The sequence below is a fragment of the Bacillota bacterium genome (assembly GCA_036504675.1).
Classification (GTDB): domain Bacteria; phylum Bacillota; class Sulfobacillia; order JAJYWN01; family JAJZPE01; genus DASXUT01.
The window spans coordinates 56723-106540 of sequence record DASXUT010000147.1 but is presented as its reverse complement, the minus strand read 5'-3'; the positions used below and the strand labels follow the sequence as shown (position 1 = coordinate 106540).

General features: G+C 66.5%; 44 protein-coding genes (1 of these 44 running past the window's edge). 35 read left to right on the top strand and 9 right to left on the bottom strand.

The annotated features are described in order from the left end of the window. Window positions 1-2294: MMPL family transporter (locus VGL40_11025; GenBank protein ID HEY3315793.1), on the bottom strand; the 2294-nt coding region annotated here is incomplete at its 3' end. Window positions 2295-2532: 238 nt separating this feature from the next. Continuing rightward, the gene (locus VGL40_11020) at window positions 2533-3081 is read right to left on the bottom strand and encodes a hypothetical protein (protein ID HEY3315792.1); all 549 of its coding nucleotides are present in this window, start codon (window positions 3079-3081) and stop codon (window positions 2533-2535) included. A 63-nt stretch (window positions 3082-3144) separates the two neighbouring features. Between VGL40_11020 and murB the strand changes: the two genes are divergently transcribed. The 13 genes from murB to VGL40_10955 all read left to right on the top strand — a co-directional run bounded on the left by murB (window position 3145) and on the right by VGL40_10955 (window position 16467). Beyond that, window positions 3145-4080, top strand: a complete 936-nt coding sequence (gene murB / locus VGL40_11015; GenBank protein HEY3315791.1) for a UDP-N-acetylmuramate dehydrogenase — start codon at window positions 3145-3147, stop codon at window positions 4078-4080. Between the two features lie 119 nt (window positions 4081-4199). Beyond that, a complete protein-coding gene (locus tag VGL40_11010; GenBank protein HEY3315790.1) occupies window positions 4200-5087 on the top strand; it encodes a rhomboid family intramembrane serine protease in 888 nt (295 codons plus the stop codon). 105 nt (window positions 5088-5192) lie between these two features. Then, window positions 5193-6008: a hypothetical protein gene (locus VGL40_11005; protein ID HEY3315789.1), complete on the top strand. Its 816-nt coding sequence runs from the start codon at window positions 5193-5195 to the stop codon at window positions 6006-6008. A gap of 1 nt (window position 6009) precedes the next feature. Continuing rightward, window positions 6010-8559: a PKD domain-containing protein gene (locus VGL40_11000; protein HEY3315788.1), complete on the top strand. Its 2550-nt coding sequence runs from the start codon at window positions 6010-6012 to the stop codon at window positions 8557-8559. A 118-nt stretch (window positions 8560-8677) separates the two neighbouring features. Next, window positions 8678-9508 carry a sulfite exporter TauE/SafE family protein gene (locus VGL40_10995; protein ID HEY3315787.1) on the top strand — a complete coding sequence of 277 codons (831 nt, stop codon included), beginning with the start codon at window positions 8678-8680 and terminating at the stop codon, window positions 9506-9508. A gap of 91 nt (window positions 9509-9599) precedes the next feature. Then, complete coding sequence (locus VGL40_10990) at window positions 9600-9968, top strand: DUF1634 domain-containing protein (GenBank protein ID HEY3315786.1); 369 nt, start codon at window positions 9600-9602, stop codon at window positions 9966-9968. Between the two features lie 170 nt (window positions 9969-10138). Then, window positions 10139-11800: a patatin-like phospholipase family protein gene (locus VGL40_10985; GenBank protein HEY3315785.1), complete on the top strand. Its 1662-nt coding sequence runs from the start codon at window positions 10139-10141 to the stop codon at window positions 11798-11800. Between the two features lie 119 nt (window positions 11801-11919). Then, the gene (locus VGL40_10980; protein HEY3315784.1) at window positions 11920-12621 is read left to right on the top strand and encodes an HAD family hydrolase; all 702 of its coding nucleotides are present in this window, start codon (window positions 11920-11922) and stop codon (window positions 12619-12621) included. Between the two features lie 182 nt (window positions 12622-12803). Then, window positions 12804-14378, top strand: a complete 1575-nt coding sequence (locus VGL40_10975; GenBank protein ID HEY3315783.1) for an APC family permease — start codon at window positions 12804-12806, stop codon at window positions 14376-14378. Then, window positions 14375-14626, top strand: coding sequence for a hypothetical protein (locus tag VGL40_10970; protein ID HEY3315782.1), 252 nt, complete (start codon window positions 14375-14377; stop codon window positions 14624-14626). The genes VGL40_10975 and VGL40_10970 overlap by 4 nt, the downstream gene beginning before the upstream one ends. Window positions 14627-14637: 11 nt before the next feature. Then, window positions 14638-15273, top strand: coding sequence for a universal stress protein (locus VGL40_10965; protein ID HEY3315781.1), 636 nt, complete (start codon window positions 14638-14640; stop codon window positions 15271-15273). Window positions 15274-15303: 30 nt separating this feature from the next. After that, window positions 15304-15804 (top strand): TrkA family potassium uptake protein, encoded by a 501-nt coding sequence (locus tag VGL40_10960; GenBank protein ID HEY3315780.1) that lies wholly within the window; start codon window positions 15304-15306, stop codon window positions 15802-15804. A gap of 3 nt (window positions 15805-15807) precedes the next feature. Beyond that, window positions 15808-16467 carry an NAD-binding protein gene (locus VGL40_10955; protein ID HEY3315779.1) on the top strand — a complete coding sequence of 220 codons (660 nt, stop codon included), beginning with the start codon at window positions 15808-15810 and terminating at the stop codon, window positions 16465-16467. Between the two features lie 148 nt (window positions 16468-16615). Here VGL40_10955 and VGL40_10950 read toward each other — a convergent pair whose 3' ends face one another. From VGL40_10950 to VGL40_10920, 7 genes are all read right to left on the bottom strand, one after another. Continuing rightward, window positions 16616-17932 carry an MFS transporter gene (locus VGL40_10950; GenBank protein HEY3315778.1) on the bottom strand — a complete coding sequence of 439 codons (1317 nt, stop codon included), beginning with the start codon at window positions 17930-17932 and terminating at the stop codon, window positions 16616-16618. A gap of 295 nt (window positions 17933-18227) precedes the next feature. Then, window positions 18228-20279 (bottom strand): sodium-translocating pyrophosphatase, encoded by a 2052-nt coding sequence (locus VGL40_10945; protein HEY3315777.1) that lies wholly within the window; start codon window positions 20277-20279, stop codon window positions 18228-18230. A 425-nt stretch (window positions 20280-20704) separates the two neighbouring features. After that, window positions 20705-21721, bottom strand: a complete 1017-nt coding sequence (locus tag VGL40_10940) for an ABC transporter substrate-binding protein (GenBank protein ID HEY3315776.1) — start codon at window positions 21719-21721, stop codon at window positions 20705-20707. Between the two features lie 84 nt (window positions 21722-21805). Next, window positions 21806-22606 (bottom strand): ABC transporter permease, encoded by an 801-nt coding sequence (locus VGL40_10935; protein ID HEY3315775.1) that lies wholly within the window; start codon window positions 22604-22606, stop codon window positions 21806-21808. Beyond that, on the bottom strand, window positions 22603-23484 hold the full coding sequence (locus VGL40_10930; protein ID HEY3315774.1) for an ABC transporter ATP-binding protein: 882 nt from the start codon (window positions 23482-23484) through the stop codon (window positions 22603-22605). Before VGL40_10930 ends, VGL40_10935 begins: the two co-directional genes overlap by 4 nt. A gap of 262 nt (window positions 23485-23746) precedes the next feature. Beyond that, window positions 23747-26863 carry an Ig-like domain repeat protein gene (locus VGL40_10925; GenBank protein ID HEY3315773.1) on the bottom strand — a complete coding sequence of 1039 codons (3117 nt, stop codon included), beginning with the start codon at window positions 26861-26863 and terminating at the stop codon, window positions 23747-23749. Between the two features lie 557 nt (window positions 26864-27420). Then, on the bottom strand, window positions 27421-27804 hold the full coding sequence (locus VGL40_10920) for a hypothetical protein (protein HEY3315772.1): 384 nt from the start codon (window positions 27802-27804) through the stop codon (window positions 27421-27423). 251 nt (window positions 27805-28055) lie between these two features. Between VGL40_10920 and VGL40_10915 the strand changes: the two genes are divergently transcribed. From VGL40_10915 to VGL40_10810, 22 genes are all read left to right on the top strand, one after another. Then, window positions 28056-28511, top strand: coding sequence for an aspartate/glutamate racemase family protein (locus VGL40_10915; GenBank protein ID HEY3315771.1), 456 nt, complete (start codon window positions 28056-28058; stop codon window positions 28509-28511). Window positions 28512-28684: 173 nt separating this feature from the next. After that, window positions 28685-30259 carry an ABC transporter substrate-binding protein gene (locus VGL40_10910; GenBank protein HEY3315770.1) on the top strand — a complete coding sequence of 525 codons (1575 nt, stop codon included), beginning with the start codon at window positions 28685-28687 and terminating at the stop codon, window positions 30257-30259. A 161-nt stretch (window positions 30260-30420) separates the two neighbouring features. Then, window positions 30421-31437: an ABC transporter permease gene (locus VGL40_10905; protein ID HEY3315769.1), complete on the top strand. Its 1017-nt coding sequence runs from the start codon at window positions 30421-30423 to the stop codon at window positions 31435-31437. 20 nt (window positions 31438-31457) lie between these two features. Further along, a complete protein-coding gene (gene nikC / locus VGL40_10900) occupies window positions 31458-32351 on the top strand; it encodes a nickel transporter permease (protein HEY3315768.1) in 894 nt (297 codons plus the stop codon). Between the two features lies 1 nt (window position 32352). After that, entirely contained in the window at window positions 32353-33363 is a 1011-nt protein-coding gene (locus tag VGL40_10895) for an ABC transporter ATP-binding protein (protein HEY3315767.1), read from the top strand. Continuing rightward, window positions 33360-34376 carry an oligopeptide/dipeptide ABC transporter ATP-binding protein gene (locus VGL40_10890; protein HEY3315766.1) on the top strand — a complete coding sequence of 339 codons (1017 nt, stop codon included), beginning with the start codon at window positions 33360-33362 and terminating at the stop codon, window positions 34374-34376. The genes VGL40_10895 and VGL40_10890 overlap by 4 nt, the downstream gene beginning before the upstream one ends. A gap of 13 nt (window positions 34377-34389) precedes the next feature. Next, a complete protein-coding gene (locus VGL40_10885) occupies window positions 34390-35514 on the top strand; it encodes a DUF917 domain-containing protein (GenBank protein ID HEY3315765.1) in 1125 nt (374 codons plus the stop codon). Beyond that, entirely contained in the window at window positions 35511-36644 is a 1134-nt protein-coding gene (locus VGL40_10880; GenBank protein ID HEY3315764.1) for a DUF917 domain-containing protein, read from the top strand. Before VGL40_10885 ends, VGL40_10880 begins: the two co-directional genes overlap by 4 nt. Beyond that, entirely contained in the window at window positions 36644-37408 is a 765-nt protein-coding gene (locus VGL40_10875; protein HEY3315763.1) for an aspartate/glutamate racemase family protein, read from the top strand. Before VGL40_10880 ends, VGL40_10875 begins: the two co-directional genes overlap by 1 nt. Continuing rightward, window positions 37405-38106, top strand: coding sequence for an aspartate/glutamate racemase family protein (locus VGL40_10870; GenBank protein HEY3315762.1), 702 nt, complete (start codon window positions 37405-37407; stop codon window positions 38104-38106). The genes VGL40_10875 and VGL40_10870 overlap by 4 nt, the downstream gene beginning before the upstream one ends. Window positions 38107-38155: 49 nt before the next feature. Next, complete coding sequence (locus VGL40_10865) at window positions 38156-39229, top strand: hypothetical protein (GenBank protein ID HEY3315761.1); 1074 nt, start codon at window positions 38156-38158, stop codon at window positions 39227-39229. 15 nt (window positions 39230-39244) lie between these two features. Beyond that, window positions 39245-40291 (top strand): aminopeptidase, encoded by a 1047-nt coding sequence (locus VGL40_10860; protein ID HEY3315760.1) that lies wholly within the window; start codon window positions 39245-39247, stop codon window positions 40289-40291. 3 nt (window positions 40292-40294) lie between these two features. Beyond that, entirely contained in the window at window positions 40295-40840 is a 546-nt protein-coding gene (locus tag VGL40_10855) for a nitroreductase family protein (protein HEY3315759.1), read from the top strand. Beyond that, window positions 40837-41154 carry a DUF6092 family protein gene (locus tag VGL40_10850; protein HEY3315758.1) on the top strand — a complete coding sequence of 106 codons (318 nt, stop codon included), beginning with the start codon at window positions 40837-40839 and terminating at the stop codon, window positions 41152-41154. Before VGL40_10855 ends, VGL40_10850 begins: the two co-directional genes overlap by 4 nt. 348 nt (window positions 41155-41502) lie before the next feature. Beyond that, on the top strand, window positions 41503-43023 hold the full coding sequence (locus VGL40_10845) for an IS1634 family transposase (protein ID HEY3315757.1): 1521 nt from the start codon (window positions 41503-41505) through the stop codon (window positions 43021-43023). A 227-nt stretch (window positions 43024-43250) separates the two neighbouring features. Next, complete coding sequence (locus tag VGL40_10840; GenBank protein HEY3315756.1) at window positions 43251-43871, top strand: SatD family protein; 621 nt, start codon at window positions 43251-43253, stop codon at window positions 43869-43871. 188 nt (window positions 43872-44059) lie between these two features. Next, a complete protein-coding gene (locus VGL40_10835) occupies window positions 44060-44386 on the top strand; it encodes a hypothetical protein (GenBank protein ID HEY3315755.1) in 327 nt (108 codons plus the stop codon). A 49-nt stretch (window positions 44387-44435) separates the two neighbouring features. Further along, window positions 44436-44966 (top strand): DUF5698 domain-containing protein, encoded by a 531-nt coding sequence (locus tag VGL40_10830; protein ID HEY3315754.1) that lies wholly within the window; start codon window positions 44436-44438, stop codon window positions 44964-44966. A gap of 259 nt (window positions 44967-45225) precedes the next feature. Beyond that, window positions 45226-46038, top strand: a complete 813-nt coding sequence (locus VGL40_10825) for a peptidoglycan-binding protein (GenBank protein ID HEY3315753.1) — start codon at window positions 45226-45228, stop codon at window positions 46036-46038. A gap of 190 nt (window positions 46039-46228) precedes the next feature. Then, window positions 46229-47062, top strand: coding sequence for a GNAT family N-acetyltransferase (locus VGL40_10820; GenBank protein ID HEY3315752.1), 834 nt, complete (start codon window positions 46229-46231; stop codon window positions 47060-47062). A 276-nt stretch (window positions 47063-47338) separates the two neighbouring features. After that, window positions 47339-48433, top strand: a complete 1095-nt coding sequence (locus VGL40_10815) for a hypothetical protein (GenBank protein ID HEY3315751.1) — start codon at window positions 47339-47341, stop codon at window positions 48431-48433. 281 nt (window positions 48434-48714) lie between these two features. Next, window positions 48715-49818, top strand: partial view of an amidohydrolase gene (locus VGL40_10810; GenBank protein ID HEY3315750.1) — the 5' portion only. 126 nt of this gene lie beyond the right edge of the window; 1104 of the gene's 1230 nt are visible here — the first part of the coding sequence; it begins with the start codon at window positions 48715-48717; the stop codon falls past the right edge of the window.

Genomic DNA, 49818 nt, shown 5'->3' with positions numbered 1-49818 from the left:
AGCCGCTTCAGGCCGGCCGCCAACGCGGCCGGCGCTCCAACGATCCGATCCCTCCCGGCCCGCACGTAATCCTGGGCCGCGGGGCTGAGGAAAGCCAACGGGGCTTGGAAGGAGTAAGCCCGGCCGGCCGCCTCGAGGCCGGTCAGGGTGCGCTCCAGATCGGTCAGGGTGGCCATGGCTTCGCGATAATCCTGGTCCGAAACGAGGCCCGGGTAGGCCCCGGCCAGCCCTTCAAGGTACGACCGGAGCCCACCGAAGGGGCCCGCGGAATCATCTGCCCCGGCCCTCCCGCCCATCGCCGCCACCTCCCCGTCGCCGACGGCCCCGGCTGAGGTCCGCAGTTGGGCGGCCATCTCGAGGAGCTGCCCGTCGACACTGAGGGCCTGCTTCACCCGGTCCAACTCGACCAGGGCGGAGACGGCGTCGGCGTAGGCCGGGTTATCGAGCAAGGCCGGGAACTGGGCCGCCAGTTCGCTGAGGTAGCTGGGGACCACTTCCAACTGGACGAACCCGGCGGTCAGCTCGGCCAAGGAGGCGCCCTCGGATGGTACCGCCGAGGCCGCCGTGGCCGCCCCCAGCCCATCGGCCAGCAGACGCAACTGGTTGTCGGGTCGGGCCCCGCGGCGGGCGTCGGCCAGGGCTCGGCCGAGAGCGCCCAGCGCCCCGGTGGCCTTCTGGTAGTAGGAATCGTCCCGCAGCCCGGGGAAGCTTCGCCCCAGATCGTCCAGATAGACGCGCATCATCTCCAGGCCCTGGGTCGCCGCCGGCGAGGCGATCACCTCGGCGTCGACGACCAGGCCTTCGCCGGGGTTAAGGCCTTGCTCCAAGCCCGTGACCAGGGCGCTCAATTGCCCGGGCACGGTCAGGCGGTGTCCGGAGGCTTCGTCGGCGGTCGGCGAGGTGACGGCGACGACCCGCTCGACTCCCGGCACGGCCTCCAGGGCTTTGGTCAACTTGACCGTCCGGGCGAGTCCGGCCGCCTCAGTCAAATCGGAGGGGGCTTGGATGAGGACCGAGACGGGCATCATGTCGCCCTGCTCGAAGTGCTCAGCGATGATGGTGAAGCCTCGGACGGAATCGGTCGTCGCGGGGAGCTCGGCCAGGAGATTGAAGCTGAGGACCATCGCCGGCAGCCTGGCCATGGGCAGCACCAGCAGGGTCAGGGCGACCAGGCTGACGACGATCGGCCGCCGGGTCACGGCTCCGGCCAGGCGAGACCAGAACCCGCGCCCCTCGGCCGTCCCGGCCGACTCGGCGAAGGGCCAGAAGAGGCGGCGCCCGAAGAGGGAGAAGAGGGCGGGGGTGAGGGTCAACGAGGCCGACAGGGTGACCGCCACCGCCAGACCCATCGCCGGTCCGATCGTCCTGGTCAGGCGGTAGCTGGCAACGCCCAGGCTGAGCAGCCCGATGATGACTGTGGCGGCGCTGGAGACGATGACCGGGCCCATCCGCCCGACGGTCTCGGTGGCCGCCGCGGTCCGGTCCCGACCGGCCAGTTCCTCCCGATACCGGGAGATGATGAACAGGCTGTAGTCGGTACCGACCCCGAAGACCAGCACGACGAGGAATGAATCGAGGAGCGACGAGACATTGAGGCCGGCCGCCGCCAGGAGGCCGAGGAGCCCCCGCGACGTCAGGAAGGCCACCCCCACCGTGGCCAAGGGAACCAAGGCGGCCACGGGAGACCGGTAGACCAAGAGGACGACCAAGACGACCAGGGCCACGGTGACCACGGTGGCCCGGCTAGTGCTGCGGTTGATCGCCGCCAGGAAGTCGGCTCCGATGCCGGCCTCCCCGGTGACCCGGACCTCGAGCCCGGGAGGGGCATCCCCGACCCGCTCGCGGATGGCCGCGACGGCCTGATTGGCGGGCTCGTGGAAGGGAGCAACGTTGAAGGAGACCTGAAGGAGCATAGTCCGGCCATCGCGGCTGACCAGGAGGTCCCTCATCTCCGGGTGTCCGAAGGCCGAGACGACTTGGCCGACTTCGCGTGGTCCCGCCGTCGCCAGCCAGGTGGCCACCTCCTCGGCGTAGGCCCGGTCTCGCTCCGAGAGCCCGTCGGGATTGAAGAAGACCAGCACCCCGGCGCTATCCACGGCCCCGCTCGGGAACTCGTCGGCGGCCAACTGCCGGGCGGTCATCGACTCAGCCCCGGTCGGCAAGAAGCTGGTCTCGTCGGCGGTGCCCACCGATCGCAGGGACGGGGCGAAGAGCATTCCCGCGGTCAGACCCAGCCACAGGCAGATGATGAGGACGCGGTAACAGACGACGATCTTGCCCAGTCGGTGGAACATGACTACCTCCGTCTTCAATCGGCGGTCCAGGGCGGCGGGACCCCCGGGGCGGGACCCCCGGGGCCGGGACCTGCGTCGCTCGGGCCGCCATCACATCGGCTAACATCTCCAGAGACCGGGCCGGTCAATCGGCTTCGGACGGCCGGGGGAACAAAAAAACAGGAGCCGACGCGGCTCCCGGCAGGGATCGATTGGCGGTCAGGAAGAGGGGCGGGGGATGGTCAGGGGTCCGGGATGGTCACCCGCGCCGGAAGAGGCGGGTCCAGACGTCGGTATTGGCCCTATCGCGCTCCCGAGACTGCCATTCGACGTCGGCCCAGATGAAGTCATCCTTGAGGAGGACCGACCAAGCTTCGCGAGCGGCCTCGATGAAGTCCGGCTGCAACCGCGCCAGCCGGCCGGCCTGGACCAACGGGCAGATGAGGATGCCGTTCTCGTCGAGCAGCATGGTAAGCTGCCCGCGCGGCGTAAGATATGGGGCGAGGGGAAAGGTCCGGCAGGCGAACGGTCGAATTTGGCGCGGGCAGGGCTTCGTGCAGACGACGAAGAAGAATTCCCCGTTCCAGGCCGGACAGAATTCGTAGTCCTTGGTCGAATGGACCTCCCACCGCAACCAGTCCTCGTCCCTTGTGAACATGACCTCCTCGCCTGGGAGAAGGTACATCCCGGCCCCCTTCTCCCACTCGGTGCAGCACTTGCGGCCGCATATCAGGCCGCAGTCACCGGCCAGGGGGGTCACCTTGTCCAGTAGGGAGTAAGCCTTCTTGAACCGTTTTTCGGTGGGCATGGGGTTCGACCGCCTCTCAGGGCCTTGCGGCCTGGCCTGAAGGATTGGAAAGGGGAACGTGGAGTGGCCCCGACATACTCCCGCGTCGAGCGGGCGACCTGGGCCGAGCGCCTCCGGCGGGACCTGCCCGGTCTGCCCGTGACCACTGACGCTCCGATGAGCGAATATACTTCATTTCGCATCGGCGGGCCGGCCGACCTGCTGGTCACCCCGCGGGATGAGGAGACCCTGCGGCGGACGGTCCTCTGGGCGGTCCGCGAGGCCGTCCCGATGACGGTCATCGGCCGGGGGACCAACCTCCTCGTCCGGGACGGCGGTCTGCCCGGCCTGGTCCTGAGGATCGGGGAGGGGCTGGACGACATCGACGTGAGCGAGGGGACGATTCGCGCCGGCGCCGGCGTGGCGCTGGGCGACCTGTCCCGCTCCGCGTCCCGCCGGGGCCTCTCCGGTCTAGCCTTCGCCTGCGGCATCCCCGGTTCGCTCGGCGGCGCCCTGGTGATGAACGCGGGGGCGCATGGGGGCGAGATGAAGGACATCGTCCGGCGGGTGCAGGTCCTCGAGGCGGACGGCGGGGCCTCCTGGTTGGACCAGTCGGAGCTGGGTTTCGGCTATCGCCGGAGCGTCCTGCAGGGAGGCGGGCTGATCGTTCTTCGCGGCGAGCTCGGCCTGAGGGCGGGCGATCGGTCGGCCATCGAGGTCGAGATGGAACGCTGGACCCAGAAGCGGGCGGCCAAACAGCCGCTCGAGTACCCCAGCGCCGGCAGCGTCTTCCGGCGCCCGGAAGGCCACTACGTCGGACCGATGATCACCCAGGCCGGCCTGCGCGGGTTGCGGGTCGGCGGCGCCCAGGTGTCCGAGAAGCATGCCGGCTTCATCATCAACCGCGGCGGGGCCACCGCTCAGGATGTCCTGGAGGTCATCGACCGTATCCGCCGAGCGGTTATGGACAAGTTCAGCGTCGAACTGGTGCCGGAAGTGCGGGTCATCGGCGAGGGATGAGCGAGCGGCGGGAAACGAGGCCGGAGGAGGCCGGGCCGGGTCCGGAGACGGAACCGAGGGCGCCCGAGCCGGTAACGCCGACAGAGGCGCCGCGCCGACGGAGCCCCGGTGAGCGCCCCATGCTCACCTACACCCTCATGGGCGTCAACATCGCGGTCTGGGCGGTGTCGGCCTTTTTCGGGGGCTCCGACCCGCAGAACCTCATCCGGTTCGGGGCCAAGTATGATGTCCTCATCTGGTCCGGTCAGTACTGGCGGTTGATCACCCCCATCTTCCTCCATGCCGGGTTGATCCACCTGCTTTTCAACAGCTACGCCCTGTACGGTCTGGGCGTCGGGGTCGAGATCCTCTTCGGCCGGGTCCGCTATCTCGTAATCTACCTCGTTTCCGGGGTCATGTCCACGGTCGTCAGCCTGATCTTCAGCCCCAGCCTCTCGGTGGGCGCGTCGGGAGCCATCTTCGGGCTGTTTGGGGCCTACGTCTACTTTGCCATCAGCAACCGCCGACGGGTCGGTCGGAGCATCTGGGCGGCCATCCTCCCGGCGCTCCTCTTCAATCTGGCTTTCGGCTTGGTCAACCCGGGGATCGACAACTACGCCCATGTCGGCGGCCTCCTTGGCGGCATCGGCGTCAGCTACGTCGTCGGCTCGCGGGCCAAGGCGCCGAGAAGGACGGGAACCTTCCGCTGGCTGGTGACGACCGTCATCGTGGCCGTCTTCCTCGGGGCCGTAACGGTCTCCCTGCATCCGCCGCGGTCGAAGTGGTTCTACGACTTCAATGCCGGAAACCGGGCCGCCGAAGCCGGGGACTACTCAGGCGCGGAGGACCTCTACAAGTCATCGATCGCCGCCAAGCCGGACAACGCCGCCGCCCACTATAACCTGGCCATCATCTACATCCGGACGAGTCGGCGTGACCTGGCCAAGGCCGAGTTGCAGCAGGCCTTGACGGTGAATCCGCAATACCAGCCGGCCCGCGATTTGTTGAACCAGCTGGGCGGGACGTGATCGGCGGCTCGGGAACGAGAGTCACCCGTACGACCACCGAATCGGCCGCCACTTCGAACCCTGCCCTCCAGCCCGAAGCCCGCCTCCTCGCCGGAGGCGGGTTTTTTGTTCGACAACCCTACCCGCCGGCAGGGAACCGGTGGCGACCATCGAAAGCTGCCGGCCGTCCCGTTCGGGAGGGATCACATCGTGGGCTTCTGGTTCGAAGTTGGTCAAGAGACGCGTCGGGACGGGGGCGGGCAGATGCCGCGGAGGTTGTTCGCGCTGTTGATTGTCGCCACCGGACTGGCCGCCGCGGGCCTCCTGTCGGCGCGGCTGGGCGGAAAGCCCGTTGTTCTTAATCAAGCCCAAGCCGACCGACCATACCTCGTCGTCAGCATAATCGAGACCGGTAACCGGATCCTCGACCGGACCGTCATCCCTGAACTCGGAACGCCGCCCCTGGTGACCTTCGACCCCGTTGACCGCCTCATGATCATGGCCGGCCCGGGTCGCCAATCCCGGCTGCGTCGAGGCCTCCTTGTCCACCGGCTGGTTCAGGACCTCGACGTCATCTTGGCCGAGGAGCTCACTCCCGTCCGGCGCCTGCCCTGGACCCTGGACTTCGAGACCCCCCCGGAGCGCATCCGACCGGCCGGGGGGACCGGGCGCCTGGCTCCCGGCGCGGTCCGCCTAACCGGGGTCGCCGGGGATGGTCGCGTCACCGTCGAGTACCTTGGGCGGACCCATGCCCTGGCGCCGGGCGAACGGTGGGCCTTCTTGTGGGTCGAGTCCGCGGCCGGGACGCTCGCCTACGAGCCCGGGCCCGAATGGACCGCGGCGGTCGATTCAGCTCTGTCCGGCGGGACCCCGTTGAGCACCTTGGTGATCATCAACCGCGGATTCTGGGGCCTGGCCGGTGAAGTCGGGGGAGGCGGGTAGGATGTCGGTCCGTCGATGGTTATCAGTCTTTCTCACCTTCTCGACCTTGGCCATCTCTATTCTCCTGCCGGTCCGTCCGGTGGCCGCCGAGCCCCGTTCACCGCTCTTCGGCTCCCGCGCACCCCTGGTCGTCATCACGCCGGAGGGTTCGGCGAGTTCATTCCTGGAGCGGCTGCGGGCGGCCGGCTATGCCGACGGGCGAGACCTCTTCGCCCTTGCCACGGAGGACGGCGACTACGTCCTCCAAAGCGCGGCCGTGCGGCGGGTGTTCAGCCAGGCCCTGGAGGCCGGCGGCGGCCGAAGGGTCGACGCGGTCGCCGTCGGGAGTCTCTGCTTGGCAGCCCGATTGGCGATCCTCCTGGAAGGGGAGCCCGGCCCGGTCCGGACCCTGGTCATGGTGGCCCCGCCCAACCGCGGCTCCTTCGCCGCCACCGCCCTCCGCCTGACGGCTCAACTGGAGAAGCAGGCCGACTTCCGACAACTGATCGGGCGCCTCCCCGAGGGTGAGCGTCCGACCAAGGCGGATTTCGCCGACGAGGCAGAATACGTCGCCACCCGAGCCCTCCGGGTCTATGAGCCGCTGGCCATGCGGTACTACCGGGAAGTCAAGTTCGGAGCCAATGGAGACCCCACAACCACCTTCATCTCGTGGCTCGCCCGGGAAGAGAAGGGCCTCTTCGATACGTCGGTCGCCGGGGCCCAGGTGCCGCCAAACCTTGACCGTTACCCAGCCCTGGCCTCGCTGGTCGACCCGCCGCCAGGCACCGAGGAAGCCCTGACCCGCGCCTTCATCGAGTTCGAGGCGATCAGAGCGGCCGAGTACAACTGGGCCCGCCTGGCCCAACACAAGAAGCCCCTGCCGACGGCCGCCGAGCTTCTCGAGGGCGTCCTGGCCGCCAAGGCCGGCGGACTCAAGCGGGCCGTCCTCGATCTTCTCGCCAAGACCCTTCGGAGCTTGGGGTTCAACGTCCTGATCGGCGAGGCCGGCCGCCTCGGGACAGCGGCCGCCACAAGGCTCCTGGGGTTCGACCCGTGGGCTTCATCGGCGGCCAGGTTGACAACGGTCGACTTGCCCTTGCCATCGGCCTCCCCAAGCGATCCGGAAGCCGTCATCCTGGCCAACTACTTCCTCGACCACTGGGGAGGTCAGGAAACCTGTCGGCGGCTGGTGGCCGAGGGCAGCCCGTCCTTCGCCACCGCCGTCGGGCCTCCCAACCCACGCTTCGTGACCATCGCCGGGAAGTGGCCCAACCTCTGGAGCGTCTTCCCGGCGTTATCGGGCGGGGTGCGGTCGCAGGCCAACGACCTCAGGACCGAGCTTCTGGCCATGTCCCTGCCGGTCCGCGAAAACGATGCCTTCACACTCTTGAGGGGGGCGCCGTCGTTCAACCCGACCGACCTCCTCGAGCGGCGGGACGTGCAGGACCTGATCTTCCGAGAACTTGGGGGAGTCAAGCCGGTCAGGGTCCTCGAGCCCACCGACGGTCGGCGGCTTGGACCGCGCCAGTGGGCGGCCGAGGGACAGGTGACGGTGGTCGCCAACGCCCCCTCCTATGTGGAGTTTCACGGTGACCGGATCGACCGCCCGGGACGGCTTCTGGTTGAGCTCTCCCCGCCGAATCGCCTCGAGCCAGGCTATGACCTGAGCGCTTGGGCCTACGCCGAGATGGCCGACGGCTCAACGGCCAGGCGTGAACTGGCGGTTGAGGGGAGCCGAGGGCCGTTGGCAGCTGACTTCGCGGCCTTCGGCGGCGACTGCGTCCGGGTTTGGGTCGGGCTTCGTTTCCGCCCCTCATCCGGCCTGGCCGAAGTCCTGTCTCCCGGCGTCGAGGCCAAGGCGGCGCTGCGCTTCCGGGCGACGTTCATTCCCGATGACCTGAACGAAGGGTCCGAACCCGCGCCGCCGAGTGAGCCCGTCCCGGCGGGCCCCGGGGAGTCGGGCGGGTCTGAGCCGCCCGCCGGCCAGCCGGCCCCCACCCCGCCGACCATCGCCGTCATCCGCCGGAGCAAGAAGACCACTCACCGCGAGGAGAGACGGACCTTTCATCAGCGTTGGGAATGGGACTTCGGGGACGGCACGACGACCGCGGACCCCGACCCGGCGCACATCGAGACCGTCCAAAGCCACCGTTTCGCTCCCGGTCAGTACACCGTGACAGCCACCTCGACCGACAACGGCGGGCAGATCATCAGGCAATTGACCTGGCCGGTGGAAGGCGACGGGGGAGAGCGTGAGTTCCGGGCCGAGACCATCCGCGAGCCGGCGGTGAAGGTCGTTATCGACGGACCGAAGATGTGGGTGACCGGGAAACCGGCCGAGTTCAAGGTCACCGCTCGAGTCGACGACCCGCCTCTGTCCGTGAACAAGGTGGTCACCATCGACCCGGGTCCCGTCTTCTACGTCGTGTGGGCCCGGCCCGGGACTTTCGAGGTCTCCGCCGCCGTCACCGTCCGCCTCAGCTACCGCTTCCCGGAACGCTCCGTGTTCGTCGTCGACACCTACGTCGAGACGGTCGCGGTGGAGGTGTGCACGACGGCCACCACGCAGTAGGCCAGAGGGCGAAGCGCCGACCCGTCGGGTTTGACCACCAACCCCGGCTGAACCCGGCGGTCTCTCCTGTGGTATGATACATAGGGTTGAAACCGCGGGAGAGAAGGCTGGTCCATTGGTGTCGCTCGGAACTTTCCTTGGCATAAGCGCACTGGGCATCGTCGCCGGAACGATGGGGGCGATGGTCGGCCTGGGTGGCGGCATTCTCGTCGTGCCCTTGTTGACCCTGGTCTTTGGCGTCCCCATCCACAACTCCATCGGGGCAAGCATCGTCGCCGTTATCGCCACGTCTTCTGCCGCCGCCAGCACCTATGTGCGCGACCGCTTAACCAACGTGCGCCTGGGGATGACCATGGAGACCCTGACCACTGCGGGAGCGGTCACCGGCGGGCTCGTCGCCGGCATGGTCGGTAAGGAAATCCTCAGCGGCATCTTTGGCACGGTCATGGTCCTGGTCGCCGCGACCATGTTCCGCCGCAAATCCGAGGGCCGCATCGCGCCCAGGGAGTCCGGCGACCGCCTGGGTGGTCACTACTACGACCCCTATGCCAAGAAAGACGTGTCATACAGAGTCCGCAACCTCCCGATCGGGCTGGCCACCTCGTTCCTGGCCGGCAACCTTTCCGGGCTCCTCGGCGTGGGCGGGGGAGTGATCAAGGTTCCAGCGATGACCCTGGGCATGGGCGTTCCGGTCAAGGCGGCCACCGCCACCAGCAACTTCATGATCGGCGTGACCGCCGTGGCCAGCGCCTTCATCTACTTCTCCCGGGGAATGATCGACCCGGTGATCACCGCGCCCGCGGCCATCGGGGTCTTCCTGGGGGCGAGGTTCGGCGCCCACATCGCCCCAAGGATTCGCACCCGCTCACTGCTGAACATCTTTGTCCTGGTCATGCTGGCCATGGCCGTCCAGATGATCCTCAACGCCTTCGGAATCGATATCCGCTAGGATTATCGAGGTCCGTCAGTAACCCGTCCCACGTCCGTGCCCCATATCACCCGGGCGTCGTCCGGTCACTCCAATCCTTGAGGTGAAGCCCTTGTCAGAGCAAGCCAAAGCGGCCGGTACCGGTCGGGAATCGATCGACCTGGAACAAATCCTCCATTGGGTCCTTCTCATCGGCGTCACGGTCAGCATCGGAGTAATGCTTGTCGGGCTTCTGTTGCTGGCCCTCCACCCGGCCCAGACGGCCCACCAAACCACCCCCATCAGGCAGGCTTTCGTCCTGGCCTTGAAGGGTGACCCCGGGGCCGTCCTGACGGTCGGCATTATTCTGCTGATGGCTACCCCGGCCATCCGGGTGGTCACCTGCCTTATCGGTTTCCTGGCCGAGCGGGACTGGCTATACGGCGGCGTCGCTTTGCTCGTTGCCATGGTGCTGGCCTTCAGCATTTTCGTCGCCGCCTAGGATAGGTCGGGGAAATCTCCTCGAAATCCGCGGCCCGCCCTTCCTGGGTGGGCTTTTCCTTATTCGGCGCATATAGTACCCTGGAGCCGGTCCAACGTCGGCCAGCTTCGGCCCACCGGTCTCCCGTCGGCCCGCCGTAAGGATCGGCCTCTGAGGAGGCTCGATGCGCCTTGTCAGTCGGAGTAGCGCGCGTGGCCCTGGTCCTTTCCGGTGCCGCCGCCCTTGGACCCTATGAGGGCGGGGCGGTCTACGAGATCCTCTCGGCCCTCACCCAGTCCAGGCGGCGTGGGATGGGACAACCCCCCCTGATCCCGGACGCCCTCATCGGCACCTCCGCCGGAGCCCTGACGGCGGCTCTGGCCGCCCACTGCCTGGTCAACGGGGCCCCGCTGGAGACGATTCACGACGCCTGGGTCAAAGGGGCGTCGGCCGCGCGGCTCTCCGGCTCCGCCCGCGGCCGCCGGCGCTCCGTCCTGTCCGGGGCGGCCATGGGCGCGCTGGTCAGGGACTGGCTCCGCCCGACCGCCCCCGGCGCGGTCCCCATGGCCGACTGGCCTTTGCGGTTCGTGGCCACCTTGACCAACCTGGACGGGATTCGTTACCGCTTCGGGACCTCCGGCGACCCACCCACGGTGGAGACCGTGACCCATGAGGATTTCAAAGTCTATGACCTTGATCCCCGGCGGCCGTATGATGAGGCGGTCTGGTCCGGCATCGCTCGAGCGGCGGCCGCCTCGGCGGCCTTCCCGGTGGGCTTTGAGCCGGTCCGCGTTGACCACGGCCGGGACGAACTCGACCGGTCCGTCCCCGGCCGTCACCTTGACGACGGCCGCCGGCAGTTCTGGTGCACCGATGGGGGAGTTCTCGAGGGGATGCCCCTCGGCCGGGCCATCGATGCCGTGGCCGACCTCGACTCGCCGGGGGCGGCGGACCCCGCGGGCGCGGCGAGCCCCGTGGCGAACTCCGGGGTCACGCGGGAGTTCATCGTCATCGAGCCGGGCGACCCCGGCGACCAGAGCGCCGGGCCACCGGGGCCGGATGGCTACTCGCCGGTGGCGGTCCTGTCCAAGCTGGCCACGATCCCCATTAGCGAGCAGATCAGCCGCGACCTCACCCGCTTCGAGAAGACCAACCAGCGTCTGACGGCCCTCGCCGAGGCCTGGGACGACTGGGCCGCCGTCATCGCCCGCCTGGGTGAACCGGAGGCGCTGGCCGCCCTGGCCGACCTTAGCGCCCGGACCCGGCGCCTCTGGCCCGACCTTGACGGGGTCGTCGACGGCCTGGCCGGGGAGCAGGACGCCGGGGGGTGGCCGCTTTCCCTGTCCGCTCGGTCACCGGCCCACCGCCGCCTCTTCCTGCTCCTCCGACTGCGCCTGGAGGGCGCCGCCGGCCTCTTCGGCAAGCGCCGGTACCAGCTCCACCATCTGTCGCCCGAGCAGGCGGCGGATCTGGCCGGCGGCTTCTGGGGTCACTTCGGAGGGCTGTTCGACGAGAGGTTCCGCGAGCATGACTTCAGGGTCGGGCGTCGGGTCGCCCGCGATTGGCTTCGGCGCCGAGGAATCGAGTACGAACCAGGTCCCGAGGCCGATTACGAAGTCGTCGCCCTTCACCCGCGCGGGTGGCCCGACTTGAGCTGGTCGGGACGATGGCAATCCCTGAAGGTCGCCGGCAACGCCGTCGACCTCGTCCTCGACCAACTCTCAGGGGCCGGGTGGGCGGCCATCCTCGGCGGTTCGGCCGTCGCCGCCTACCGTGGTCTGACCTTCCCCCTCCGGCGGGTGGCCGCGGTTAAGACCTTCCGGCGGGCGCCCGGGCCGACAAAGGATTCCTAGCGCGAAGCGTCGAAATACCTCCGACCTGCCGGCGCCAAGGCCGCGTTGAACCATGGGTCCCCATCCGCGGGCCCGGTTGACGGGGCCTTTGCGGCCGGCGAGTAGATTCTCCCAGGAGGATGAAGATGCTTCGCGCGATCCTTTTTGACTTGGACGGGACCCTGCTCGGGAACGACATGGACGCCTTCCTCAAGCCGTACTTCGGCGCGCTGGCCCGGAGCTTCGACGGCATCCTGCCCCGGGACAAGCTGGTCGCCCAGGTCATGTCGTCGACGATGGTGATGATGAGCGACCTCGACCCGAGTCGGACCAACCAAGAGGTCTTCATGGCCGACTTCCTCCCCAAGGTCGGCCGACCGGCCGAGGAGATGATGCCGAAGTTCGACCGCTTCTACGCCCGACATTTTCGGGAGCTGCAGGAATACACCGCCTGCAAGCCGGCCGCTCGGCAGGTCGTCCAGAAGGCCTTTGATAAGGGCCTGAGAGTGGTCATCGCCACCAACCCGATGTTCCCCATCTACGCCATCATCGAACGGATGCGTTGGGCGGGGGTGGCCGACTTCCCCTACGACTTGATCACCTCATACGAGGTCATGCATTTCTGTAAGCCGCGCCTGGAGTACTATCAGGAGATCTGCGACCTCATCGGGGTCAGCCCGCAAGAGGCGATGATGGCCGGGAACGACGTACAGGACGACATGGTCGCCGCCCGGCTGGGAATGAAGACCTTCCTGGTCGACGAGGAGTTGATCCACCGCGAAAAGAGCAGTCCCAAGGTGGACCATCGCGGAAGCCTGAAGCAACTGGCGGAAATCCTGTGAATCCCCGACGGCGCCGCGGAGAACGTGGCGCCGCCTGATTTTCCCACCGAAAAGGGTGCTTGCCCGCACAATTGCCAAAGCCTTATAATATATCCTTGCGACCGAACCGCGATCAAAGTCCGGCGGCCGAAATAGTTCTTTCGGCCGCCGTCTTAACTGGCCTCGGTCCTGGGAGTGACGATATGTCCTTCGTTCCAGAGCGCCTGCGCGGCCGGCCCAAGGGGAACGGCGAAGCCGGGCGCGACGAGCCGCCCATGGAAGAAAGCGCCGACGGGCTTCGCCGGGCGGTCGGCGTGTGGGGTTCCTATACGTGGGGTTACGCCGACGTCGGGGCCGACGTCTATGTCGCCCTTGGCCTGGTCGTCGCGGCCGCCCAGGGCGGCGCCCCGTTGGCCTTTGCCATCACCGGGCTGATTTACATGTTCATCGGCCTAGCCTACACCGAGCTGGCCGCGACCTATCCGGTGGCCGGCGGCGGCCAGTACTATACCCTCCGCGGCCTGGGTGACTTTCTCGGCTTCACCTCCGGATGGGCCCTCCTCCTGGATTTCACCATCGACGTCTCCCTCTTCGCCATCTCCTCGGCCGGCTACATCAACTTCTTCTTCCCGAGGCTGCAACACCAGCCGTGGCTGGCCATCGAGGGGATCATCGGGATCCTTTTCCTGATCGTCCTGAACATCCGCGGCATCCGCGAGTCCTCGCGGATGAACGAGGTCTTCTGCGCCGTCGACATGCTCAACGAGTCCTTGATCATTCTCTTCGGCTTCCTCTTCGCCTGGGACCCCGCGCTCTTACAACACCAGTTCCTGACGGCCTTCCCGTCGACGCCGCAGTTCCTCTACGGGGCGTCCATCGCCATCATCTCCTTCGTCGGCCTTGAGTCCATCTCCCAGGCCGCCCAGGAGACGATCCGGCCGGCCACCGTCGTTCCCCGCACGTCTCTGGCCCTGATCTTCACCGTCCTGATCTACGCGATGAGCTTCTCCGTCCTCAGCCTGGGCATCCTACCATGGCAGGTGATCGCCCAGAACCAGGGCGACCCCATCGCCGTGCTGGCCCAGCATATCCCGTTCATCGGCTTCATCGCCGGCCCGTTCACCGCCGTCCTGGCGGCCACCCTCGTCTTCGCCTCGGCCAACACCGGGGTCATGGGCTACTCCCGGATCACCTGGTCGATGAGCCGCTTCCAGCTGCTTCCCAAGTGGTTCGAGGCGGTCCACGTCAAGTATCGCACGCCGCACCGGACGATCGTCGTCTTCTCGGCCCTGGCCATCCTGGAAGTCATCCTCGCCTCCCTGTCGGCCAATGCCTACGACACCCTGGCCAACCTGTACGCCTTCGGGGCCGTCACCGGTTATGTCTTGGTGCTGATTTCTCTGGTCAAACTACGTTTTGACGATCCCTATTCACCACGACCCTACAAGGTGCCCCTCAACCTGTCGACCGTTGTCCGAGGCCGGCGGGTGGACGTGCCTGTACTTGCCCTTGTCGGGCTGGCCGGGAACATCTTCATTTGGGTCCTGGTCGTCTGGACCCACGCCATCGGGCGGATCGCCGGCCCGGCCTGGCTGGTCTTGGGCTACATCATCTACTTCACCTATCGCTCCCGCGCGAAGTTGCCCATCTTCGGCAACGTCAAGCGCGACTGGGAGGGCGACCAACTGCACGTCCTCCGCGAAGCCGGCGAGTACCGACTCCTCGAGCAATACCAGGCGGCCCTAAGGCGCCGCGACGAGATGGAGGCAGCCAAGTGAGCCCACGCCCGCCATTGACCCCGAGTCAGCAGAGAATGCTCGACCGTTACAAGCTCTTCACCGGCCTGTTGGCCTTCATCCTCGGCCTGGTGATGCTGGTCCGCCTGCTCGCCATGGGCGGCGGCACCACCGCCGGATACCTTCTGTCCCTGGCCTTCATCGGCTTCGGGGCGGTCCGACTGAAAATCCTCTTCGACCTCATCGCGGGCCGCCCGGGGCGCTTGACCCGGATGACCCGCCGCAGCTAGGAGGAGCAACCTTGGGCCTCGTTTCCGCTCTTTCACCGCTGGCCGTCCAGGCCACGGCCGTGCCGGTACACATGACCCCGCTGGGGGTCTCCCTGGGGGTCGTCTTCGCCACCGCCGTCTCCTGGATCCTGTGGTGGATGATGCACCCGCCGAAGGCTCAGGCCATCGTGGAGAAAGTGGTCGAGGTGGCCAAGGAAGTGGCCGAAGCCGGTGCCCGGGTCCTCGTCGGGACCCGCGGCGGACCGCTCTCCCGCGAACTGCTCACCCTGGCCTGCGGCCTGGCGCAGGCGGAGAACCTGCCTCTGACCGCGATCTACGTCGTTGAGCTGCCGATGACCCTGCCGCTGGACGCCGACGTCCCCGACGAGATGAAACGGGCCGAAGTCGCCCTGGCCGAGGCGAGAGAGGTCGCCAAGCAGCACACCTGCCAGGTCTTCACCCAGATATCGAAGGCCCGCAAGGCCGGACGGGCCATCGTTGACGCGGCCAACGCCCAGCCCACCAAGGTAATCGTCCTCGGCGTCGAGGAGCGGCAGCGCTTCGAGGACCGGATCTTCGGCAGCACGGCCGATTTCGTCGTCCGCCACGCCCGCTGCGACGTCATCCTCGAGCGGCCGTCGTTCATGCTCAAGGGCCAAAACCGTTAGTCCGTCCGGTCCAACGACGGGGAGTCAGGAGTGAGAGGACTGCAAGTGATCATCATTGGTTGTGGCCGGGTCGGGGCGGAATTGGCCGTGAACCTCGAACGGGAAGGGCACGGCGTGACCGTCGTCGAACGGGATCGGCTGGCCATGGAGCGCCTACCCGAGGCTTTTGCCGGGCGGACCGTCCTCGGGACGGGCATCGATGACGAGATCCTCCGGCGGGCGGGGGTGGAGACGGCCGATGCCCTCATCGCCGTGACCAACTACGACAACACCAATGTCGTCGCCGCCCAGATGGCCAAGGAGAAGTACAAGGTCAAGCGGGTCCTGGCCCGCGTTTTTGACCCCAAGATGCAGGAGATCTACCAGGAGTTCGGGTTGGAGACCATCTGCCCGACCCTGATCACCGTGAGGCTCATCGAGGATGCCCTGATCAGGGCGCCGGGCGCCGCCGGCGGTCCGGGCGCCACCGGTGGTCCAGGCGCCGCTGGCGCGGGCGCGCCGGGCGCCTCGGCTTCCGGGAAGGGGGCGTAGCCGGTGTACGCGATCATCGTCGGTGGCGGCAAGATCGGCTACTACCTGGGCCGCACGCTGCTTGAGAACCGGCACGAGGTGCTTGTCATCGAGAAGGGTCTCGACCGGTACCGCCACCTCGAGGAGGTCCTCGGCGAGGTCGTCATGCACGGCGACGGGGCCGATGTCCGGGTCTTGGAGAAGGCCGGCATCACCCGAGCCGATGTGGTCGTCGCCGTGACCGGATACGATGAGGACAACCTGGTCATCTGCCAGATGGCCAAGCGGAAGTTCGGGACCAGGCGGGTGGTCGCCAGGGTCAACAATCCGCTCAACGAGGACACCTTCCGGATGCTCGGCATCGATGCCACCGTCTCAAGCACACGGATTATCTATAACCTCCTCGAGGAGGAGGTCGGCCCTGGGACCCTGGTCTGCCTGGCCGCCCTCAGGCGGGGGCGACTGGAAATCATCGAGGTCGGGCTGGCCAACGACTCGCCCATGGTCGGCAAGGCCGTCAAGGAGCTGCGCCTGCCGCTCGACTGCATCCTGCTGTCGGTGGTCCGCGGGGAAGAACTCATCGTCCCCAGGGGCGACACCGTCATCCAGGGCGGCGACTCCATCGTCGCCCTGGTCCGCCAGGACGGGCAGGAGGCTCTCCGCTCGGCCCTCGGCATCTGGTAGTTCCCCGGGACACGGGGACCCGGGATACCCGACTCGACGATCGGCCGAGACAAAAAACGAGGTCGTGACCCCAAGCGGGGTCGCGACCTCGTTCTTTGGGCTGCCTGCGGGACGGCCCGGCACTACTGCCGCCCCGTCACCGCCGCCGTCAGCCGCCGGCCTGGACTTCCCCGGCGGGCGGTCCCTTGCGGACCCCCGGGCCAAGGCCGCAGAACTCCCTGAACCCGGGGAGGATGGCGCTGATCAGACCGGCCAGGACCATGAAGCCGCCGGCCGCGGCCAGCACCGGGACCAGACCGAGGTGGTCGGCAAGCTCGCCGAAGGCCGGGGCGGAAAGGGCGAAGATGAGGTTCAGGGCCGTCAGCCGGAGGGCCATCACCCGGCCGCGGTACTCGAAGGGGGTGACCTCCTGGACCCAGGTGATGGCCGGGGCCATGAAGGCCGTGTTGGCCAGCCCCATGACGAAGTAGATCAGGAAGCCGAACCAGACCGAATGGTTCTGGGAGAGGGCGACGATGGCGACGCCCCCTAAGAGGTAGCCGAGGACGATGAGGCGGGCCTTGTTGAGAATGCGGGTCAATGGTTGCAGGGCCAACGCGACGCCGAACATCCCGACCGCCTGGGCGGCCACGTAATACCCCAGCCAGTGGTCCGGCACGCCGAGCAGTCGAGGCACCGCCACCACCAGCAGGGTGTTGATGCCACCGATGGCCACCAGGGCCAGGCTGGTCGAGATGAGGAGAGCGAGGACGGTCGGGTTGGCCCTGTGATACCTGAGTCCATCCATCAGTTGGGCGAGGAAGCTGGGGCGCTTGGGGGCGATGGCGGCCGGTCCGGGCGGCCGGGCCGACTCGGTCGCCCGCGGGGTGAACCTCGCCGCCACCCGCGAGATGAGCAGGGCCGAGAAGAGGAAGCTCAGCGAGTCAATGTAGAAGGCCGGGGACAGACCGATGAGACCGACGACGACCGCGGCCGCGGCGAACCCGGCCAGGTCGGTGATGTACTTGGTGGAGAAGGAGATGGAGTTGGCGACGACGATTTCTTCCCGGTCGCCCAGGGTCTCGGGCACGGCGGCCAGGACCGCCGGGTCGAAGAACGTGGCGACGCTGGCCATCAGGAAAGCCACCAGATAGACGTACTCGGCCCGGGGGAGGAACGGCACGGTCAGGATGACCAACGCCCGGATCAGGTCGCAGGCGACCATGGCCCGCCGCTTGTCCCAACGATCGACGAGGACGCCGGCGATCGGCCCCAGGATGACCCGGGGCAGACGGGAAGCGATGAGGACGAAGGAGACGGCCGCCGCCGAGCCGTTGGCCAGCCGCATGATGAGGATCCAGAAGGCGACCTCCTCCAGGCGGTCGCCGAGGTATGACCCGGCCTGGGCGATCCAGATCAGACGGAAGTCGCGCCGTCGGAGGACATCAAGGAAACCGATTTCGGGTTTGCTGGAAGCCTGGGCCAACCGCGAGCGCTCCCTTCCCAGGCTTGGCATCCTGGTCGAAATAGGCCGTCTGGTCGAGATGAACTGCCCGAGTGCTTGCCAAAACCCCGGACCCCTTTGAGTATTCCTCACTGATAATTCCAACTCCTGCTATTTCTGGGCCGGCTCCGGAGGCGGTAGACAAAACGCCATTGAATCTTTGTCTACATTCAGGTCGAAAAACCAGACCCCCGGGAGACACCCGAGGGTCTTCATCCATTCGACGTTCAATCCGACGTTCACGGGCGCCGCTGACCCATACCCCGAAGCGTCAGGCTCAGACGAAGAGGGCGGCGAGGACGAGGGTGATCGTCGACAGGAGCTTGATCAGGACGTGGAGCGATGGGCCGGCAGTGTCCTTGAACGGGTCGCCGACGGTGTCACCGACGACGGCCGCCTTGTGCGATTCGGAGCGCTTCCCGCCCAGATGTCCGGCTTCGATGTACTTCTTGGCGTTGTCCCAGGCGCCGCCGCCGGTATTGAGGAAGAGGGCCAGGATGACGCCGGCGATGGTGCCCACCATCAGGAAAGCCGCCACAGCCTCGGCCCTGAGGATCAGGCCGACGAGGACGGGGGTGACCACGACGAGCAGCCCGGGGACGACCATTTCCTTGAGGGCCCCGACGGTGACGATGTCAACGGCCTTGCGATAGTCGGGCTTGGCCGTGCCCTCCATGATCCCGGGGATCTCCTTGAACTGGCGCCGGACCTCCATGATGACGACCTGGGCCGCCTTGCCGACGGCCCGGATGGCCGTCGACGAGAAGAGGAAGACGAGCATTGCCCCGATGAAGGCGCCGATGAAGACCTCGGGCTTGCCGATGTCCACGGGGAACGAAGTCAATCTGCCGTTGGAGGCCTTGATGACCGCGCCGATATAGGCCGAGAAGAGCAGGAAAGCGGCCAGGGACGCGCTGCCGACGGCATAGCCCTTGGTCAGGGCCTTGGTCGTGTTGCCGCTGGCGTCGAGCTTGTCCGTGCGGGCTCGGTACTCCTCGGGGGCCTGGGCCATCTCGGCGATGCCGCCCGCGTTGTCGACGATCGGTCCGTAGGTGTCCATGGCCAGGATGTAGGCGACCACCGAGAGCATGCCCATGGTGGCGACGGCCGTGCCGTAGAGCCCGCCGCCCGGGATGCCGGAGTTGGCTCCGAGCCAGTGGGCGAGGTAGATGGCGATGGACAGGACGATGACCGGGACGGCCACCGACTCCATGCCCACCGACACGCCGGCGATGATGTTCGTCGCCGGGCCGGTCTGGGAGGCGTTGGCGATCTCCTTGACCGGACGGAAGCGATACTCTGTGTAGTACTGGGTGATGTAGACGAAGATCCAGCTGGTGGCAATGCCGACGAGGGCCGCGAACCAGAAGTATAGGTAGTTCACGCCGGGGGCGGAGAGCATCTCCCGGCTGACGAAGTACAGGAAGATGGCGGCCAGGATCGAGGTCACGTAGAAGCCGCGGTTGAGGCCGGCCATGGGCGGCTCATCCTCGCGAACGCGGACGAAGAAAATGCCGACGATCGAGGCGATGATCCCGAAGGCCCGGGCGACCAGCGGGAAGAGGATGCCCTTGACGCCGAAGGCCGGGATCAGGGCGATACCCAGGATCATGGCCCCGATGTTCTCGGCCGCGGTCGACTCGAAGAGGTCGGCGCCACGGCCGGCGCAGTCACCGACGTTATCGCCGACCAGATCGGCGATGACGGCCGGGTTACGCGGGTCGTCCTCGGGGATGCCCGCTTCGACCTTGCCGACCAGGTCGGCCCCGACATCGGCGGCCTTGGTGAAGATGCCTCCGCCGAGCTGGGCGAAGAGGGCGACGAAGCTGGCCCCGAAGCCGAAGCCGACGATCTCGAGGGGCGCGACGTCAGGGTTGGAGGCCCCTCCGTACAGATAGAACAGGGCGGTCACGCCGAGGAGGGAGAGGGTGGTCACGGCCAGGCCGGATACGGCCCCGCCCCGGAAGGCGATGGTCAGAGCGTTGTTGAGGCTCTTCTTGGCGCCGGCGGCCGAGCGCAGGTTGCTGATGACGGCCACGGACATGCCGATGTAGCCCGACAGGGCCGAGGCCGCCGCGCCGGCCAGGAAGGCGACGCTGGTCCGCCAGGAGTGGGTGGCCAACCCGAGGGCGATTCCGACGATGATGGCGAGGATGGCGATGGTGCTGTACTGTCGGTTCATGAAGGCCGAGGCTCCTTGGCGGATGGCCAGGGCCACCTCCTTCATCTGGTCGGTCCCGGTGTCTTGGGCGAGGACGTACCAGATGAGATAGGCAGCGGTGGCGAAGGCGATCACCCCGGCCACCGGGATCATAAAGGTCAAGCTCATTAGTGGTGTCTTCCCTTCCTTTCCAAGCGGGTCGATGATTTGGGCGGGACCGACTTGCCCTGGGTCCCGTTGCCTACCATCCTAATATAAGACCTGATATCAAAACGGTCAACCATGTCTAACTGGGAAAGGCGGTCAGCCATGACGGCGCCGGGCTCCGGGGGCGGGCCGCTGAAGGGGCACCCGGCCGTCACCAAAGCCCCAGCGCGATTCACCCCTATTCTCCCACGGGGCAATCATCCTATCCCTCCAATTCCCTTCTTTACCAGGTTTCCCTATCGCCAACGGAACGTAGACGTTATTCGACCTTTACCGGGTCATTCCTCCCCTTGACCGTCGGCAATGATGAAGGCCGCCCACAGACAGCGAGGGCGGCGCATCCATGCGCCGCCCTCAATGGTCGCTGCCGCCCTCCAGGCCGCCCTCTATTTCTGCAATCCCAGGATATACTGCGTGTCGACCAGCGTCTTGAGGTCCGGCTTCTGCTTGATTAGTCCCTGCTTGAAAAGGAAGTCGACGTCGTAGCCGATGTCCGCCCGGGCCTTCTCCTTCGGGGCCCCGAAGAAGTCCTGGGTCAGCTGAGCCTGCAGGTCCGGATGGTTGAACAGCTTGAAGGTGAGGAGGATCTCTTCCGGCTTGAGCGGTAGGACCTTGGCGACGATCTTGGCCGCGGCGTCAGGGCTCTGGTTCTTCAGCTGGGCCCCCTTCATGTGGCCGGCCAAAAAGGCCCTGACCGCGTCCGGGTTCTTCTTGGCGAAGTCGGTGTTGATGTAGACCACGTCATAGGTCCTGACGACGGCCTTCGAGTCGTCGATCAGCCGGTGGGCCCCGGCCGCCTCGGCCTTGGTCATCCAGGGCTCCCAGTTGGCCACGGCGTCGACGTTTTTGGTCTGGATCGCCGTCACCTGGTCCTCGACGCTCATGTCGTAGATGCTGACGTCCTTGTCGGGGTTCAGGCCGGCGTTGGCCAGGACCTCGTAAAGAAAGCGGTGGACGGTCGAGCCCTTGGCCACGGCGACCTTCTTGCCCCTCAGGTCGGCCGGGGTCTTGATGTTGCTGTCGTTGCGGACCAGGATGCCCTCGCCACCGTCTGACAGGTCGCAGATGGCGATGATGGCCACCCGCGGGTCCTTGGAGGCGGCCACGATGGCCGGGGTCGCGCCCAGGTAACCGAGATCGATGTTGCCGGACAGCATGCCCTCGTTCATCGCCGCGCCGGAGAGGAAGCTCGACTCCTTGATCTCAATCTTCTTGAGGTCGAAGAACCCCTGGTCCTTGGCGATAAAGTAGGGGCTGACGAACACGCCGGGCTGGATGCCCACCCGCACCAGCACCTTCGGCGCGGGCTTCGGCGCGCACCCCGCGACTGTCACCGCCACGAGGGACAGCATGAGCGCGAGGGCGAGGACGTAAAGGCCGATTCTCCCAACTTGGAACCGCACAACCTGCACCTCCGACTTTCCTAATCTCGCGGCGGCCCTTCGGGACCGCCGCCAAGGCTGAAACGGCGGCCGGCCGCCAAGGCTTCATTTCTCGACCCAGAAGGTGATCCGCCGCTCGACGGCCCGCAGAGCGACCTCCATCAGGACCCCGAGGAGTCCGATCACCAGCATCCCCATGATCACGACCTCGGTGACCAGGTAACGGCGGGCGGCGGCGATCATGTAGCCCAGCCCGGCCCTGGCGGCGATCAGTTCGGCGGCGACCAGGCAGGTCCAAGCCACCCCGAGCCCGACCCGCAGGCCGGTCAGGATGCTCGGCACGGCGGCCGGGAGGACGACCCTCAGGTAGATGTCGCGGCCGCCGGCTCCCAGGCTGCGGGCCGCCCGGGCGAGGATGGGGTCGACGTTCTTGACCCCGGCCACGGTGGCCAGGAGGATGGGGAAGAAGGCCCCGAGGAAGATGATGAAGATCTTCGGGCTCTCTTCGATGCCGAGCCAGATGATCGACAGCGGAATCCAGGCCAGGGGCGGGATCGGGCGGAGCAGCTCGATGAGGGGATCGAAGAAGTGCTCGACGTCGCGATAGTGACCCATGGCCAGACCGAGGGGCACGGCGAGGACCGCCCCGGCGGCGAACCCGAGGATCACCCGGCGCAGGCTGATCAGGCTGTTGACGAAGATGGCCCCGTCGCGGATGGCGTCGGCAAAGGCCTGAGCGATGGTCGAGGGGGCCGGGAGGAAGACCGGGTTGACCAGACGCAGGCTGGCGGCCAGCTGCCAGAGGCCGACGAAGCTGACCAACGCGGCCGCGCGGAGGAGCCACGGGCGCCAGGGCCGGCCGTTCGGCAGGGGCGAGGAGATGAGGGTTTCCTCGTCGATGGTCATGGTTGGTCGACCTTCCCCGCCTGCCGGATGAGCTCCCAGATGTGCGACTTGTACACGAGGAGCCTGGGGGAGAAGCGCCGCGCGGCCGGGGCGCGCGGGCCGGGAAGGTCGACTTCGATGAGGTCGATGATCCGACCGGGCGGGCCGGCCATGACCACCACCCGGTCGCCGAGGATGACCGCCTCGTCGATGTTGTGGGTGACGAAAACGATGGTCTTGCCGGTGTCGGCCCAAATCCGGGCGACCTCTTCCTGCAAGGTCTCGCGGGTCTGGGCGTCCAGGGAGCCAAGGGGTTCATCCATCAGCAGGATCTCCGGGTCGTTGGCCAGGGCCCGGGCCAGGGCGACCCGTTGCTTCATTCCCCCCGAGAGCTGCTTAGGATAGGCCTGGAGGAAGCCGTCAAGGCCGACCAGGTGGATGTAGCGGAGGGCGATCTCCCGGGACTCCTTGGGCCCGAGCCCGGTCACCTGGGGGCCGAACTCGACGTTGCCGGCCACCGTCCGCCAGGGGAAGAGGCCGAAGTTCTGGAAGACCATGCCCACTCGCTTGGAGGGACCGGTGACCGGCCCGCCGCCCACGGTGACCGCGCCGGCGCTCGGCGGGATGTGCCCACCGATGATGTTCAGAAGGGTCGACTTGCCGCAACCCGACGGGCCGACGATGGACAGGAACTCGGCCTCGCGGACCTCCAGGTTGATGTCGGAGAGAGCGACGAAGGACTTCTTGACCCGACCGATGTTCTCATAGACCTTGGTCAGGTGGCGGCAGGCGATCTTGGCCGGGGCGGCCGGGCAGCAACAAACAGGGCCGCACCCGGGTTTAAGCTCATCGCAAGTCGCTGGGGTAAACCCGGACACGGACCCTGGAATGGCCGACATGAAGGACCCTCCCACGGGCAGGAGTGTGGCGGGGGGGTGAGGAGAGCGATGGTTGCGGCCACCGGTGGCCTGGCCGGCGGGGCGCCACGCGGCCGGTGGCGACGCTCGTATGATATGCGCGGGCTGGAGCCGGGGTGAGCCGACATAACGCGCCGGGCACGGACAAGAGGTTGACAGAACGAGAGACCCCGAGCGGCCGAAGCCGCGCGGGGTCCTTCGTTTTCGGGGATGCTGCCCCGGGCCTCAGCCCGGGACGGGATGATCATGGGCCGGTGGCCGGCGGCTTGTGGGGAGGAGGACTCAATCTGGTCACCGTCACCGGGAATTCGACCGTCCGCGTATTCGATGCCCGGTCGGTCAGCGTCAGGCGGAAGTGGTAGGCGCCGGGCATCGGCAGGGCGACGGCGGCGACCCGCCGGCCGGCGGGTAGGTAAGCCGGTTTGTGGGCTTGGGTCTTCTCCCAGGCTCCGCCCTCCCTTTGCCTCTCGATCAGGACCAGCGACGGTTCAGTGAGAGTGAACCGCAGGATGGCTGCCGCGCCGACGGTCAGCTGCGGGCCCCCCGTCAGACCGGTGGCGGCGGGCGGGACAGTGTCGACCGCCAGGCGGAAGGTCGAGACCGCCGTGGTCTGCCGGCCGGCGAAGTCCATCACCGTGGCTTCGGCCCGGACCACACCCCCGGGGTTCAGCGGGCTGGTGGTCGTGTCTCCCTCGGCCACCTTGCATGAGCCGCGGTAGACCCCGGAGCCGGGGCGCAGCTCGGTCAGGAGAAGGGCTCCGTCGACGAGGCCGGCGAGGGAGGCCCCGGGGATGGTCAGGACGACGCGTTCGGGATCGGTACGGCCGGGACCGGCGCGCCCGGGACCGGTGCGTCCAGGGCCGTCGCGGCCAGGGCCGGTGCGCCCGGGACCGTCGCGGCCAGAACCCGCGCGGCCTCCGTTCGGACCGGGCCCGATGACCACCTCGAAGGACAGGGTCTCGCCGGAACGATAGTAGGCCACGCCGCCAACCCGCCGTGGCGGAGCGACGAGAGTGAAGCTGGCCACGGCGGGAGCCGGGTGATCGCTCGGGGCCGGGACGGCGACCGGGGCCTGCGCTTCATTCCCGGCCGCGTCCACGGCCCGGACCGTGACCTGAAGGTTCTGATAGCCTGTCGCACCCGTATAGGCGCCGCTGTAGTGACCCGGAAGCGAGGGGTCCTCAGCCATCGGGACGGTGAGAGCCATGGCCGCCTGTGATCGGATGGCGTCGCCGGTGGAGGTGGGAGCGGTCAGGACAGCCGGGGTGGTCAGGACGGCCTCCGCCGTCAGGCCCGTTTCGCTGACGAGGCTGATCGCCAGGGCCTCCGCGCCCGCGGCCGGGGTCACGCGGGCCTCGGCGCTGACGATGGTCGGGGGAACCGTGTCGACCAGGCAACCCAGGCCGAGGGCGGTATCCCACGTGGCCCCCGTCGGATCGGTCGCCCGGACCGCCAGGTTAAGGTCGCGCCAATAGCCGGCATCAGGCGGGATGGGGATCACCGCCGAATAGACCTGGCCGCCGTCCTCAACGAAGCTGCCGGCGATCGGCGTACCGGGCCCGAAGGCCGACCCGTCCGGGCTTTGCTGATAGGTGAGCACATAGGATGCCGCCACGCCGGGCTGTCCGGGGAAGCCCACCGTGATGACGTCACCAGCCCGCAGCCAGCCACTCTCGGGGGCGGCCCTCAGGATGGGGACTCCGAGGGCGGTTGTCGCGGACACGGTGGGACCGTCGGCGCTCCAGTTGCCGGCCGGGTCGCCGGCTTCGACCTTGAAGCTGTGGGCCGTATTCTTGGTCAACCCCGTGATTTGGTGGGCCGTGGCCGCCGTCTCGGCGGCCAAGAACCCGTCTTGGTACAGTCGATAGTCGATCACGGCCACGTTATCGGCGGCCGCCGGCCAGGTCAGGACCAGGCCGTCCTCGGTGACCGCCGAAGGGGCCAGAGAGGCAGCGGCCGGCCAAGTCGGGGGCACGTCATCGTGGTCCACCGTCCAGGAGAAGGTCAGGCTGGCGCTGTCGCTCAAAGGGCCGTCCCCCAAGCCGTTCGCCGTGAGGTCGGTCACCGTGACCTTCACGCCATACGGGCTACCCCCGGCGGCCGTGCCTGAGATGGTCCCGGAAATGACCCCCGAATCGGTGTTGATGCTGAGACCGGGCGGTAGGCCGGTGGCCCCATAGGACAGGGGGTCACCGTTGTCGTCGGAGCCGATGACCGCCAGGGTCACGGCCTGACCCTCGAGGTTGCGCTGGTCGGCCACGGGGGCCAGGACGGGCGGGACATCGGCGATGGTCAACATGGCGGTGCCTGTCGTCCCGGTGATGCTCAAGTCCCCGGTGAAGGTGGCCGTGTAGGCCGAGGGGCCGGCCGGTGTGCCGAGAGGGACGACCCAGGACAGCGCCGCCCGACCGGAGGCGTCAGTGGTCGAGCGGCCGACGCCGACCGCACCGACGGCGAAATCGATCACCCGCCCGGCGACCGTAGGGGTCAGGGTGGCCTCGAGGCAGGCGGTGGACCCCGGCTTGCCACTGACTTCGACGGCCGTTAGGACCCCGACGGCCGGGCCGACCTCAAGGGCCAGCGGCGGCGAGTCGCTCCCCTTGAAGGCCGCATCACCGGCGTAGATCGCCGTCAGGTTGTGCCCCCCGATGGCCAGGGTGGACCGGGTCAGGCTGGCTCGCCCGCCCGCCAGGACCGCCATCCCCAGGTCGGCTGCACCGTCCCTGAAGGCGACCGTGCCCGTAGGCGTCCCGCTGCCGTTGGCTGGCCTAACCGTGGCGGTCAGGATCACCGGCTGCCCGAACGTCGCCGGGTTGACATCGCTGGTCAGCGTGGTCACCGTCGGCCGGCCCAGGGCGACGGCATCGGTGGCCGTATTGTTCGCCGGACTCACGTCGCCGCCTCCGCTGATGGTGACGGTCACGGCGGCGGTCGGGGGCGGGGGAGAGGCCATCTCCACCCACAGGAAGATGGGCTCGTACGAGGCTCCCGGCTTCAAGGCATCCGAACGCGTGCACCGTAACGGGTTGAAGGTCGGCTTCCAGTTCAGGGCACTGATGATCTGGGCCGAGAGACCGGGGGACAGGGACATGTCCACCGTGACAGGGCCATCCGTGGGCCCGCTCCCAACGTTTCCGACGTCGATCACGAACTGCCCGTAACTGCCTGGGACGAAGTCCATTGGGTGGCCTACCGATACCCTCAGGTCAGGTGAGGCGGCCTCCGTCGCCGCCGCCGCCGACGGCGACAGGAGGGCCAGCGGGGTGAAGCCCACCGCCAGGAGCAGCATCAACCACAGACCAAAGCGGACCATTGGGAGCAGGCCGGAAAGGCGTTGAACCAGACTTCTGCGCTCTTCCATCGATCGTGGCCTCCTTAGGGCTCAGATTCCCGGACCGGAAAAAGCAGGCGCGCCAGAGTATGCTCTGACGCGCGTCCGTGCGCCCAGCAGGATGAGTCCTTACGGTCGGCGATGGAACTGGTGGCCGCCAACTCATGGTGCTGGGCGCTGATGTTGAGGGTGGCGAAAGCAGCAGGCCTCGGGGCAGCCTAAGCTATCCGGTGCCGCCCGGTCCAGATTCGACAAACCGGGGAGGCCTGTCGAGTTGATTCTACCAGTTACTCCCAAACGGTGTCAAAGCCTTGACCCCGCAGCCAGATGGGGGCGCCGGCATCAGCAGGGCCAGCCCCAGGGGACACGGACTATCAACTCAGGGTTTCGCGGTCGCCAACCGGCGTGGTTCGCCTGGGCCGGAGATAATCCCCCCGGCAACGCTTGATAATAAAGCCAAGACCCGGAAGCTGCCGGCGGGCGGCTGACGGAAGCGTCGGGGAAAATGGAGACCTACGCCGACGGCTTCCGGAACCCCTACGGGCGGCCTTTGCCCCCGACGGGACGCTCTACGCGACCAACCTCGGTTACGACGACCGCGGCGGCCGGGCGGTCAAAGACAGCCCCGACTGGGTCGAGAAAGTCAAGCCGGGGGCCTGGTACGGCTGGCCAGACTTCGCCGGAACGACGCCCCTGAGCGACCCGAAGTTCGCCTCCGACCGCGGCCAGAACCGCGACCCGCTGATCAAGAACCCGCCGCTGGTCGAGCCGCCCTTCGTCGGCCTGACCACCCATGAGTCGCCGACCAAGACCGCCGTAGGGACGGCGGCCTTCGGGGCTGAGAACGCACTGTTCGTCGGGACCTTCGGCGACGGCCAGCCCCTCACCGGCCGGAACTTCGCCCCGACCCCGGCCGGCGTGCTCAAGATCGACCGGACGACCGGCCAGGTCTCCTGGTTCATCAAGAACAAACGGAAGCCCCGGGCCGGTCGGCTGGTCCAGGGCTTCAAGCGAATCACCGCGGTTCGCTTCGACGAGACGGGTAAGTGCCTCTACGTCTTCGACTTCGGGGTGATGGAGTTCACGACGTTGGCCCCGAACTCGATCCCACGGACTGGAGTGCTGTGGCGGGTGGTGAAGGGGACCGAAGCAACCATCAGGCAGCAAAAACCACGGCCCCATCGCCCAGTCCGCGGCTCCCCCCAATTGATTTGCCCCGGGACTGGCCGGAGCCCGCGAGGCGGCGACCGTCCCCGCCGTCGGGATCGGCCAGGCGGCCTGCGTGACCGCCCAGGCGGTGGCCGACCACTACGGGATCATCGGGGTCCTGCCGGCCGACGTCTACGTCACCTGGCAGCAGACCTCTCGTTACAACGGCGGCAAGCTGAGGGCGGTACGCTCGCTCGACATCCCGGTGGTGGAGATGGCCGACGAGCGGCGGACAGCCGCCCGCCTGATTGAGGTGGCCGGTGAACTCATCTTAGAAGACCGTTGCGACGCGGTCGTCCTGGGCTGCGGGGCGATGCCCGGGGTCAAGGCCGAGATCGAGCGGCGCTATGGGGCGCCGGTGATCGAGCCCACCCCGGCCGCGTTCTGTCTGATCCAATCGCTGATCGCCATGGGCCTGGCCCAGAGCAGGCGGTCGGCTCCCTCACCGACGGTGAAGCACCGGACCTGACCGTTCGAAACGGCTTCCCCTAGCCGCTCTCGCGGATTTCGCCTGTCCCAAAAGAGGGATGTCTGCATATCCGTGGAATACATAGTCCAAACTTTTGGCCCGACCCGCCCATGTCGCCCTCGTCGACGGAGGCGGAGGGCCCGGGTAGAACAACAGGGCATGGAGGGATCAGGGTGAAATCAAGACTCGTGAGGGCGACGGCGGCCGTCTTCATTCTCGCTCTCGTTGTCGGCACGGCCGGGTGCGGAGGTGCGAAGCTTACCAAGCCGTCGGTGGCCGTCTACACCAGTACCAACCAGGTGGTCGTCTTCTGGGACCCGAGCGACAGCTTCTCGAACGAAATCATCGTCCTCAACAACATATACGAAACCTTGCTGCGCTACGACTACAAGCAAAAGAAGACCGTCCCCCTGCTGGCCACCGGCTATCAGGTCTCGCCCGATGGTTTGACCTGGACCTTCGACCTACACAAGGGGGTCAAGTTCCATACTGGGAACGAGATGACCGCCGATGCCGTCAAGTATTCCTTCGAACGCTGCATCAAGCGGGGGAAGGGAGCGTCCTTCATCTGGACCCCGGTCAAGGAGATCAAGGTTCTCAACCCCTATAAGCTGGAGATCGATCTCAAGTTCGCCGCCCCGTTGGACCTGATTGTCGCCTCCGGCTACGGGGCCCACATCTTCGATCCCGAGGTTATCAAGGACAACGGCGAGGACTGGTTCGAGAAAGGCCACGAGGCCGGGACCGGACCATACACGCTGGATTCTTTCAAGGGCAAAGAAGAGGCCATCCTCAAGAAGTTCGATGGCTATTGGGGCGGCTGGCAGGGTAAGCACTTTGACCAGCTGGTCTTCCAGCAGGTCAGCGAAGCCTCGACGAAGGCGCAGATGCTCCAGTCGGGGCAGTCCGACTTCGTTGACCAATTGCCCTTCGAGCAGATCGATCAGCTGAAGAACGACCCTAACGTGACAATCAACGTCTCACCATCCTACCAGAGCCTATTCGGGCTGCTCAATACGAAGAAGGCTCCCCTCGACAACCCGCTCGTCCGTCAAGCCATCTCCTACGCCATGCCCTACGATGAGATTGTCAAAGGGGTAATGAAGGGATACGCCACCCAGTCCCGGGGGGCCGTCCCCAACGGGCTGTGGGGTCACGATGACAACCTCTTTCAGTACTCCTATAACCTGGACAAGGCCAAGGAATTGCTGACCAAGGCGGGGTACCCAAACGGCGGCCTAAAGCTCGTCCTCACCTACGCCTCGGGAGACGAGTTTGAACGGCGGATCGCCGAGTTGATGAAGGCCTCCTTCGCCAAGCTCAATATCAATCTGGAGACGAGGCAGATGGTCTGGGAACCGCAGTGGGACCTGGCCAAAGCGACCGATCCCAAGCAGCGGCAGGACATCTTCCTCTTCTATTGGTGGCCGACGTACGCCGACCCGTATGACTTCCTGGTCAACATGTTCCACACCGAAGATAGCATCAACTTCAACCTGTCATACTACTACAACAAGGAGCTCGACCGGCTGGTCGACGAGGCCCATAGCCTTTCGGGTTCGGACCGGGCGAAGGCCATTCAGCAATACAGCCAGGCTCAGAAGCTGCTCATCGACGACGCGGCCTCGCTGTTCATCTATGACCAGCGATACGTTCGGGCCATCCGCTCGAACCTCAAGGGGTACACGGATAATCCGGCCTACCCGCATGTCGTCTTCTTCTACAACACCTACCGGGAAGGCAAGTAAAGGCCCGGCCGGTCCCGGCCACCAGGCCTGACCGTGCTCGGTCACCCTGAAGAGATCAAGAGTCACGGACGAGGAGGCGGTCCGCCCGGCATGCGGCGTCCACACGCCGCTAGCTGGCCGGCCGCCTCCCCCCATAATCGAATTGGGACGAGGTGACCCTCATGAGGTCGTTCATCATCCGTCGCCTGCTTCTGGGCCTGGTGGTCCTCCTGGGAACGACCATCGTGACCTTTTTCATCGCCCGCGTTGTCCCCTCGAATCCGGCGGCCCGCTGGGTCGGGCCCCGGGCGACGATAGAGCAGATCGAGCGGGCCAAGGTCGAGCTGGGCCTGGACAAGCCGATTTACGTCCAGTACGTCCGCTACATGTCCGACCTGTTCCGGGGCAACTGGGGGGTTTCCATCGTCAGCCACCAGCCGGTGCTCAAGGACATTCAGAACTACCTGCCGGCCTCCCTGGAACTGATCATCAGCGGGATGGTCATGGCCATCATCATCGGCGTCCCCCTGGGGGTAATCTCCGCCTCCCACAAGGACCGAGCGGTCGACCATGTCAGCCGGACCATCTCCATCGGGGCAGTGTCCCTCCCCACCTTCTGGATGGCGATGATCCTGCAACTCGTCTTTTTCAAGTATCTTCGGCTCTTCCCGGTGGGGGGCCGCCTGGACCTGGGCCTCAAACTCGGCTACCAGATCCCCACCGTCACCGGGTCCTACATCGTCGACTCGATCCTGGCCGGCAACCCGGTCGTCTTCTTTAACAGCCTCTGGCACCTTTTCCTACCAGCCCTGACCCTGGCCGCCTACCCCCTCGGGCTGATCGCCCGGATGACCCGGTCGTCGATGCTGGAGGTCCTGAACGAGGACTACATTCGGGTCGCTCGGGCCTACGGGCTTTCCGAGCGGCGGATCACCTACCAGTACGCGCTCAAGAACGCCGTCGCCCCCACGGTGACGGTGATCGCCCTGACCTTTGCTTACTCGATGGCCGGGACCTTCCTCATCGAGGCCGTCTTCAATTGGCCTGGGCTGGGCCACTACGCCGCCAACTCGGTCATCTCCGCCGATTACCCGGCGATCATGGGCGTGACCATCCTCGTGGCCGCCCTCTACGTCGCTCTCAACTTGGGCGTGGATATTATTCACGCCATCCTCGACCCGCGGATCAAGACCAATTGAGAGGAGGGAACGATCGCCCAATGAGTGCCACGGAAATCGGCCGAACTCGAGCTTCCGCTTCGCTGCAGGCCCTTCGCTACGATGTCTACCTTGTCAAGAAGAGCCTCCTGACGATGATCGGATTATTCATCGTCTGCGGCTTGGTCTTGGTCGCCCTCCTCGCCCCGGTCATCGCCCCCTACCCGGGGGACGCCCGCTCGGAAGTTCACACCGAGCGTTCGCTCCTCGCACCGAGCCTGCAGCATCCGTTCGGGACCGATGAGATGGGACGGGACATCTTCAGCCGGGTGGTCTACGGTTCCCGAATCTCGCTAGGGGTCGGCATCTTCACCATCGGCCTGGCCCTCCTCATCGGAGTGCCCCTGGGGCTGTTGGCGGGATTTGTGGGGGGGGGGGTTGACGAAGTGATCATGCGGGTCACCGACGTCTTCCTCAGTTTCCCGCCGCTCCTCCTGGCGACGGCCATCTCGGCCATGCTCGGTCCGAACCTGGTCAACGCGATGATCGCCATCGCCATCGCCTGGTGGCCGTGGTACACGCGGCTCATCCGCGGCCAGGCGATCGCCCTCCGGGAGCGGGGGTTCGTCGAGGCGGCCCGGGCCACGGGGGTCTCACCCATCAAGATTATTTTTCGTCATGTTCTACCCAACGCCATCGCCCCGATCATTGTCCAGGCCTCGATGGATTTTGGTTCGATCATCCTCGAGGCGGCCTCGTTGAGCTTCCTCGGCCTGGGGGCGCAACCACCGCAGCCGGAGTGGGGGCTCACGGTCAGCATCGGGCGCAACTTCTTCATGACCAATTGGTGGTACGTCACCTTCCCTGGGTTGGCAATCTTCCTCACCGTGCTGGGCTTCAACTTCGTCGGCGACGGACTGCGCGAAATCCTCGACCCGAAGACGAGGGAAGTGTAACATGGGGGCGATCGACTTAAGCGCTGGACCGATCCCCCACCGGGAGCCCATCCTGGAGATCCGAAACCTGGTCGTGACCTTCCGCACCTTCGGCGGGAACGTCCGGGCGGTGGACATCGGCCGCCTGGACATCCGCCGCGGGGAGATCTTCGGCTTGGTCGGCGAGACCGGTTCAGGGAAGAGCGTCACCGCCCTATCAATCCTCCGTCTCCTGCCGGAGAAGAAGGTGCAGATCGAGTCGGGCGAGATCATTTTTAAGGGGCAGGACCTCCTGCGGCGTACCGAGGCCGAGATGCGAGAGATCCGTGGTCACCAGATCACGATGATCTTCCAGGACCCAATGTCCTCGCTGAACCCGGTCTTCGCGGTGGGCGAACCCCTGACCCGGGTGATTGCCCAGCACGCGAAGGTCCCCTGGCGGGCCGCCCGGCAGCGCGCGCTGGATATGCTCAACCTGGTCCGGCTGCCCGACCCGGAGAAGATCCTCGGGAACTACCCGCACGAGTTGAGCGGCGGGATGCGGCAACGGGTGATGATCGCCATGGCCCTCTCCTCGAACCCGGACCTCCTCCTGGCCGACGAGCCGACAACGGCCCTCGACGTGACCATCCAGGCCCAGATCCTTCGGCTGATCGGCGAATTGAGGGCGCAGATCAACGCCTCGATCGTCTTCATCACCCATAACCTCGGGGTGGTGGCCAAGGTCTCCGACCGGGTGGCGGTGATGTATGCCGGGAATGTCGTCGAACTCGGGCCGACCCTGCAGATCTTCAGGCGGCCGGCCCACCCGTACACTGACCTGCTCCTGAAAGCCATCCCACGCCTGGGGGAGAGGCGGGATACCCTCCCGGTGATCGAGGGGACGGTACCGGCGATCACCCGCCCCGAACCGGGCTGCCATTTCCAGCCGCGCTGCCCGCAGGCCGCGGATTCCTGCCGGACCGAGCGTCCGGCCCTGACCGCGGTTGGGCCCGATCACTTCGCGGCTTGTTGGAAGGGGGTGGTGAGGTGAGGGTCACGACTGCCATCGGCGAGGCTGGCGCCGAGGCCCGCCCGCCAGTTCTCGAGGTGAAGGGCCTCAAGAAGCATTTTCCTGTCCGGGCCGGCGTGTTCGGCCAGGCGGCCAGCTGGGTCCGCGCCGTCGACGGCGTCGACCTAACCATCGACGAGCAGGGACATACCTTCGGGCTGGCCGGGGAGTCGGGGTGCGGGAAGAGCACCCTCGGTCGGGTTATCCTCCGCCTCCTTGAACCGACGGCGGGCGAGATCCGCTTCCGCGGCCAGGACATCGTCCACCTGGATGCCCCGGGGATGCGGCGGCTGCGGCGGGACATGCAGATCGTTTTTCAGGACCCCTACTCGGCCTTGAACCCGCGGCTGACGATCAAGGACATCGTCGCCGAGCCCCTGACCACGCACCTCCACCTGGGCCGGAAAGAGGTCGAGGCCAAGGTCCTTGCTCTGCTCAAGGAAGTCGGTCTGGGGGCCGAGCACCTCCACCGCTTCCCGCACGAGTTCAGCGGTGGCCAGCGGCAGCGTATCGTCATCGCCAGGGCGCTGGCCCTCAATCCCGAGTTCATCGTGCTCGACGAACCGACCTCGGCCCTCGACGTTTCGGTCCAGGCGCAGATTCTCAACTTGCTGAAAGGCCTCCGCGATCGGCTGGGCCTAAGCTACCTGCTGATCTCCCATGACCTCAGCGTGGTTAACCACCTCAGCGATAACGTGGCCATCATGTATCTCGGGCAAATCGTCGAGCAGGGGCGGGTCGAGGACGTTTTCCGCCGCCCGCTCCACCCCTACGCCAAGGCGCTCCTCGCCGCGGTCCCGGTACCCGACCCGACGCAGCGGGGCCAGGAAGAGATTCTCGAGGGGAACGTGCCGAATCCGGCTAACCCGCCCTCGGGGTGCCGCTTCCACCCGCGCTGCGCGGAGCGGCTGGCCGTCTGTGCGACCGAGGAACCGGCGATGGTTGACCTGGGGGACGGACGCAAGCTGGCCTGCCACCTAAATGGGCGGGCTTGAAGGAGGAAGAGTCGTGCGTGAACTGATTCTGGAAGAGATCGAGGACATCCTGGTAGGTTGTGCCATCTTGGGGACCGGCGGCGGCGGAAGCCTGGAAACGGGGCTGAAGATGATCCGAGCCGACGCGGTTGCGGGGAAGGTGGTCCGGCTAGCCTCGGCGGACGAACTCCCCGGCGACGTCCTAGTCGTATCCCCCTACTTCGCCGGTTCGATCTCGCCCCTGACGCCGGAACAGGTTGCTGCCTATGAGGGTTTGCCCCGGGTTAATGAGCTGGAGTCGATCATCGCCGCCCGGGCCCTTGCCGCGTACCTGGGAAAAGAGATTGGGGCGGTGATCTCAACCGAGCTTGGCGGAGGTAACACGGCCAGCGCCCTGACCAGCGCGGCCAATCTCGGCGTCCCGGTGGTCGATGGCGACCCCGCCGGGCGCTCAGTGCCGGAACTCATCCATTCGACCTTCTTCATCAACGGAGTCTCCATCGCCCCGATGGGCCTGGCTAACCAGTTCGGCGATGCCGCCGTCCTGACCCGGGTGGTCAACGACTTCCGGGCCGAAGCGTTGGTCCGGGCGATGGCCGTAGCCAGCCAGAACAAGATCGGGGTGGCCGACCATCCGCTCCCGGCCAGAGAACTGCCGGGCAAGGTCATCGAGGGAGCGATAAGCCGGGCCGAGAAGATCGGCGCCGCCCTTCGCCGGGCGAAGAGCGCCGGGACCGGCGGGACAGAAGCGGCCGAGGCCGTCCGGCAGGCGGGTGAGGGTTTCCACCTCTTCTGCGGGACGATCACCCGGGCCTGGTGGAAAGACGAGGCCGGGTTCACCCTCGGTGAGATCGAGATCAGAGGCTCCGGTCCGGACTCCGGTTCGGCCTACCGGATCAGCTATAAGAACGAGCACATGGCAGCCTGGCGGGACGGGGCGGTGGACGTCACCGTGCCGGACCTCATCGTCGTCCTAGACGGCCAGACCGGTGACCCGGTGATCAACCCCGGGGCGCGCGAAGGCCAGGCCGTTACGGTGATTGGCTTCCCGGCCCCGGCGGCCTGGAGAACGCCGCGGGGACTGGAACTGTTCGGCCCGGCCTACGCCGGAGTGAGCAGTCCCTATGTGCCGATCGAAAGGAGGGGCCGGTCGGCGTGAGGGAACTGAGTTATCAGGCGATCCAGGACATCCTCCAGGGGTGTACCATCCTGGGCACCGGCGGCGGTGGTGACCCGGCCTGGGGTTTGGCCTTGGTGAAGGCCGAATTCGACGCAGGCCACAAGTTCCGCCTCATCGGCCTCGACGAACTGGACGACGGCGTCTTGACCTGCTCACCCTATTTCACAGGTTCGACCGCCCCGGTGCCGCCGGAGCGGGAAGCCCGCTTCGCCAGACTTCCGCGGACCCCCGAGCCCGAGGCCTATCTCGCCTTGCGGGCCTTGGAGCGGCATCTCGGAGAGAAGGTGGCGGCCACTGTCTCCATCGAGTACGGCGGGCTGAACACGGCGGTGGCCCTGGCCGTCGCCGCCCGGGCCGGGATCCCCGCCGTCGACGCCGACGCGGCCGGACGGGCCGTGCCCGATCTGCAGTTCTCCACCTACTACGTCGGCGGCCTGCCCATCGACCCGCTGGCCCTGGCCACCCGCTTCGGAGAGACGATGGTCCTCGGGAAAGTGGTCGACGACTTCCGGGCCGAGGACCTGGTCCGGTCGGTCGCCGTGGTGAGCGGCGGGATGGTCGCCACGGTCGACCACCCGACCCGGGCCAGGGACCTCAAGCGGGGAGCGGTTATCAAGGGCGCCCTGACCTACGCCGAGAGCGTCGGTCGGGCCAAGCGCCTGGCCCAGGAAGCTGGACAGGACCCGTTTCCGGCCATCCTCGCCGCCGGTCGCGGCTACCGGGTCTTCACCGGAACCCTGGCCGCCGACCCGCAATGGGAGGACCGCGAGGGATTCCTCTACGGCGAGATGCGCCTCGACGGCACCGGTGACTGCGCCGGCAGTGCCTATCGCATCTGGTATAAGAACGAGAACATCATCGGTTGGCGGGACGAGGAGGTCGACGTCACCGCGCCGGACCTCATCTGCGTCCTCGAGACGGAGACGGCACGGCCGATCAACAATCCCCGGGCGGAGCGGGGGATGGCCGTCTCCGTGCTGGCCTTCCCGGCCCCCGCCGAGTGGCTAACCCCCCGCGGCCTGGACATTCTGGTGCCACGGTTCTTCGGCTTCGACTACGACTGGCGCCCGGTGCAGGAGAAGTACGGGCGGCAAGGAGGTAAGCCTTGATGATCGCTGAGAGCGGGCCGCGCCGCCGCCGGATCATGGTCATCAACCCGGTCGGTACGGACTTCTGGGACGACTCGGACGGGGCCTATTTTCGCCGTCAGGCGCGAGCCGGGACGGTCATTGACGTAGTCAGCTTGGAGGGCGGGCCGAGCTCGCTGGAGGGGGCGTATTACGAGACGCTGGCTATCCCCCGGGTCCTGCGGCGGGTCCTCGAGGGCGCCCCGGATTGCGACGGCATGTTGGTCAATTGCTTCCTCGATCCGGGGGTCATCGCCGCCCGCGAAGCCGTCGACCTGCCCATCGGCGGCCCCGGCGAGAGCGCGATGCTCCTCGCCTGTCTGCTTGGGCACTCCTTCGCGGTCCTTACGGTGAAGCGGAGTCTGGCTGGACGCCACTACACCCAGGCCCGGGTCCTTGGCTTGCAGGATCGCCTGGCTTCAGTGATCGAGCTGGGGATCCCAGTTCTGGACCTGCTCTCGAAGCCCGAACGGACGGTCGAAGTGGCCGTCCGCCAGGCCCGCTTGGCCAGGGACCGGGACGGGGCGGAGGTCATCGTCCTCGGCTGCACGGGGATGGCCACCCTGGCCGAGAGCATCCAAAAAGAGCTGGACGTCCCGGTGGTCGAGCCGGCCGCGGCCGCCCTGAAGTTCGTCGAGACGGCCATCGACCTCGGCCTGAGCCACAGTCGGGCGGCCCTCTACCGGCGTCCCGAAACGGCCAAGATTTCGGGCTACGCCTTGTCCGGAAGGTGGGAAGCGGAGTGAAGAAGGTCCTCGTCATCAATCCCGTCACCGGTGCCAGTCTCGGCGAGACCTCCGGCCGGTACTTTAAGGAGCTTGCCGCCGATTCCGGGATGCAGATCGATAACGCCGTCCTGACGACCGGCCCGGCCTCGGTGGAAACCCTCTTCGATGAGGCCTTCAGCGGCCCCGGGGTCATCGAACTGGTAATTGCCAACCGGGACCGCTACGACGGGATCGTGGTCAACTGCTTCGCCGATCCCGCCGTCGAGGCGGCCAGGGAACTGGTCGAGATTCCGGTCGTCGGACCGGCTGAAGCCTCCATGCTCCTGGCCACGACCCTGGGGCACAAGTTCTCGGTCATCTCCACCTTCAAGAACACCGGTCCCTGGGTGGAACGGCAGGCCCGCGCCCTGGGGCTGGAGAGCCGGATGGCCTCGGCGATAGGCGTCGAGATCCCCGTGCTGCAGTTGAACAGCGACCCTGAGGGCACCTCTCGGGAGATCATCGCCGCCGCCCGGATGGCCATCGAACGGGACGGGGCCGAAGTGATCGTCCTCGGCTGCACGGGCATGGCCCTGTTGGCCGAAAGCATCCGCAAGGAACTCGGGGTGCCGGTGGTCGAGCCGGCCGCGGCCGCCCTGAAGACCCTGCAGATGCTCTTCGACCTTGGCCTCCGACACAGCAAAGTGGGGGTCTACGCCCGCGTCGAGGAGTGCTGAGTCCGGCGATCTCCGGCCGACCGTCGGAAAACTTCGGAGGTGAACCGTCTTGCCACATGAACCTGAAGATGACCGCACCGTGCTGGCTCCCGCCGTGGCGGCGATGCTCCGCGACAACACGGGTCTGAAGGACGGCGAGAAGGTCGTCGTCCTGGTCGACATCCCCTCGGCTGCCGAGGTGGCCCACCTGGACGCCGGGCGGACCCGCGACTTCTTCGACCGCGTGGTCCTAGCCCGGGCGGTGGCAGATCTTTCCCGTGCCGCCTTCCCCAAGGCGAACGTGGACTTCCTCCCCTACCCGTCGGTCGGACAGCACGGGACCGAGGTGCCGAACGAAATTGCCGAGCGGATGAGGGAGGTCCAGGTGGTCTTGGCGATGACGACCTACTCCCTGACCCACACCGAGGCGACGGCCAAGGCAGCCCGGGCCGGGGCGCGGATAGCCAGCATGCCTGGGATCACGGCGGCGATGTTCAAGCCAGGCGGCCCGATGGCCGTCGACCACGCCGCCGTCCGGGCGGAGACCAGGCATCTGGCCGAGTTAATGACGAAGGCTAACCAGGTTCGGGTGACCAGCCCGGCCGGAACCGACCTGAGCTTCTCGCTGGAGGGCCGTCAAGGCGGCTCCGACGACGGCTTCCTCGGCCTGCCTGGGGCCTGGGGGAACCTGCCGGCCGGAGAGGCCTTCGCCGCCCCGGTCGAGGGGACGGCGGCCGGCCGTCTGGTTGTCGGCCGAGGCTGGTACCCCGGCCTCACTGAAGACCTCGTCCTGGAGTTCTCCGGCGGCCAGGTCGAGCGGCTCTCCGGGGGCGGGGAAGTCGGGGCCTCCCTGGCCAAGGTGCTGGAGCTGACGGCCGGCGGGGAGGTCGGGATCCCCAGCCCGGCCGTGCGGGCCCGGCGGAACTGCGCCGAGCTCGGCATCGGGACCAACCCGAACGCCCGGACGCCGGACAACGTCCTCGAGGCGGAGAAGATTCGGGGGACCATCCACATCGCCATCGGCGACTCGAGCCACCTCGGCGGGGTCACCCCGGCCGATCTGCACGAAGACTTCATCATCCCGGGACCCGACGTCTACTTCGACGGCCGGATGGTCATCCAGCGAGGACGCCTTTTGGAATAGGGAGGGAGTCAACCCGTGCCAATCCACGAATACGAACTGCACCGGGCGGCGAACATCCTGGCCCGTGAGATCCTGGGGCTGAAGCCCGGAGAGGTCCTGGCCATCACGGCCGACACCGAGTCCGACGAGCGGGTGGTCGAAGCCACCGCCGCCGCGGCCCACGCCGCCGGGGCCAAGCCAATGGTCATCACCGTCGCCAGCCCGACCGGGGTCGGCAAGGCGGCCGACCCGGCCCTGCCGGTGGAGGCCCTGGGGGCCGCGCTGACCAAGGTCGACGCCTGGATCGAGTTCAATAACCAGTGGCTCCTCTATTCGACCCCCTTTGAGCTGGCCACCCGGGATAACCCGCGGCTGCGCTACATCTGCCTGGTCGGGATGAACGTCGACATGATGGTCAGGACGATCGGCAGGGTCGACCACGAGCCGCTGCGGGCCTTCATGACCAAGGTTGCCGAGATGACTCGGGCGGCTAAGGAGATGCGGGTGACCACCCCGGCCGGCACGGACGTACACTTCTTCAACGACCCGACCCGGCCGGTCTCTTGCGACGCCGGTCGGGCCGACGTTCCCGGGGTCTACTTCCTGTCCGGCCAGATCAGCTGGTGTCCGGCTTACCCCTCGATCGAGGGGGTCATCGTCTTCGACGGGACGATCAGCCCGCCGTTGAACCGGATCGTCGACGCTCCGGTGCGGTTGACGGTCAAGGAGGGCCGGGTGGAGGCCATCGACGGCGGTCGGGACGCCCTCCGCTACCGAGCCTGGCTCGAGTCCTTCGGCGATCCGAACATGCTTCGGATGGCCCACATCGCCTACGGGTTCAACCCCGGTGCCCGTCTCACCGGCAACGTCCTGGAAGATGAGCGGGTCTGGGGAGTGACCGAGTGGGGGCTCGGCTATGTCGCCCCCAGCGATGCCCCGCCGAACGGGATCCCGGCCAAGTCCCATACCGACGGAATTTGCCTGAACGCCTCGGTCTGGCTGGAAGGCGTGGCGCTGCTCCGGGAGGGCAAGGTGGTTCACCCCGGACTGCTCGACCTCTCCCGGAAGCTGGAGGCACAATAGCAGATGGGCACCGGCAGCATCATGGACCTGATCAAGGCGCGACGGGCGACTCGCCGCTTCACTGATCGGCCAGTCCCCGAAGCCGACCTCAGCCGCCTAATCGAGGCCGGCCAGTGGGCGCCCAGCGGGTCGGGGCGCCAACCCTGCGTCTTCATCGCCGTTGACGACCCGGGGCTGGTGGAACGGCTCATGGCCTTCGCCCCCGGGATCATCGGCCGGCCGACGGCGGTCATCGCCATCTGTATCGATGAATCCCGCCGGGCCCCGGGTGACCGGAGCGAGAACCTCCCAGCCATGGATGCGGCGATGGCCGGGCAGAACATCCTGCTCGAGGCCCAGGCGGCGGGGCTAGGGTCCTGCCCTGTGCTGTCGTACGATCCGCCGACCGTCTCCCGCCTCCTCGGCCTGCCGAGCGAGGTCCACCTGGAGCTTCTGGTGACCCTGGGGTACCTGGACGGCCCGGACCGCCAGGGGCGGCGGCGCCCCCTGGCCGAAGTCGCCCATCGCAACCGCTTCGGACAACCCTTCATTGGAGGTGAGGCCGGATGAGCGCGGTCGACAACGGCCCGGAGGCCGACCGGGCCAGGTTGGCCAGGGAGGTCTTCAAGGTGATGACCTTCATGCTCTCGGCGGCCAAGCTCCTCGCCGACGAACCCAAGGACTACGGGCCGTTCCGGCTCATCGATGCGGCCGGCCGTTTGGCCGCTGCCCTGGAGCGGTGCGGGTTCGCCGACGAGGCGATCAAGGCTGTCGCTCGGGAAATCGAGCGGGAGAAGTATTACGGCCTCAATAGCGAGGGGGAGATCCGGGTCTATCTGGATCGGGTTCTCGGGTTAATGGCGGACCATCTGGCCGGCGCCTGACGTCCCCCTCGGTGATCTGAAAGGAGCCTCACCCCATGCGTGTCCTCACCCTTCAGGAACAGGAAGACCTATTGCTCGGTTGCGCCATCCTTGGCACGGGCGGGGGCGGAAGCCTCGAACTCTAGTTTGACAGCTGACGGGCTTTTTGGATGCTGCGGAACGGACAAAGGCCTGGTACGCGAAGAGCGGGATTCTCCAAGGTCTCGAAATGTTGTGCCACGTGTGCAGCCCTAAGGTATTGCATTTACCGGGTAATCATGGTACTATGATTATGCTATGTTCGTACGCACAAAGACCTTTAAGAACAAGGACGGCTCCAGCCGCACATACCTCCAGATTGTCGCCGGCGTGCGTGTCGGTGACAGGGTCCGCCAGAAGGTCGTCGCCAACCTCGGGCGCCTCGACGAGCTTGAGGACGGCCAATTGGACCGTCTCGTCGAGGGCCTGGCCAAGTTCAGCCGGCATGAGCTCATCAGGAAACAGGCCCGGCTCCTGGCCCCCGAAGCCAAGTGGGCCAGGACGTGGGGCCCCGCCCTGATCTTCCGCCGGCTCTGGGAGGACCTCGGCCTCCAGGATGTGTTCGAGCGGCTCCTCTCGGACACGGCCATCGTCTCGGACCTGGCCGAGGCCGCCTTCGCCATGGCCCTGAACCGCCTTGTGGACCCGATGTCCAAGCTCGGGGTGAGCGAGTGGATGAAGACCGTCCACCGCCCCGAGTGGGAGCAGCTTGAGCTGCACCACTTCTACCGGGCCCTGGACTTTCTCGACGAGCACAAGGAAGGGATCGAGAAGGCGGTCTACGCGCGATCGAGTGATCTCTTCAACCTCAACCTGGACCTCGTCCTGTGGGACACCACGACCACCTACTTCGAGGGCCGGGCCGCGGAGGGGCTGGCCGAGTACGGCTTCTCCGAGGACAAGCGGCCCGACCAGGTGCAGATCATGGTGGGGGTGCTGATGTCCCGGGACGGCTTCCCCATCGCCCACGAGGTCTTCCCCGGGAACACGGCCGAGGTGGACACCTTCCGCCAGGTGCTGAAGAGCGTGAAGGAGCGGTTCAACCTCTCAAGGGTGATCCTGGTGGCCGACCGGGGAATGGTTGCCAAGAAGGTCCTTGAGGAGATCGAGAACGCCCACCTGGAATACCTCGTCGGGGTGAGGATGAGAAAGCTCAAGGCGGCCGACGAGGTCCTCTCGCGGGCGGGGCGCTACCACAAGGTGGCCAAGAACCTCGAGGTGAAAGAAGTCGTCCATGACGGGATTCGCTACGTCGTCTGCCTGAACCCGGATGAAGTTGAACACGACGCCAAGGTCCGGGAAGCAGCGGTGGCGAGCCTTAGAGACAAGCTCCGATCGGGCAAGGCCAAGCAGCTCATTGGCAACAGCGCCTACCGGAGGTATCTGAAGATCGACGGGGCCGAGCTGAGGATCAATGACAAGGCCCTTCAGGAAGAAGCCCGGTATGATGGCAAGTACGTGATCAGGACCAACAGCGATCTGAGCCCGGAAGAGGCGGCCCTCTCCTACAAGAGCCTCTGGCAGGTGGAGCGAGCATTCCGAGAACTGAAGTCCGGCCTTGACCTGAGGCCGGTCTATCACTGGACGGAGAAGAGGATTCGGGGGCACGTGATGGTCTGCTTCCTGGCCCTTGTCCTGGAAGTGGCCCTGCGGCGGAGGCTGAGGGAGTTGGCCGAGGACGTCCGCTACGATGACCTACTCTTACACCTGTCGCAACTGAAGGCGGTGGAGATCCACCTCGATGGTCAGCGGTACCTGGCCCGGACGGAGCTTGTCGGCCATGCCGACCTGGCCTTCCGGGCCCTGGGGATGAGGCCGCCGGTGCATGTGAAGGAGCTGCCACGGGCCTAATCTGACCCCCGAGAGCAATGTTGTGGTACGTCCTACCCTTGATCGTTGCAGCCCTTCGGCTGCAACGATTTACGTAAATGAGGTGTCAAACTGGACGGACAGGCCCGGGCGGCCTCCTTTTTGGGGAACCGGGGCCGGTCGCCGGAGGATTCGGCGGCCCGCCGGCGAATGCTTCACCGCGTCGCGGGTGAAGTGGCCGTCTTCACCGCTGGGAGGGTTAATAGGAGATGCGGCTGGTGACCGTGATTACCGCCGACGTCATTGGCTCCAGGGGATACGAAGGCGTCCAGGTCAGCCTTGAGAATCGCCTTCGGGAGCTCAGCCATCCAAATCTCGTACTGCCCTTCACCGTCTCTCGCGGGGATGAGGTTCAAGGCGTCTGTTCCGGCTACTTGACCGCTCCCGAGCTCGTCCGTCACCTGCGCTACCGTTGCCGGCCATTCGCTCTGCGAGTTGGCATCGGCCTTGGGCCGGCCCCGGAGCAACGAGCCCAAACATCGTGGAACTTGACCGGCGAAGCCTTCTTTCGTTCACGGGATGCGCTGGATAGCCTCAAGGGCGGCAGACACCCCGGCACGGCGGTCGTCTCCGGGAACGCCCGGGCAGATGTCATTGCCGGGGGCCTACTTGAACTGATGGACGCCGTCTTCTCGCGGTGGACGGACGAGCAATGGGAAGCTGTTCAATCCTATGAACTGGAAGGCACCTACGAGGCGGCCGGAAGGAAGCTCGGAATTGCCCTGCAGAACGTCGAGAAGCGCTGTCGGGCCGCCCGCTGGGCGGCAGTTCGGCGAGGCGAGGCGGCCCTGCGTGACATCGGACAGTTGGTGGCTGCTCACCCAGCATAGGGTGATTTGCGCCGATTCACCTTCGAAAGGGTGAGACCAGGTGACGGTTCGGCGTCCCGGCAGCTTGGGTTGGCCGTGGTGGACCGGTTCGCTCGCCTATTGCTGCTGGCCTCGGTCAACAAGTGCAGGTCGCCGCATCGGCGATCGGCCCAATCCATCGGGTTCTCTTAGTTGCGTGGACCTATGTTGTGGTGATGTTCGGGGGGGAAGTCCTGGTTCGAAAGCTCCTGGATGTAGTCCAGGTCGATCCCGGCGATTTCGACCTTGAACCGCCGGAGGTGGAAAGGCGGGTCGGCCGCCACATCGGGATCCTCGAACGCGGACTGTTGCTGACGCTGGTCTTCGCCGACGCACTCTCGGGCGTCGGACTGGTAATCGCCGCGAAGTCTCTGGCCAGGTTCAAAGAACTGGACAAGAAAGGTCTTGCGGAGTACTATCTCGTTGGCACTCTGGCGAGCACGCTCACGGCGGTTGGGTTGGGCCTTCTCGTCAAGAGCATCCTTCCGCATCTTTGATGCCGCGTTTGCGTACAGCTCAGTCCCGCGCCCATAGGAGGTTGCCCCCATGGAACTCTTCCTCTCCTACTTTCTCATCTTCATCGCCCGGATCATGGATGTCTCCCTGTCGACCGTCCGGACCATCCTGGTCGTCCGCGGCCGGCGCGGATGGGCCGCCGTCTGCGGCTTCTTCGAGGTCTCGATCTACATCACCGCCCTCAGCTGGGTGATGGCCGGCGGCTTCAACGACCCATTCAAGATCGTTGCCTACGCCCTGGGTTTTGCCAGCGGTACCTTTGTCGGCATGCTGGTTGAGGAGAAGCTGGCCATCGGGACCCTGACGATGCAGATCATCCCGGCCGACGAGAGCCAGGCCCACGCGCTGATCGAGGCGGCCCGGGAGTGCGGGTTCGGGGTCACCTCCCTGATCGGAGAGGGCCGAGAGGGGATCAGGCACGTCCTCATGGTCACCCTCGCCCGCCGGACCCAGAGGGCCCTCCTGGCCCTGGTCGACCGGCTCGCCCCCGGGTCGTTCATCACGGCCCTGGACACCCGGTCGTCGCGCGGGGGCATCTTCAACTACCGGAAGGACAAGTAGGGCGCAGGCCGGGACACGCCGGCCCACCGGGACACGCCGGCCCACCGGGACGTGCGTCCCGGGCGACCCGCCGCCCATCCCGCCATTGCCAATCAGTCCCCATCGAGAACAGCAGGCCCTTCCGCCATTTCGCGGAAGGGCCTTTCGCCCATTTGGCCCGGCCCAGGGCAGGGAAACCCTCCCACCCGGTCGACCCCGGCACCGTTCCCGTGAACCCGCATAACCTGGGTATAGACGGAAAGGAGGGGTACAAGGAACAATGGCTCGTTTTGGCGCTCTCTTCCCGCCCTTTATCCCGTTCGGCAGCCGGAACCTCAAGCTGACCCCGGTCCTCCAACGGGGAACCGACGTGGCCGTCCTCCAGTACCTTTTCGATGTGATGGTCGACGTCATGCCTGCGGAGCCGCTGGGGCCGACGATTTCCATCGACGGGGTCTTCGGCGCCGCCACCGACGCGGCCGTCCGGCGGGTCCAGTCCTACTTCCGCCTGTCGGTTGACGGCATCGTCGGGCCTCAGACCTTCTTCGCTTTCGGCCAGGGAGTGGGTCCCAACACCACCTACGGTGGCCCGGTGTTCGGCAGCCGCAACCTCTCGCCGGGGATGACCGGCGGCGACGTCAAGATCATGCAGAACCGGCTGAACACCTTCCGCTACTCGCTGATCGTGGGCAGCCCGGCCGATGGCCTCTTCGGGCCCAAGAACAAGGCCGCCGTGCAGGCCTTCCAGGCCGACGCCATCGCCAACGGCGACACCGACATGCCGACCGATGGCAACGTCGACGGCAGCACCTTCGATGCTTTCTGGATCTACACCTTTGCCGGCGGGCGGGGGCTGTTCCAGGGTCGCAACGGCCTTGACGTGACCTTTGTCCAGACCATCCTGAAGAACCTCGGGTTCTACGCCGGGGCCCTCGATGGGTTCTATGGCCCGAAGACCGAGACCGCCGTGGCCAACTTCCAGGATTCGGAGCATATCAGCAGCGACGGCGTGGTCGGCCCGGTCACCTTCTTCCACATCGGCCGGCACAATCTGAACCCGGCACCGGTTCCGTTCCCGAACATCCCGTTCTAAAACCGCCAGGGGGCCCCCCCACCAATCAGAGGGGCAGAGCAGGGTTCATGAAAGGCCGCTCCGACGGGTCAGCCCCGTCCGGTCGGCCTTCTGACCTTCCGCGGGGGTCTCTTTTCTACGCCGGTTGCCGCCTTGGAGTCGGCAGGAAAGTGGCGCTCGCCGGTGAACACGCATTGATGGGGGTGATAGGATGTCCGCATCGCGGCTTCCGCCGGACAACCGGCGGATAGCCATTCGCGACGTGGCCCCAACCCTCATCGATGATCTCATCGCTGTATGCTCGAAAGAGCACGCCGTTCAACCAATCCACACAGAAGGGGCACGAATCAAACGCGAATGGCTCACTGAAGTGATCCGAGCAAACGGCCCCATCGCGAAAATCGCTTACCTCGACCGGAAACCCGCGGCTCAACTGATGTTCTACCCGGAGGACGCCGGACCACGGACCCCGGCCCGGCGCGACGTGATCGTCCTTTACTGCGTCTACACCGGCGCCCCCGAACACCGCCGGCAAGGTCTCGGCTCGGCCCTGCTCGAGAACTTCCTCGAGGAGGTCCGCACCCGCAAGCTCAAGGCCATGGCCGGACGGCAGGTCAGGTTCATCCGCGCCCCCCTCTTCGACTCCGGCGAGGGCCAATCCATGTCCGACCTGTACCGGAGGTTCGGCTTCGCGCCGGGACCGGACGGGACCCGGGAGATGTACCTTGAAGTGCACGGCAAGTACGAGCGGGCCAAGGCCCGCTCGGTCACGGGGCGGCGCGGCAACCTTCTCCCGTCGGGCCGGGCCCTCGTCTTCTACACCCCGCACTGCCAGTGGTCCTACGTCTTCGCCGACCAGATGGCCAAGCAGATCAGAGAAGCCTCGCCCAAGCACGAGATCCTCTTCGTCGACTCCTGGCGCGACCCGGCCGCGGAGGACTGGCCGGCGGCCGAGGCCGTCATCGACGGCTGTCCCATCTACGTCCACGTGACCGAGGGTGGACGTTTTCGCGACGAGGTGGCCCAGGCGCTCGGAGGGAAGTGAACGCACGGTTCTCTGGGGATGCCGCTCTGGTGAGGACGCTGCTCTCATGAGGACGCTGCTCTCATTCGGACGCGGTCCTTGTCCCCACGCAATTTTCACAATGAAGCCTTCTGAAGTGGCTGCAAGCTTTGAACCCCTTGCCTGAGCCCCGGCAGACGCCGGGGCTTTCCTCAAGGCCAACGGCGTGTACTTGCTGGTCATCGGTCGCCGGCCTCCGGGTCATCGTGACGACGTCTGCTGTGTCACCGTCCCCCATAGATGAAAGGTGTTGGCCTCATGAAGTGGGCGAAGTGGTCAACTGTGCTGCTGGTACTGTTGTTGGCCTCAGGCTGCGCGGTCCAACCCAAGATTCTCGAGACCGCCATCACCTGGCTGCAGATGATCGACTCCAATACGGGCTGGGCGCTGGGCAGTGGTGCCATCTTACGGACCACCGACGGCGGGAAGAACTGGCAGGCTGTTACCCCATTGAAGGTCACCATCCCGGGCAACTCGGGGTCAGATGTCAACGCTGCCTATTTCCTCAATGCGCAGGCCGGGTGGGTCGTCATCGGCCATGGGGTCAATGCTTTGCTTGTCCTGCGTACGGCTGATGGTGGTAGGTCGTGGGACACCTTCCCCGGCCCCCAAGCAGGCCGGGTCTATCTCAACTTCGCCGACGCCGCCCACGGCTGGATGCTCACCGACCAGGAAGGCGTGGCCATGGGGTCGGAGGCCGTTGAAGTCTACGCTACGGCCGACGGGGGCAAGGACTGGACCCTGGTCAACAAGACCGACCCCTCCCCGCAGGAGCCCGTCGGCTCATTGCCTTTCCCGGGCGTCAAGAGCGGCATCGCCTTCAGGGATGCATCCACGGGCTGGGCGACCGCCGACCTGCGGACAGGCAACCGAATCTGGCTTTACCGGACCGATGACGGTGGGCACACCTTCCGAACCCAAACCATACAGGCGCCTGCGGTGTTCCAGGATCACCAAATGCGCACCTGGGCGCCTCGGTTCTTCGACCCCCAGAATGGCGTGCTGCCCGTTACCTTCACCCCGGGTTACGATACGATCTTCTACCAGACCCGCGACGGCGGCCACACCTGGGTGGCAACCACCCCGGTCAAGAGCAAGATCTCCGCGGAAGGTCAGTTGATTTGGGATTTTGTGGACCCAACCCACGGATGGGCCACCGACGGCGGCATGCTCTTCGCCACCGCCGATGGGGGACAGACTTGGCAGACTCTCACCCCTGCGGCCAGCCTGGCCACGGTCAAGCAACTCGATTTCGTGACCGATCAGACTGGTTGGGCGGTCTTGGACCAAGGCGGAACCACCCTGCTTGAGACGACTGATGGCGGTGTCACGTGGGGCCCGCCAGGTCGCTGACGTTGAGTCATGGTCAGTGCCCGGTAGCATGGTCGGCGCTTCCGCGGGTATGCAGCGAATACATTCGCCCTTCAGTTACCAACACGGGCTCCCAGGGCGGCGTCCGCCCCGTCGCCCGCCCGCCCACCCCCCCCCCGCCGCCATGCCTCGCCCGCCGCGCCTCACCCGCCCGGCGGGCTTGCCGTTTTCATGGCCAGTGACTGTCCGGCAAGACAGGAATTGGCCCCTTTACGGTCGAATCATTCGCCCAGCGAATCTTCGCGGGGAGGGATTGCTCTAGCATGTTGGCCATCACCAACGGCAAGGTCCTGACGATCACCCAGGGGACCATCGAGAAGGGCACCGTCCTGATCGACAACGGCAAGATCGCCGCGGTCGGGACCGATATCGAGGTCCCGACCGGAGCGAAGGTCATCGACGCCGACGGCAAGTGGGTCATGCCCGGGCTCATCGACGCCCACAGCCACCTGGCCATCTTCGGCGAGCCGATCGTCTGGGCGAACGACGACGGGAATGAGATGACCGACCCGAACACGGCTCAGGTCCGCGCGCTGGACGCCCTCAACCCCGAGGATCCGGCCGTCCCCGACGCCCGCAGCGCCGGCTTCACCACGGTCTTCACCGGCCCCGGCTCGGGCAACGTGATCGGCGGGACCGGCATGGCCGTCAAGCTCCGCGGCCGGACGGCTGAGGAGATGGTCATCCCCGGCACCGAGGCGATGAAGATGGCCCTCGGTGAGAACCCCAAGAATGTCTACGGCCAGATGCAGAAGCGCTACCCCTCAACCCGGATGGGCAACGCCGCGGTGATGCGCGAATCGTTGGTCAAGGCCCAGAACTACCTGGAGAGCATCAACCGGGCCAAGGCCGACGCGGCCGAGAAGCAGCGTGAGGCGGAGGAGAAGGCCAAGAAGGGCGAGGATGCGCCGAAGGGGCCGTTCACCCCGAAGCTCCCCGACCGCGACCTGAAGTTCGAGGCTCTCGGCAAGGTCCTGAAGCGGGAGATGAAGGCCCGCATCCACTGCCACCGGGCGGATGACATCATGACCGCCATCCGGGTGGCCGAGGAGTTCAACCTCGATTACGTCATCGAGCACTGCACCGAGGGCTACAAGATCGCCGACTACCTGGGCCGGAAGAAGGTCAGGGCGACCATCGGCCCGCTCTTCCTGGAACGCTTCAAGATGGAGTTGAACGACATCTCGCTGAAGAACCCGGGCGTCTGCGCCAAGGCCGGGGTCAAGGTGGCCCTCCAGGCCGACGCCTTCTCGGGGACGCGCTTCCTGCCCATCCATGTCGGCACCATGATCCGCGAGGGGATGCCCGAGGAGGAGGCCTTCAAGGCGGTGACCATCAACGCCGCCGAGATCATCGGCCTCGGCGAC

Coding starts and splice junctions, on each gene's coding strand:
- VGL40_11020 (HEY3315792.1), bottom strand. CDS start 3,081: ATGCCCACCGAAAAACGGTTCAAGAAGGCTTACTCCCTACTGGACAAG.
- VGL40_11010 (HEY3315790.1), top strand. CDS start 4,200: ATGCTCACCTACACCCTCATGGGCGTCAACATCGCGGTCTGGGCGGTG.
- VGL40_11000 (HEY3315788.1), top strand. CDS start 6,010: ATGTCGGTCCGTCGATGGTTATCAGTCTTTCTCACCTTCTCGACCTTG.
- VGL40_10980 (HEY3315784.1), top strand. CDS start 11,920: ATGAAGATGCTTCGCGCGATCCTTTTTGACTTGGACGGGACCCTGCTC.
- VGL40_10975 (HEY3315783.1), top strand. CDS start 12,804: ATGTCCTTCGTTCCAGAGCGCCTGCGCGGCCGGCCCAAGGGGAACGGC.
- VGL40_10945 (HEY3315777.1), bottom strand. CDS start 20,279: ATGAGCTTGACCTTTATGATCCCGGTGGCCGGGGTGATCGCCTTCGCC.
- VGL40_10935 (HEY3315775.1), bottom strand. CDS start 22,606: ATGACCATCGACGAGGAAACCCTCATCTCCTCGCCCCTGCCGAACGGC.
- VGL40_10930 (HEY3315774.1), bottom strand. CDS start 23,484: ATGTCGGCCATTCCAGGGTCCGTGTCCGGGTTTACCCCAGCGACTTGC.
- VGL40_10925 (HEY3315773.1), bottom strand. CDS start 26,863: ATGGAAGAGCGCAGAAGTCTGGTTCAACGCCTTTCCGGCCTGCTCCCA.
- VGL40_10905 (HEY3315769.1), top strand. CDS start 30,421: ATGAGGTCGTTCATCATCCGTCGCCTGCTTCTGGGCCTGGTGGTCCTC.
- nikC (HEY3315768.1), top strand. CDS start 31,458: ATGAGTGCCACGGAAATCGGCCGAACTCGAGCTTCCGCTTCGCTGCAG.
- VGL40_10895 (HEY3315767.1), top strand. CDS start 32,353: ATGGGGGCGATCGACTTAAGCGCTGGACCGATCCCCCACCGGGAGCCC.
- VGL40_10875 (HEY3315763.1), top strand. CDS start 36,644: ATGATCGCTGAGAGCGGGCCGCGCCGCCGCCGGATCATGGTCATCAAC.
- VGL40_10855 (HEY3315759.1), top strand. CDS start 40,295: ATGGGCACCGGCAGCATCATGGACCTGATCAAGGCGCGACGGGCGACT.
- VGL40_10850 (HEY3315758.1), top strand. CDS start 40,837: ATGAGCGCGGTCGACAACGGCCCGGAGGCCGACCGGGCCAGGTTGGCC.
- VGL40_10840 (HEY3315756.1), top strand. CDS start 43,251: ATGCGGCTGGTGACCGTGATTACCGCCGACGTCATTGGCTCCAGGGGA.
- VGL40_10830 (HEY3315754.1), top strand. CDS start 44,436: ATGGAACTCTTCCTCTCCTACTTTCTCATCTTCATCGCCCGGATCATG.
- VGL40_10825 (HEY3315753.1), top strand. CDS start 45,226: ATGGCTCGTTTTGGCGCTCTCTTCCCGCCCTTTATCCCGTTCGGCAGC.
- VGL40_10820 (HEY3315752.1), top strand. CDS start 46,229: ATGTCCGCATCGCGGCTTCCGCCGGACAACCGGCGGATAGCCATTCGC.
- VGL40_10815 (HEY3315751.1), top strand. CDS start 47,339: ATGAAGTGGGCGAAGTGGTCAACTGTGCTGCTGGTACTGTTGTTGGCC.